41 protein-coding genes and 1 pseudogene (1 of these 42 only partly in view) are annotated in these 57,671 nt (G+C 53.0%); 22 read left to right on the forward strand and 20 right to left on the reverse strand.

What is annotated here, in order from left to right; genetic code table 11:
* Positions 1 to 323 precede the first annotated feature (323 nt).
* Positions 324 to 1,043 (forward strand): hypothetical protein, encoded by a 720-nt coding sequence (locus Q31b_RS01815; RefSeq protein ID WP_146597957.1) that lies wholly within the window; start codon positions 324 to 326, stop codon positions 1,041 to 1,043.
* 188 nt (positions 1,044 to 1,231) lie between these two features.
* Here Q31b_RS01815 and Q31b_RS01820 read toward each other — a convergent pair whose 3' ends face one another.
* The 7 genes from Q31b_RS01820 to Q31b_RS01850 all read right to left on the reverse strand — a co-directional run bounded on the left by Q31b_RS01820 (position 1,232) and on the right by Q31b_RS01850 (position 10,113).
* Positions 1,232 to 2,653: an aminotransferase class III-fold pyridoxal phosphate-dependent enzyme gene (locus tag Q31b_RS01820; RefSeq protein ID WP_146597958.1), complete on the reverse strand. Its 1,422-nt coding sequence runs from the start codon at positions 2,651 to 2,653 to the stop codon at positions 1,232 to 1,234.
* A gap of 343 nt (positions 2,654 to 2,996) precedes the next feature.
* Complete coding sequence (locus Q31b_RS01825) at positions 2,997 to 3,794, reverse strand: FliA/WhiG family RNA polymerase sigma factor (protein ID WP_146597959.1); 798 nt, start codon at positions 3,792 to 3,794, stop codon at positions 2,997 to 2,999.
* Positions 3,795 to 4,003: 209 nt separating this feature from the next.
* Positions 4,004 to 4,279, reverse strand: coding sequence for a hypothetical protein (locus Q31b_RS01830; RefSeq protein WP_231617228.1), 276 nt, complete (start codon positions 4,277 to 4,279; stop codon positions 4,004 to 4,006).
* A 220-nt stretch (positions 4,280 to 4,499) separates the two neighbouring features.
* Positions 4,500 to 5,618, reverse strand: a complete 1,119-nt coding sequence (locus Q31b_RS01835; RefSeq protein WP_146597960.1) for a flagellar biosynthesis protein FlhF — start codon at positions 5,616 to 5,618, stop codon at positions 4,500 to 4,502.
* A gap of 95 nt (positions 5,619 to 5,713) precedes the next feature.
* Entirely contained in the window at positions 5,714 to 7,783 is a 2,070-nt protein-coding gene (gene flhA / locus Q31b_RS01840) for a flagellar biosynthesis protein FlhA (RefSeq protein WP_390622297.1), read from the reverse strand.
* A 265-nt stretch (positions 7,784 to 8,048) separates the two neighbouring features.
* Positions 8,049 to 8,711, reverse strand: coding sequence for an FHA domain-containing protein (locus tag Q31b_RS01845; protein ID WP_146597961.1), 663 nt, complete (start codon positions 8,709 to 8,711; stop codon positions 8,049 to 8,051).
* 187 nt (positions 8,712 to 8,898) lie between these two features.
* Positions 8,899 to 10,113, reverse strand: a complete 1,215-nt coding sequence (locus Q31b_RS01850; RefSeq protein WP_146597962.1) for a class I SAM-dependent rRNA methyltransferase — start codon at positions 10,111 to 10,113, stop codon at positions 8,899 to 8,901.
* Between the two features lie 637 nt (positions 10,114 to 10,750).
* Between Q31b_RS01850 and Q31b_RS01855 the strand changes: the two genes are divergently transcribed.
* Entirely contained in the window at positions 10,751 to 11,035 is a 285-nt protein-coding gene (locus Q31b_RS01855; protein WP_146597963.1) for a 4Fe-4S dicluster domain-containing protein, read from the forward strand.
* 141 nt (positions 11,036 to 11,176) lie between these two features.
* Here the strand turns inward: Q31b_RS01855 and Q31b_RS01860 are convergent, their stop codons facing one another.
* Both Q31b_RS01860 and Q31b_RS01865 read right to left on the reverse strand, forming a co-directional pair.
* A complete protein-coding gene (locus tag Q31b_RS01860; RefSeq protein WP_231617229.1) occupies positions 11,177 to 12,442 on the reverse strand; it encodes a redoxin domain-containing protein in 1,266 nt (421 codons plus the stop codon).
* A gap of 147 nt (positions 12,443 to 12,589) precedes the next feature.
* Positions 12,590 to 13,522 carry a hypothetical protein gene (locus Q31b_RS01865; protein ID WP_146597965.1) on the reverse strand — a complete coding sequence of 311 codons (933 nt, stop codon included), beginning with the start codon at positions 13,520 to 13,522 and terminating at the stop codon, positions 12,590 to 12,592.
* Positions 13,523 to 13,865: 343 nt separating this feature from the next.
* Between Q31b_RS01865 and Q31b_RS01870 the strand changes: the two genes are divergently transcribed.
* The 3 genes from Q31b_RS01870 (at position 13,866) to Q31b_RS01880 (ending at position 19,482) form a co-directional block, all read left to right on the forward strand.
* Positions 13,866 to 14,426 (forward strand): DUF2760 domain-containing protein, encoded by a 561-nt coding sequence (locus tag Q31b_RS01870; protein ID WP_146597966.1) that lies wholly within the window; start codon positions 13,866 to 13,868, stop codon positions 14,424 to 14,426.
* A 7-nt stretch (positions 14,427 to 14,433) separates the two neighbouring features.
* Positions 14,434 to 16,239, forward strand: coding sequence for an Hsp70 family protein (locus tag Q31b_RS01875; protein WP_146597967.1), 1,806 nt, complete (start codon positions 14,434 to 14,436; stop codon positions 16,237 to 16,239).
* A gap of 348 nt (positions 16,240 to 16,587) precedes the next feature.
* Positions 16,588 to 19,482, forward strand: a complete 2,895-nt coding sequence (locus Q31b_RS01880; RefSeq protein ID WP_146597968.1) for a hsp70 family protein — start codon at positions 16,588 to 16,590, stop codon at positions 19,480 to 19,482.
* A gap of 685 nt (positions 19,483 to 20,167) precedes the next feature.
* Here the strand turns inward: Q31b_RS01880 and Q31b_RS01885 are convergent.
* A complete protein-coding gene (locus Q31b_RS01885; RefSeq protein WP_146597969.1) occupies positions 20,168 to 20,461 on the reverse strand; it encodes a hypothetical protein in 294 nt (97 codons plus the stop codon).
* 117 nt (positions 20,462 to 20,578) lie between these two features.
* Between Q31b_RS01885 and ccoN the strand changes: the two genes are divergently transcribed.
* From ccoN to Q31b_RS01920, 7 genes are all read left to right on the forward strand, one after another.
* On the forward strand, positions 20,579 to 22,900 hold the full coding sequence (gene ccoN / locus Q31b_RS01890) for a cytochrome-c oxidase, cbb3-type subunit I (protein WP_390622303.1): 2,322 nt from the start codon (positions 20,579 to 20,581) through the stop codon (positions 22,898 to 22,900).
* Positions 22,901 to 23,021: 121 nt separating this feature from the next.
* Positions 23,022 to 23,204, forward strand: coding sequence for a hypothetical protein (locus tag Q31b_RS01895; RefSeq protein ID WP_146597971.1), 183 nt, complete (start codon positions 23,022 to 23,024; stop codon positions 23,202 to 23,204).
* Entirely contained in the window at positions 23,194 to 23,952 is a 759-nt protein-coding gene (locus tag Q31b_RS01900; RefSeq protein ID WP_146597972.1) for a cbb3-type cytochrome c oxidase N-terminal domain-containing protein, read from the forward strand. Before Q31b_RS01895 ends, Q31b_RS01900 begins: the two co-directional genes overlap by 11 nt.
* A gap of 181 nt (positions 23,953 to 24,133) precedes the next feature.
* Positions 24,134 to 25,591: a cytochrome c oxidase accessory protein CcoG gene (gene ccoG, locus Q31b_RS01905; RefSeq protein WP_146597973.1), complete on the forward strand. Its 1,458-nt coding sequence runs from the start codon at positions 24,134 to 24,136 to the stop codon at positions 25,589 to 25,591.
* Between the two features lie 124 nt (positions 25,592 to 25,715).
* Positions 25,716 to 26,264 carry a FixH family protein gene (locus Q31b_RS01910; RefSeq protein WP_146597974.1) on the forward strand — a complete coding sequence of 183 codons (549 nt, stop codon included), beginning with the start codon at positions 25,716 to 25,718 and terminating at the stop codon, positions 26,262 to 26,264.
* A 2-nt stretch (positions 26,265 to 26,266) separates the two neighbouring features.
* Positions 26,267 to 27,106 carry a sulfite exporter TauE/SafE family protein gene (locus tag Q31b_RS01915; RefSeq protein ID WP_146597975.1) on the forward strand — a complete coding sequence of 280 codons (840 nt, stop codon included), beginning with the start codon at positions 26,267 to 26,269 and terminating at the stop codon, positions 27,104 to 27,106.
* A complete protein-coding gene (locus Q31b_RS01920) occupies positions 27,051 to 29,603 on the forward strand; it encodes a heavy metal translocating P-type ATPase (protein WP_146597976.1) in 2,553 nt (850 codons plus the stop codon). Before Q31b_RS01915 ends, Q31b_RS01920 begins: the two co-directional genes overlap by 56 nt.
* A 5-nt stretch (positions 29,604 to 29,608) precedes the next feature.
* Here Q31b_RS01920 and rnhA read toward each other — a convergent pair whose 3' ends face one another.
* Positions 29,609 to 30,073, reverse strand: a complete 465-nt coding sequence (gene rnhA / locus Q31b_RS01925; protein ID WP_146597977.1) for a ribonuclease HI — start codon at positions 30,071 to 30,073, stop codon at positions 29,609 to 29,611.
* Positions 30,074 to 30,085: 12 nt separating this feature from the next.
* A complete protein-coding gene (locus tag Q31b_RS01930; RefSeq protein ID WP_146597978.1) occupies positions 30,086 to 31,942 on the reverse strand; it encodes a sensor histidine kinase in 1,857 nt (618 codons plus the stop codon).
* A 362-nt stretch (positions 31,943 to 32,304) separates the two neighbouring features.
* On the opposite strand from Q31b_RS01930, the gene Q31b_RS01935 reads away from it, so the two are divergent.
* The 3 genes from Q31b_RS01935 to Q31b_RS01945 all read left to right on the forward strand — a co-directional run bounded on the left by Q31b_RS01935 (position 32,305) and on the right by Q31b_RS01945 (position 36,421).
* The gene (locus Q31b_RS01935) at positions 32,305 to 34,134 is read left to right on the forward strand and encodes an SHD1 domain-containing protein (RefSeq protein WP_146597979.1); all 1,830 of its coding nucleotides are present in this window, start codon (positions 32,305 to 32,307) and stop codon (positions 34,132 to 34,134) included.
* Between the two features lie 351 nt (positions 34,135 to 34,485).
* A complete protein-coding gene (locus tag Q31b_RS01940) occupies positions 34,486 to 36,114 on the forward strand; it encodes a serine/threonine protein kinase (RefSeq protein ID WP_146597980.1) in 1,629 nt (542 codons plus the stop codon).
* Positions 36,107 to 36,421 carry a hypothetical protein gene (locus Q31b_RS01945; protein ID WP_146597981.1) on the forward strand — a complete coding sequence of 105 codons (315 nt, stop codon included), beginning with the start codon at positions 36,107 to 36,109 and terminating at the stop codon, positions 36,419 to 36,421. The genes Q31b_RS01940 and Q31b_RS01945 overlap by 8 nt, the downstream gene beginning before the upstream one ends.
* A gap of 374 nt (positions 36,422 to 36,795) precedes the next feature.
* Here the strand turns inward: Q31b_RS01945 and Q31b_RS01950 are convergent, their stop codons facing one another.
* The gene (locus Q31b_RS01950) at positions 36,796 to 38,025 is read right to left on the reverse strand and encodes a pyrophosphate--fructose-6-phosphate 1-phosphotransferase (RefSeq protein WP_146597982.1); all 1,230 of its coding nucleotides are present in this window, start codon (positions 38,023 to 38,025) and stop codon (positions 36,796 to 36,798) included.
* A 231-nt stretch (positions 38,026 to 38,256) separates the two neighbouring features.
* Positions 38,257 to 38,401: pseudogene (locus Q31b_RS29535) on the reverse strand (ArsR/SmtB family transcription factor); the annotation flags it as partial.
* A 188-nt stretch (positions 38,402 to 38,589) separates the two neighbouring features.
* On the opposite strand from Q31b_RS29535, the gene Q31b_RS01960 reads away from it, so the two are divergent.
* Entirely contained in the window at positions 38,590 to 39,666 is a 1,077-nt protein-coding gene (locus tag Q31b_RS01960; protein WP_146598703.1) for a mannose-1-phosphate guanylyltransferase, read from the forward strand.
* An 81-nt stretch (positions 39,667 to 39,747) separates the two neighbouring features.
* On the opposite strand, the gene Q31b_RS01965 is transcribed toward Q31b_RS01960, so the two are convergent.
* Positions 39,748 to 43,215, reverse strand: coding sequence for a DUF7932 domain-containing protein (locus tag Q31b_RS01965; protein ID WP_146597983.1), 3,468 nt, complete (start codon positions 43,213 to 43,215; stop codon positions 39,748 to 39,750).
* 277 nt (positions 43,216 to 43,492) lie between these two features.
* Here Q31b_RS01965 and Q31b_RS01970 point away from each other — a divergent pair, with 277 nt between their 5' ends.
* Entirely contained in the window at positions 43,493 to 44,299 is an 807-nt protein-coding gene (locus Q31b_RS01970; RefSeq protein ID WP_146597984.1) for a hypothetical protein, read from the forward strand.
* Positions 44,300 to 44,335: 36 nt separating this feature from the next.
* Here Q31b_RS01970 and Q31b_RS01975 read toward each other — a convergent pair whose 3' ends face one another.
* The 3 genes from Q31b_RS01975 to Q31b_RS01985 form a co-directional block, all read right to left on the reverse strand.
* A complete protein-coding gene (locus tag Q31b_RS01975; RefSeq protein WP_146597985.1) occupies positions 44,336 to 45,571 on the reverse strand; it encodes a PQQ-like beta-propeller repeat protein in 1,236 nt (411 codons plus the stop codon).
* Positions 45,572 to 46,066: 495 nt separating this feature from the next.
* On the reverse strand, positions 46,067 to 49,093 hold the full coding sequence (locus tag Q31b_RS01980; protein ID WP_146597986.1) for a VWA domain-containing protein: 3,027 nt from the start codon (positions 49,091 to 49,093) through the stop codon (positions 46,067 to 46,069).
* A 134-nt stretch (positions 49,094 to 49,227) separates the two neighbouring features.
* Positions 49,228 to 49,551 carry a calmodulin-binding protein gene (locus tag Q31b_RS01985; protein ID WP_146597987.1) on the reverse strand — a complete coding sequence of 108 codons (324 nt, stop codon included), beginning with the start codon at positions 49,549 to 49,551 and terminating at the stop codon, positions 49,228 to 49,230.
* A gap of 295 nt (positions 49,552 to 49,846) precedes the next feature.
* On the opposite strand from Q31b_RS01985, the gene Q31b_RS01990 reads away from it, so the two are divergent.
* The 3 genes from Q31b_RS01990 to Q31b_RS02000 all read left to right on the forward strand — a co-directional run bounded on the left by Q31b_RS01990 (position 49,847) and on the right by Q31b_RS02000 (position 52,624).
* Positions 49,847 to 51,199: a hypothetical protein gene (locus Q31b_RS01990; protein ID WP_197170768.1), complete on the forward strand. Its 1,353-nt coding sequence runs from the start codon at positions 49,847 to 49,849 to the stop codon at positions 51,197 to 51,199.
* A 68-nt stretch (positions 51,200 to 51,267) separates the two neighbouring features.
* Positions 51,268 to 51,966 carry a DUF3299 domain-containing protein gene (locus Q31b_RS01995; protein WP_231617231.1) on the forward strand — a complete coding sequence of 233 codons (699 nt, stop codon included), beginning with the start codon at positions 51,268 to 51,270 and terminating at the stop codon, positions 51,964 to 51,966.
* Positions 51,967 to 52,087: 121 nt separating this feature from the next.
* Positions 52,088 to 52,624: a DUF3299 domain-containing protein gene (locus Q31b_RS02000; protein ID WP_231617232.1), complete on the forward strand. Its 537-nt coding sequence runs from the start codon at positions 52,088 to 52,090 to the stop codon at positions 52,622 to 52,624.
* A gap of 20 nt (positions 52,625 to 52,644) precedes the next feature.
* Here Q31b_RS02000 and Q31b_RS02005 read toward each other — a convergent pair whose 3' ends face one another.
* A complete protein-coding gene (locus Q31b_RS02005) occupies positions 52,645 to 53,955 on the reverse strand; it encodes a cytochrome-c peroxidase (protein WP_390622304.1) in 1,311 nt (436 codons plus the stop codon).
* A gap of 260 nt (positions 53,956 to 54,215) precedes the next feature.
* The gene (locus Q31b_RS02010) at positions 54,216 to 55,304 is read right to left on the reverse strand and encodes a sugar kinase (protein ID WP_146597988.1); all 1,089 of its coding nucleotides are present in this window, start codon (positions 55,302 to 55,304) and stop codon (positions 54,216 to 54,218) included.
* Between the two features lie 170 nt (positions 55,305 to 55,474).
* On the opposite strand from Q31b_RS02010, the gene Q31b_RS02015 reads away from it, so the two are divergent.
* Positions 55,475 to 56,140, forward strand: coding sequence for a bifunctional 4-hydroxy-2-oxoglutarate aldolase/2-dehydro-3-deoxy-phosphogluconate aldolase (locus tag Q31b_RS02015; RefSeq protein WP_146597989.1), 666 nt, complete (start codon positions 55,475 to 55,477; stop codon positions 56,138 to 56,140).
* 406 nt (positions 56,141 to 56,546) lie between these two features.
* Positions 56,547 to 57,671, forward strand: the 5' end (the start) of a protein-coding gene (gene pilM, locus Q31b_RS02020) for a type IV pilus assembly protein PilM (protein WP_146597990.1). The gene runs 1,194 nt beyond the window's last position; 1,125 of the gene's 2,319 nt are visible here — the first part of the coding sequence; it begins with the start codon at positions 56,547 to 56,549; its stop codon lies off the right edge, out of view.

Here is a 57,671-nt window from a genome sequence, read left to right on the forward strand (position 1 = left end):
TCGGCTGAGCTGCAAGTCTTGGGACTTCTTTCGGAATTCTGAAATTCCCAAGGATTTTTCGGTTGCCCCGGATTGGGGGGCAACCTAGGGTTCTTCAGTTTTGTGAACACGTTGGTTGTGTTCGCGGGATCGATTGATGCACGTCTTGACTTGCATCAAGACCCACCCCAACCCAATAAACATCCTTTGCTGGAGTTTCCGCTCAAATGTCCTACCGATCAATCAAAGCAACCGCTTTCATTCTAACCATCCTTCTAACTGGACCCGTTTCCTGGGCAGGTGGGCTTTGCAACAAGTGCAAGGGCACTGGATGTTGTGAAGAGATGGTCACTGAAACATGTACCGTCATGAAAACCGTGACCGAAACTTGCTACCGCGAAGAACAACAAGTCAAAGTCATTCAAGTGCCAAAGGTCATTCAAGTCGAAAAACTTGTTCCATACGAATACACCGCTTGGGTTCGCGTCAAGAAAGAAGACCCACAAGAGATTGAAATCAAGACTCCAAAATTCCGCTGGGTCGATCAAGAATACACGATCAACGTACCCGGTAAAGATACGGTCACCAAGATCCGCAAGCGAACGGAATTGGTTCCAACGATCAAGTATTGTACCGTTAGCGAAGATCATGGATGCTGGGAAACCAAAATGGTGGCAACCGAGACTTGTGGTGGATGCTTGTGCTGTGAAAAAAGAGTTTGGTGTCCCAATATCGTCCAAGTGACAAAAGAGACCACGGTGATGGAAAAGGTTTGTGTCGAAGAACCTTATACTTGTGAAGTCGCGATCTGTGTACCGATCAAGAAGACTCGCCGAGTAAAAGAGTACTTTACAAAGACGGAAAAGAAGGTCATCAAGAACCCCTACTGGACGCTCGAACCACGCAAGCGTACCAAGATGGTTACCGCTTGTGTCCCTGAAACCGTCTACGAAGAAAAGACAGAAATTTGTACGGTGAAAGTGCCTTACAAAATCGAAAAGCAAGTTCCATGCACCGTCACACGCCAAGTACCCAAAGAATGCCCTTGTGCATGCCAAGGCTAGCTTTTATTGAGGCATCAATCATAGCGTAGTGGATCTTGTCAAAGATCCTGACCATAGCGTAGTGGATCTTATTAAAGATCCTGACCATAGCGTAATGGATCTTGTTAAAGATCCTGACGCATGGGGATCTTTAACAAGATCCACTACTCTTTTACCTTCCCTTTGTGGATCTGGCGGTTCCCGAATTTTCAACTCATCGAGAGTTTCCACTTTTGGAGTGCTTTGTCAAGTAATTCGATCGCGGCATCAATGTGTTCATGGGTCGTGATCGTCGGTGGCGGCAGGAATCGGATACGAGTAGGATTGGATCCGCAAACGAACCCTAACAAGCCTACCTCGTACATGATATCCAGCAAAGCCTTAGCGTGTTCAAAGCTGCCGTCACCTGGGGTAAAGACAAGCATCATCACTTCACCAAATGGACCTTGCATCTGTTTGGGGTATTTTTCAGATAGCTCCGTCAACTTTTCTGCAAAATAGCGACTTCGCTTCACGTTCGTTCCCTCAGCTCCGAAGCAACCGTTTGCTTCCAGCGCGTCGAGGGTAGCGAGACCCGCCGCAATCGACGCGGACGCTCCGGTGAACGTTTGACTTAGCACCGGACCCTTTGGTACAAAATCTTTGCCGTAGAGCGTTGCACAAACCTGTGTAATTTTTCCAACCGTCACGATATCGGCAAACTCATCGAGTTTGTAATGTTGGAACGCAAATGGTCTTGTAGTACGAGAGAAGGTTTGAATTTCATCGAAGATGATAGGGATGCCTGCTTCGCGAAGTGGGACGCAAAGCGCTTTGAAGAAATCATGACTGCCAGGATAGTAGCCGCCTTCTCCTGCAATCGGTTCCGCCCAAAATGCGGCGTATCGACCGGGGTGACGTTTTAACAATCGATGCAATTCGTCAACGGCGCACTGCCGACTGAGCTCGGGATTTGTGGCACTACGAAATGGCAAATAGTCGACTTGTAACGCGAGTGGTAAACCGATGCGGTAATTTGGACGATCGGTCAGTGCAGCCAAGGCCAACGAACGGCCTGCAAAGGCATTGTCAAAAGCAAGGATTCGATCGGCCGGGGCCTTGTGATGGAGTGCAATCTTCAGTGCGTTCTCGTTCGCCATCGCACCACTTGTCGATAGCAAACAATGATCCAATCGGGCACCACTGCTGCTGGCCATCGAGATTAACCGTTCGCACATTTCGACCGTTGGTGGATGTTGTTGCAAGTTACCTTGCATCACGGTGTCCTCGAGTGCTCCGTCGATGGCAGCGTCAATGATATTGGGATGGCTGTGCCCGCATCCATGGACACCAATCCCGCCGATCATATCGAGCTTGACACTGCCGTCTGCCAATTCGACATAGAGTTCGTGTCCGAGCCCCGATGATAAGTAGGGCCAAATGGGTGCTCCACCGCGAACGGTTTGGAGTCGCTCGAGCAATCGCTCGTACTGCGGACGTAGGGGCTCACTCGGCCCCCGAACATGGTCGAGTTGAGCACCATGATCGGAAACCGCCTCAGCGATCAAGCGTTTGGCCTCTGCAATTCGAGGGTCGCGACGCAGCGAATCCGCATGAGTGGAAGTATGAGTTGCTGATTGAGATTGAACCACCCTGCAAAGCTCCGAGTTGAGAGAACATCGTATTCGAAACGAAAGTGACGTTGGAAAACGACAATCCTAGCGTCAAAACGAGGATCTGTTCAGCCCCTAAAGACTACACGGAGAAGCATTTTTTCAGCAGCAAAGCGGGGCTATTCGGTCGATGAATTTCGCCCCGCTCCCACGAATCGAGGGGGGTGGGGCGAATTTCTTTTCGGGCGTGCGGTTTGTAGTCGCCACTTGATTCCTCCGCTGAGACAAGCTCGACGGAAGGATGTTCCACGTTTCAGAATTTCTGAAGTCGACGCCATTCGGGACAAGCCCGGCGGATGCAGGAGTCTATTCGAAAAAACGTTTACGCCCCGAATTCGACTCGGCGCGGGCCTAACTGCGATTGCAATCGGTTGACGATCGATGTGTGCATCTGACTCACTCTCGATTCGGATAAATCCAACGTCGCTCCGATCTCTTTCATCGTCAATTCTTCGTAGTAGTAAAGAATGATGATTAAGCGCTCGTTGCGATTGAGTCCTTTGGTTACCAAACGCATCAAATCGTTCTTTTGGACGCGAATTGTTGGGTCTTCACCCTTCTTGTCCTCAAGAACATCGATTTCGCGAACGTCTTTGTAGCTGTCCGTTTCGTACCACTTCTTATTAAGTGAAACGACACCGACCGCGTTGGCTTCGGTTAGCATCTTTTCGAGTTCAGCAATCGAGATTTCCATCTTCTCAGAAAGCTCTTGATTGGTCGGAGCGCGCCCAAACTTGGTCTCGAGTTCTTTCTTAGCCAAAGCCAATTTGCTTGCTTTGCTACGAACGAGTCGAGGAACCCAGTCCATCGTGCGAAGCTCGTCTAGCATTGCTCCACGGATTCGTGGAACGCAGTACGTTTCGAACTTGACGCCCCGTTCCATATCGTAAGCATCGATGGCATCCATCAAACCGAAGATACCAGCACTGATGAGGTCGTCGAGTTCGACGCCATCGGGCAAACGTTGCCAAATCCGTTCGCCGTTGTAGCGGACGAGCGGCATATACCGTTCGACTAACCGATTGCGTAAATCTTCGTAATCCGGCGAATCTTTGGTGATCTGCTTGAAATCTTTCCAGACTTGTAGGATTTCTTCATCGGTTGTGACTGTGGCTGCCATGCAATCCTCCGTGACCAAAAATGTAGAGGTCCGCTTCATGCGAAACCTATCAGTGGACGATAGATAACATCAGTTCTCTGATGCAACCATTCGTTTCACTGTTGAAATCGTTAATAAAATCCAATACGGCCTGGAATCGCTAGCATCCGTGCTGGCAAAAACCAAGTCCGTCTTGGAGACCCTTCGATGAACCCCGCGAACATCCATGTTCATGGTTCCTTCGAAGGATTGTTCTCTAACTCACTTGTCATTGTCTTGACACTTTCAACGTACCATTCGACTCGGCGTCGAAAGGCAGCTTCGATCGTATCACGGACAACGTAGTCGATGATCCATCCCGCGACCCATCCAATTGCAGCAAACACGACCAAGGCTCCGATCGCCTCGAGGGCGATGTTGTCAGCGAATTCGCCGAACAAGGTTCCTCGGACAATCACCAAAGCCATTGCAAGAGCACCAAGGCATAATGCGAAGCTTCGAGTCAAGGTTCATTTCGTCCTATGCAAACAATGAAGTGGGACACAATCTCTGATTCGTTTTAGGCAAGTCGCCTCTGTATCTGTATCGGTCATTTCTAGGTTGAAGCTTAGTTTTCTTTTCGATAAAACTTCTTCAAACTTACGGTCGATTATTTCGTTTGGGTAACGTGGCCTAGCGTTCTAGGCAGGGTTGACTGTGGTTTCAAGCTGGAAGTCTCGGCCACGTTTATGCGATATTTAAATGTTGATTGGAAATGAGCTGTGGGAACAATCGCATCAGCAACACCTCCGCTTCGGCTGGTTGTATGTCGTCAGGGACTTGTTGTCCGTTGGTCAAGTAGCTCAGCGGAATTCCTGCGAAGTCCTCCGAGGCGGCAATGGCCGACAAGATACCTGCGGTACAAGTGGTCTCGTCAAGTTTCGTTAAAATGGCTGCAGTCGGATGCGCCGGAGCAAAGCCTTTGAGCACCGATTGGATGGTTGACACACTGCTCGTCGCCGCCATCACCAAATGAGTCTCATCGGGCTGGGCCATTCGTAGCAGATCGACCAACTGATCGATGCGTGCATCACTCGATGGACTTCTGCCTGCGGTGTCGAGAAGCACCAAATCGACGTCGCCAAGCCGTTCGATCGCCGGTTGCATCTGGGATGGCTTTTCGACCACCTCCATCGGCAAGTCCATGATTTCGGCATAGGCCTTTAGTTGTTGGACCGCCGCGATTCGAAACGTATCGATCGTGACCAAACCAACTCGCCGCCGTTCTTGGATACGAAATCCGGCCGCCAGTTTTGCGATGGTTGTTGTTTTGCCAACCCCCGTCGGACCGACAAGTGCGACAACATGTTTGGCACCGGGCTGAGTTCGAATGGGACCACCGATGCGAGTTTCTCTAGCGATCGAACGGTGCAAATGTTCCAACCATGCATGGTCGTTCGATTCGCCGAAGGAAGCGGCGAAGCTATCGGTCGCGTGAAGCCAACGATCTGCGATCTTTGGAGAGACACCAGAATCGATGAGCCGAATTCGGTATTGGTCGAGTGGCCCTTCTGATTCCACATCGTTGTCCATGAAGCGGCTACGAATGGGATACGCTATCGAGTCGTTCGTTTCATCCTTTTCGAAATCATTTGTGTTTTGAATGTTGGTTGATTTAGAAGTGACGGTCGTTTCATCGCTATCGCGAAGTCCAGCGGTTACTTCGACATAGGTTCGGCCTAACCATCCCATCCATCCGTCGCGGACTTGACGAGTGTGTAGCACCGACGCGTCCACGCCCATTTGGTTGCGGATTTCTTCGAGGGCATCTTGTAGGTTGGCGGCTCGGAAGGTTCGGATATGCATAGCTGCGAGTTACCCTCGCTCGAATTGGATGATGAAAGGAACGTGAATGCTGGGTTGAGTCAATTGCACAATCGATTGACAACCACTCGATTTGTCTATTTGTCGCTGATCACTCCGTACGACTCAATCTTGGTATCTTGGGTGATTTCGTTGTAGGACAATACTTTTAGCCTTGGGATCGAAGCACTTGTGATTTGTCTCAATCCCGGTCGGATTCGCGGACTGACCAAAACGATCGGTGGATAGCCTGCGGTCATTAGTTTCTTAACGCCTTCTTGGATCTTTTCGCAAGTGAGGTCTACCGCTTGCGGGCTCATTCGCACAAAAAGTCCTCGATCGCCATGCTCGATTCCCGCCGCGATCCGATCTTCCATTGCCGGATCGAGCGCCAGAACATGTAACCGGTTGTCTTGGTCGCGGTAGCGAGTGCTGATCGTTCTTGCCAAACGATGACGAACGTACTCGCAAAGCCAGACGGAATCTTTGGTTCGTGGCGCGAAATCGCCGAGCGTCTCAAGAATGATACTCAGCTGACGAATCGGAACATCCTCGCGAAGCAACATTTGCAATACCTGCTGGACTTCGCTAACCTTCATCGCTCCAGGGATCAACTCGTCGACGACTGCAGGCGAAACTTCCTTTAGCTCGTCAATCAAATGCTTGGTCGCATCGCGGGACAATAATTCGTCGGCATGACGGCGGACGATCTCTTGCAGATGCGTCGCCATGACGGCGCCAGGTTCGACGGTGGTATAGCCATAGATCGCCGCTTGCTCGCGGCGCATTGGATCGATCCAAACCGCTGGTTCGTTGAACGTCGGATCACGAGTCGGTTCGCCTTCGATCACTCCCGTCGTTTGGCCACTGTCGATAGCCAATAGCTTATCCGGGCGAGCCATCGCTCGAGCGACGGTATTGCCCGCAATTCGGATTTCATATTCACTCGGATCCAAACTCATTTCATCACGCACGCGAACCTTGGGCAAAACGATCCCAATATCCGAAGCGATTGAATTGCGTACGCCCGTAATTCGCTGCATCAAATCGCCGCCACGAGATGGATCGGCAAGGCTCAGCAGTCCCAGTCCGATCGTCATTTCCATCGGATCGACCGTCAAAAAATCTTCGACTCGTTTCGGTGGCGGAGCAGCGGCGGCTACCTTGTCCGCGGATTCACGGGAATCTTTATCGGCGATTCGCTGCGTGTCACGACGATTCATAATGACCGCCAAACCGATGCAGCCGAACCCCAAGGTCGCCATCGGAATGGTTGGCAGGTTGGTCACGATCAACAGTAGTAAGAACGCACCCGAAACCGCCATCGCTTTGGTATTACCAAAGAGTTGTTGTAGAAACAGGACGGGCAAGTTGGTCTTCGCGGTACTTCGCGTTACCAACAATCCAGCGGCCAGCGAGATCAGCAGCGCGGGCACTTGGCTGACCAAACCGTCACCGATCGTCAGCTTGGTGAACAGTGCGCCCGCTTCGCTGAATGTCATCCCAGCCTGAACGACACCGATAAACAAGCCGCCAATCACGTTGACGATCGTAATCACAATGCCCGCGATCGCATCGCCGCGAACGAACTTACTCGCACCATCCATTGCCCCGTAAAAGTCGGCTTGAGAACTGACCTCCTCGCGGCGCTTCTGCGCTTCCTTCTCGTCGATCATGCCCGCATTCAAGTCGGCATCGATCGCCATTTGACGACCTGGCATCCCATCGAGAGCGAACCGGGCGGCGACTTCACTGATCCGTGTCGCACCCTTGGTAATCACGATGAACTGGATCAAGACAATAATAACAAAGATGATAATTCCGACTTCAATTCGATCCCCGGCAACGAATTCGCCGAATGTCTTGATCACACCGCCCGCTGCATCCATCCCCAATGAATCCGCTCCGGTCAAGATTAGACGCGTGGTCGCAATGTTGAGGACCAATCGGCCCAGAGTCGTGGCCAGAAGCAGAGATGGAAAGACGCTGAATTCCTGAGGCGTTGGAACGTAGATCGTCGTTAGCAAAATGATCACGCCAATGGTAATATTGAGCGCCAAAAACAAGTCCATCAGGATTGCTGGTAGCGGCATCAAAATCACAACCAAGCAGCCGATAATTCCAATCGGCAAGACGAGATCACGATAGCGAAGTAAGAACGACAGCACAAAAACACTCGTAGCATAGGTACACCGGGCGATCCATTCGCCACGCCCACGCGAGACTACCGAAAATCAGCACACAGCGTCTAGTGAAATTTCCAATGGAAAATATCGCCAATGCTAGCAACGAGATTCTTGTTCTTTAGGGCGGCTACACGCCAACACGGCCGATTCGGCCAATCCGGCCAACACGCCCACTCAGCCGATTCGCCCATTCGGTCAACACGGTCAATCCGGCCAACACGCCCACTCAGCCGATTCGGCCATTCGGTCAATCCGGCCATTCGGGGTCAGCGATTTTGCGGGCCATGGCCGACAATCGCGATTGGGCATCGAGCAGACGTTGCCAAGAGGAGAATTTCAGGACGACTTCGTCTTGTGTCTCGTCCGTTTTGGCACCTTCGATTAGTTTGTGTAAGCGAGATTGCAGGTAGTCGAGAATCTCACAGAGTTGAGCTTTTTGTCCGGGCGTCAAGTCGTCGGGTATCGACGGCACTTCCATCATCTGGATCACGTCCGCCGGATAGGGCGACTTCGGTTCCTGGCTCAACTCCAAAGCGATTGAATTGTCTGACGAGGACATCTCTCGGCTGAGGGTCGGATTGTCATTGCCCATTGCCGCCAAGCGAGCCGCAATTTGTTCTTCGGAGCCGACCAGGATCAAACTGCGGCCGACCGCGATCAAATCGCCATGCCGCAATATTTTTAGCTGGCATTCGGTCCCGTTCACTTTCGTCCCATTGGTACTGTCCAAATCGGTTAGCACCAAACGCTCGTTATCGCGTTGAACCTTAAAGTGACAACGGCTGACTCGTTCGTCATTCAATTGGATATCGTTGCCCTCTTCACGTCCGATCGTCAACGGCGGTTGCAGGTCCTCGTAGACCTTGCCGCGATCAGCTCCGTGTAGAATCTTAAGGGTCACACCCGGCATGGCAAAGTCCGAAGGGTTAGAAAGTCGGTAAGCACGTTGTTTAACAGTTCCTATCGACGACGCGAAACGATCGACGACTCATTATAGCGGCAAAACGCTCAAAGGTGAATTATGAGGAAGAAATGGCCCCCTAGACCGCCGCCGTCCACCCTAAGCATACGCCACTCTACCCTAGTACGCGAAAAATTTACTCAACTTGTGCAATAACACATTTTAAATAATCGGTTTCGGGGCAAGATATCGCAATTGGATGATCCGGAGCGGGCCCTCGGTTCTCCAACATCACCAAATCTCGCCGCCGTCGACGCCCCACATCCAATAGCATGTTCAAAAAGTCGGTCCTCGAAACGCGGCCCGAACAGCTGCAGGTCACCAAGACCCCCCCGGGTGGTAGCAGATCGACCGCCATCGCATTGATCCGTCGGTAGGCTCGCATTGCTGTATCGACTTGGTGTCGATTGCCCGCAAATCGTGGCGGGTCCAAGATCACCGCATCAAACGACTGAGCCGCTTCGCCGAGTCTCTTTAGCTCGTCGAAGCAATCGGCGATTCGATAATCGGTGCTGCCGAACGAGTCGGTATCGAGCCCGTTGCGAACGATCGCCTGCTTGGCCTGCTCAATTGCAGGAGCGCTCGAATCGATCCCGGTCACCGAAGCCGCTCCATGCTTGAGGGCCAGCAAACCAAAACCGCCGTTATAGCAACATACGTCCAGTACGCGTCGTCCGTTCATGTATTGGGCAGCCGCCAAATGATTCAGTCGCTGGTCCAAATACCCCCCTGTTTTTTGCCCGCCATGTAGATCTACCGCGCATTTTAGGCCGTTTTGGGTGTAGATCACCGACTCTTCGATCGCATTTCCATCGAGCCATTCATTGAGGGTTTCAAGACCTTCGTACTTGGCGGTTTTTTCATCCATGCGGACCATCACGCCGCGAGCGGATAGCGTGCGTTGCAAATGCGAAAGAATGGGTGCTTGCCAACGGGTCAATGCGCCAGCGGTAAATTGGACTCCCAAGCAATCCGCATAGCGGTCCACAATCAAACCGCTGAGCAGATCGGATTCGCTAAATACGATTCTCTCGGCTCCATGGGTATCGAGTTCGCCGGTCAGTCGTCGCCGCGCGATGGCTGCGTCGATCCGCGCCAGGAAGAAGGCGTCATCCATTTGCACATTGGCGTCGAAGGAATAAAGCCGGATCCGCAGACGACTGTTGGGATTGATCAAGCCACGAGCGATCCAATTACCCTCGAAATCGAGCAAATCGACTACTTGCCCGCAGGCAAGGTCATCGCCGGTTTCGGAGAGGGCATGAGCGTGAACCCACGGGTGCCGAGCCAAAAACGGAAATTGCCGCGACGGTTTCAGACGTAGCGGGATGGGGGTAGATGAATATTCCACGAAAATTCCTAGTTGAATGATTGGAGAGTCGACGGACTTAGCATGGTCGATTTCCAGAAAAATCGAAATGCCCGCTCGCAAGTTTCACGTAAACTAGGCACAATGGAGACGTTTAATGTTTAGATGCTAGGTTGTCTGGCCCGATAAACTTATCCGTAGTGAAAGCCCAGTAGCAGCGTCTCTCCGAGACGCTGAATTTACAAATCGTAGCCGCGTCTCTCCGAGACGTTGAATTTACGAATCGTAGCAGCGTCTCTCCGAGACGCAGAATTACGAATCGTAGCCGCGTCTCTCCGAGACGTTGAATTACGAATCGTAGCAGCGTCTCTCCGAGACGCTGAATTACGAGTCGTAGCAGCGTCTCTCCGAGACGCTGAGTTACGAATCGTAGCCGCGTCTCTCCGAGACGTTGAATTACGAGTCGTAGCAGCGTCTCTCCGAGACGTTGAATTACGAATCGTAGCCGCGTCTCTCCGAGACGTTGAATTACGAATCGTAGCAGCGTCTCTCCGAGACGCTGAATTACGAATCGTAGCAGCGTCTCTCCGAGACGCTGAATTTACGAGTCTCGGAGAGACTCGGCTACAGAGATACACTCACTTTTTGAATCGTCTACTAGAATGAAGGTTAGATAGTTATGACACATGTTGTTTGCGAGCCATGCTCGGGATGCAAATACACTGACTGCGTTGTCGTATGCCCCGTAGAATGTTTCTACGAAGGCGATCAAATGCTTTACATTCACCCCGAAGAATGTATTGACTGTGAGGCATGTGTCCCCGAATGTCCCGTCGAGGCAATTTTCCACGAGGACAACGTTCCTGAGGAGTGGAACAGCTACATCGAACTGAATGCCGAAAAATCGGAATCGGATGAATGTGAAGTGATTACCGAGAAGAAAGAGCCGCTCTGCGACGATTAGTCGATTCGTGTTGCCGAGAATTCTTGTGCATAAAATCGACTGCAAGGCGACTTGGAGTTTAAGTTTGGGCACTGTTTTCGTAGTGGACTTCGGGCGAAGTCCACTACGGAAAGTCTTGGCGACTTTCGCTACGGTGACTCCCTACTCACTTGAGGCGATTCGGCCTCCGACCGAGAGCACGTCGAGTTCATCACGGAGGCGTTTGGTTAGCTCTTCTTCGCCTGCGAAACCGAGATGCACCGATTCGATCACCCCGTTCTTGCCAATCACGACCGTTTGGGGAATGGCGTTGGCTTTGTAGCTTTCCGAGATCTTGCCACCTGCGTCCATGATCGGGTCGATATCCCACTGTTGTTGCGCGATGAACTCTTTTACTTTCCCTTCGGTTTCATCCACGTTGAGCGGCAAAAAGACGACGTCTTTATCTTGGTAGTCTTCGCTCACCTTTTGAATGATCGGTAGTGCGGCGACACAGGGTACGCACCAGGTGGCCCAAAAATCGATCACAACGACTTTGTCCTTTAAGTCATCGAGTGTCATGGTTTTGCCGTTGAGCGTTGTCGCTTCGAAGTCGGGCGCCTTTTCTCCCAGCATTGGGTGTTCGTTGACAGCACCAGCGATCGCTTGGGCGTAGTCTTCGAGTGATTCATATTCAACCGATTCTTCGGAAGGCTGAAAACGAAACAGTGAATCGGGAACCTCTCCGCTGATGCGCCAAGACAGAAAGTCAAACCGGATTTGATACTCATAGCCTTGTGGGACTCGGAGTTCTCCGGTGCTCCGGAGCATTGGGGTCAGATCGATGAGTAGTCGGAGTGGTTTCGGCGGGTTGTCTTGTGTGATCCAAAAATCCCATGTGACGGCATCGTCTTGTTCCCCTTTGAGATGAACCGCAGGCGTGACGCCACGGAACTTATCTCGATCGACAATTTCGATCGACTTCATGCCGTTAAGAAACGTGTTGGATGGATCGACGCTGGCCAGCGTCAACGCCAAGACAGGTTCGGGATAGGGGCCCATCGGCAGCGGCAGTGCAACGACGGCCTCTCTTAAACCAACGGGTTGATCGATCTTGTAGAACGCTTCGGGAGCCAAGCGAACGATCATCTCTTTTTCGTTGCCATAAATCCGCGTCCGCTGGTTCGGCTCTTTCAAGTAGATGGTGAACCGATCGGGTGATCGTGAAGCGATTTGATAGGTCGACTCTTGGGAATCGACGATTTGGCCGCCCGAGACCGATTCGGTTAGAACCTTCACCGTCGCTCGCGATGCATCGGCTTGTTCAATCGACGAAAAAAGTGGCTCGAGTACTTCGAGGACGTCATCGGGAGCGACAAACTTGGTTGCTGCCGTTTCATTGTCATCCGGCATCGTCGCGACGTCGTCCGCTGCCGATAGGGTAAGCATCGAACCGACCAGAAGAAAAGGAAGCGTGATAAGGCGGGCAGGCATAAATGACAAACTCTAGTGGGGGGCTCGCTACGAGAATTAGTGAACGTAAAAGGTGTTAGCAACGTGATGGAAACGACGCGGAACCTGAGCGAATTTCCATCCTTAGAGGAGAATTAGCAACCCGATGATGATTCCGAGCACGCCGCCGGCGACATTGGTCGCGATAACGATAGGGGTTTTTACCGTTGTCGTACCGTAGAATTCACGTGGCCTTTGCTGGTGCAGATAGACCCAAGTGAGTGAGCTGATACAAATTGACGCGATTGTGATAATGATTTCAGCGATGTTCAGATCTGTTAACAGATCATCTGCAAGTGAGAAAAGATAATAAATGACAGTAAAAGAGTAGGAAAGAAGTAGGACATACCAGCATACTTTGTTTCGAATGAAGCACGATGCGCAAACGGCTATTGTCCACACCCACACTGCCCAAAACAGAAACACGATCACGGTAAGGACGGTGGAAAAATTTTCCATTTCGGGGTCCAAATGTTCCCGAATATCCGCCTCGCTAAAAAAGATACCAAGCCAAATCAGAGTAAAAAACAGGGCAATAAGGAAAAACAATCCAGAATACAAAACATTGATCACACCCACTGCAATCAACAGTCCTGGCCGAGCACCGGCACTTTGGTCGTGTTCCGAAGCGGTCGGCCCGTATTGCTGCATGAGCTTACCGCCAGCCGATGGAGCGGATGCGACCGCACTGCTAGGCCGATGTACTGGTGTCACGCCTTGCAAATCCTTCTCGTTCAGTTCATCGAACAGCCCCGCATCGAGTCCACCAAAGTTGCTTGCGGCTGCTGGTGGTTGCGGCCGTGCCGCTGGCTGTTGAGGATGTGCCGCAGCAGGCCTTTTCGCCTGGGGTCGAGGGGACGATTGACCTCCCGCTGCTGGACGTCCCGCTGCTGGACTGCCCGCTGCTGGACGTCCGGGTGCCCGCAGCTTCTTGCCGCAGGAGCATTGGACGATTTTGCCTGCAGCGGTTTCCGGAATGTTTAGAACCGCGGCACAACCGGGACACTTGATCTTCATAATAGCGGAAAAGTTAGGCGAAAAGAGAAGGCGAAGGATTTGTGTCCCACAAGCGATCAGTCAAGTCAGACGTCTATCTTACACCGACACCCCCGTCTTCGCGCCCGGCTTTTCAAAATGCTAGATTTTTTTCAAGTTGTACAAGGGGCTACAAGGGGCAAAGCCTGGACTAGGTATACAGAAGGGCCTTTGGCCCGGAGCGATGTCTAGACCCAACGCGTCCAAAACTCTCGGGCGAGTTCCCCTACTGCGGAATTCTCACACCTTGTGGCCTTCCCGCTTGACGGGGCGGCCAAGTTTGCCAAGCTGTATCCTTTTTACCTGATAAAACCTGGGGAAAACCATGGGATTGGGCATCGCATTACGAGCCTTTTCAGCAGCTCTCTTCAACAAACAGGCGGCGGATAAAATCCGCAAAGCGCTCGATCAAGAGATCACACAGGCCGAAGAACCAAAACTACCGGCTCCCGCCCCCAAGCCAGTTGAATCGCCTAAACCAGCAACATCCGTGCGCAGTGATGCGGTCACGTTGCTGTCGGCACTCCAGCGTGAAGCCAGGCTGATCGATTTGGTCCAGGAGGATTTGGCAAACTTTTCCGACGCCCAAGTCGGTGCCGCCGCACGACCGTGCCTGACCCAATGTGCCTCGACATTGGCAAGGTTGTTTGAATTGAAGCCCGTTGACGATTCGGGCGAAGGATCGCTTGTGCAGGTGGATGCCGAGAATTCGATCGCACGCTATCAATGGTTGGGCGAAGGCGGGCAGAGCGAGCAAACGAGCACTGCGGGGAAATTGGTCCACCAAGGCTGGCAAGCCACGAAAGTTGAACTGCCTCGGTGGACGGGCCGCGACGCCGATGCGACCATCATCGCTCCTGCTCAAGTGCAAAGATCTAACGGATAAATTAACGATGAAACCTACCTACTCGATCGGCATTGACTTAGGAACCACCCATTCGGTTCTCGCCTACAGTCGGCTGCAGGATACTGCCGATATTCAGCTATTGAGGATTCCGCAAATCGTCCAGCCGGGGCAAATCGAAGCACTCCCATCGCTGCCGTCCTTTTTGTACTTGCCTCGCGAGGGTGAGATCGATTCATTGCGAACGCCGTTTGAACAGGACCCAGGTCGTGGGATAGTCGGAGCCTATGCACGCAGCCAAGCGGCCGAGAACCCTCAGCGGGTAGTCGTGGCAGCCAAGAGTTGGTTGTGTCACAGTAAAGTGGGTCGCACCGATGCCGTTTTGCCTTGGCAATCGCCAGCAGAAGTACCGAAGGTTTCCGCTTACGATTGTACGCGGCGTTTTTTGTCGCACTTAGTCGCTGCATGGAATACCGAGCACGCCGATGAACCGCTCGTCGATCAGCAGGTCGTTTTAACCGTGCCTGCATCATTTGCTCCGGCGGCCCGTGAATTGACGCGGCAAGCGGCCATCGATGCGGGCTTGCCGGAATCGTTTGTGCTGCTCGAAGAACCACAAGCAGCCGTTTACCGTTGGTTGTCGGCTAAGGGTGACGATTGGCGAAAAGCACTCAAGCCAAACGACGTCATGCTGGTTGTCGATGTCGGCGGTGGGACAACCGATTTGACGCTTGTGACCGTTTCGGAGATTGACGGGGAATTGAACCTGCGGCGGTTGGCGGTCGGCAATCATTTGCTGCTCGGCGGTGACAACATGGATCTGGCTCTGGCTCACTTCGTTAGTGGGCGCTTCTCGGAGCAGGGACACGACTTGGATCCTTGGCAAAGTATTTCGCTTTGGCACGCATGTCGTCATGCCAAAGAACAACTGCTAGCGATTGGCGGCCCTGACAAACAAACCGTGTCGATACTCGGCCGCGGCAGTTCCTTGATTGGTGGCACGGTGTCAACGGAGCTAACCCGACCTGAAACCGCCGAGCTGATCGTCGACGGATTCTTTCCGAAGTGTCGTCTCGACGACCGTCCCGAGAAGAACGTCGCGTCTGGTTTTCAAGACATCGGTTTGCCCTACGAGTCCGATCCGGCGGTCACAAAGCATGTCGCCGCCTTTCTGGCAGGGCAGGCAGCGACAGACTCAACCTCAGGCGAATCGGCTCCACTGATGCCGACGCATGTGTTGTTCAACGGGGGTGTGTTTCGCAGTGAAGTCCTGCAAACCCGAATGCAAGAAACGATCGAAGAATGGTGTGAATCGCCTCCGCAAGTGCTTGGGGGGCTCGACAATTTGGACACATCGGTCGCCATCGGAGCCGCCTATTATGGCTGGATCAAGCAAAACGGCGGCATCCGAATTCGCGGCGGCACGGCGAAATCGTACTACGTCGGCATCGAGACGGCTGGTTTGGCAATCCCAGGTGTCCCACGACCGCTGCGAGCCGTCTGCGTGGCACCGAAGGGGATGGAGGAAGGGACGGAAGCCGAAGTGCCAGGAGAAGAGGTTGGGGTGTTGGTTGGCAAGCCCGCTCAATTCCGTTTCTTTGCTTCATCGGTTCGTGCGGAGGACCATGCCGGAACGAGGCTTGAACGGTGGTCGAAAGAGGAGTTGGTGGAAATGGATCCCGTCAGTGTTTGTTTGTCCGCAGGCTCGGTTGACGCAGAGGCCGAAGCAGGGCCTTCCTTCGTACCGGTCCAGTTCCGAAGCCGAATTACGGAACTAGGGATGTTTGAACTATGGTGCCACAGCACCCGTAGTGAAGATCAATGGAAGATGGAGTTCAACGCTAGGGAAGAGTAGTGACTCGTTACAAGGCTGCTGCCGAGTCACGGGATGTATCGCAGGCTCACGAGCAGCGAGCACGGGAGGCGAGAGCCTCCTACCGTCGTGTGAGGTTGTGTAGTTTCTTCATTCATTTCAGTCAACAACTTAACAACCTCTCCCAAGCGAAGCTTGGGGGAGGTCGAACGCGGCGTCAAGCCGTCGTTCGGGAGGGGGCCTACACGATGTGCTTCGTGCAAGTGCCGTACGGGCCCCCTCCCTCGCGAACGCCTTAAGGGCGTCGCTTGACCTCCCCCGACTGCGCCGGGAAAGGCAAAAAAGGCGTAGACGCTTGGGAACACCAGGTCGATAACATAAAAAAAACAAGTGTCAAACAACTCACCAAATATCACCGACGACCTTTTGCCAGCTGCGTCTCGCTACGTGGTCGGTATCGATTTGGGCACGACGAATTGTGCGGTTTGCTTTGTCGATACAGCCGATGAATCATGGGGAGTCGAGACGTTCAAGATTCCTCAATGGGTCGATTTCGGACAACGCGAACAACGCGACACGTTGCCCTCGTTCCATTACGAGTTGACTGCGGAAGAAGCGGCCAGCGACCATCGTCTGCCTTGGCAAACCTCTCCATCGAACCACTGCGTCGGAGTTCTCGCTCGCGATGCGGGCGGACGTCATCCCGGACGGCGGGCTGCTTCGGCAAAGAGTTGGCTATGCCATGAGGGTGTGGATCGGACTTCGGATCTATTGCCTTGGCATGGTGATGCTGACGTGACTCGGCTATCGCCTGTGGAAGCGTCATCACGTTACCTCAACCACCTTCGATCCGCGTGGGACCAAGCCAATCCAGACAATCCTCTTTGCGATCAAGATGTCGTCATCACCTTGCCAGCATCGTTTGACGAAGTGGCGAGAGAATTAACCGTTAAGGCGGCAAAACAAGCTGGCCTGCCCCGAGTCTATTTGATCGAAGAACCGCAGGCCGCCTTCTACAGTTGGATCGACCGCCAAGGTGACGATTGGCAAACACGAGTCAGTCCCGGTCAATTGATCCTGGTATGCGACATTGGTGGCGGAACGACCGATTTGACATTGATCCGAGTTCGCAAGGCAGGCGAAATGGGCGATCAGGTGCAATTTCATCGCGTTGCGGTCGGAAGACACCTGATTCTTGGTGGGGACAACTTGGACCTTGCGGTTGCCCGCATGGCCGAAGCCAAACTCATTGCTTCCGGCGGGGCCGGCACGGATTCCCAACTGGCCGCCGATCAATGGGACCGTTTGGTTCAAGTGTCGCGGTCGGTCAAAGAGGTCATGTTGTCGTCCAATCGGCCTGACACCTACACGATCCATTTGCCATCCCAGGGTTCAAAACTCGTCGGTGGCTCGATGCAAGTGCAAGTTACTGCACCGGAGATTGATCAAACCCTGCTCGATGGATTTTTTCCCGATGTTTTGCTCGGCGAGAAGCCAACTTCGGGCGAAAGCGGGTTCCAGGAATTTGGGTTGCCCTATGCATCCGACCCTGCCGTCACTCGTCATTTGGCGGCATTCTTGAGTGAACATCGCCGCAGCGGGCTTGATGCTGACGAAATGGACGCTGCCGATCGGCCCGACTTGGTATTGTTCAACGGAGGTGTGATGACCGCGCCCGCGATTCGCAGCCGGATTGTGAACCTGTTGTCGAAATGGTTTGGGGAATCGAGCGATTGGAAGCCAGAGGTTTTGTCATCACCGCGGTTGGATTTAGCGGTTGCGCACGGGGCGGCCTACTACGGGATGGTTCGGCGCGGTGAAGGCGTCCGAATCGCTGCGAACTTGGGCCGTTCGTATTACATGCAGGTCGCCGCCTCAAACGCACCGAATTCCGAGGGTCCGGATCCCGACACGCAGCCCTGCCAAGCTCTGTGTTTGATACCGGGCAAAGCGGAGCCGGGCCAACGGTTCCGAGCCGACGGCAACCCGCTCAGGTTAAAGATTGGCACGCCGGTCCAGTTCCCACTCTGGGTGAGTAGCACGCGGCTAGCGGACTCGGTTGGCGAACTGGTCCAGATTGACCGTACGGAAATGTCACCGCTGCCACCGATTTGTACGGCACTCGTTCAGGGAAAAAAGCGACTCGATGAGGAAGTGAAAGTCGTTATCGAAGCGGAGTTAAGTGAAATTGGTACGATCGGATTGTTTTGCGTCGATGCGGAATCGAATAAGCGTTGGCGATTGGAATTCGACATTCGTAGTACGCTTGAAACCGACCGGGAAGCCCACACGGGCTCAGGTGAAGCATCCGGTATTATCGATGCAGAGACGATGGAACAATGCGGACATGCCATTGCGTCAGTGTTCTTGAATGCGGATTCAACGACGCGGCAGCCGCCTAACAAGTTGGTCAAGACGTTGCAATCGATTAGCGAATTGTCACGCAATCGTTGGCCGCCTTCGTTGCTTCGAGACATGTGGCAATCGCTGATCGAAAACGAGCAAGGACGGCGGCAATCGGCTCAGCATGAAGCGAGATGGTTGAATTTAGTGGGCTTCTGTTTGCGGCCTGGTTACGGCGTTGCCGTCGACGATTGGCGAGTCGCGCAAACCTGGCGAGTCATTCATGGCAAGTTAGCGTTTCCGGCACTATCGTCACGTACCGAGTCGATGATTCTTTGGCGGCGAATCGCGGGTGGGTTGACCAGTGGCCAACAAGAGCAATTGGCGGCTCCACTGATCAGCCTCTTGAAAAATAAGACGCGGCGAATCGAAGCTCACGAGGCATCCGAAATGTGGCGGATGCTGGGTGCGATGGAAAGATTGCACGTCAAGGCGAAAGTCGAATTGGGGTTGTTGGCGTTGGCTGCGATGAAGCAGAAAAAGAATGAAAATCTACGGCCAGCACTGTTGTGGGCACTCGGGAGACTGGGCAGCCGCCAAGGAGCCTACGGGCCCCTCAACGCCACCGTGCCTGTCGAAGAAGCATCGCGTTGGGCAGGCGAACTTCTCGATGGAGCCAGTTCTAGGGGTGAGGACTTGTTTGGGTTCGCCGAGAACCAAAACCTATTGTTGTTATCGATCGTCCAGATGGCTCGTAAGACAGGCGACCGCCATCGCGATTTTTCAAACCAGCGGCGCGAAGCGATGGCTGTCCAGCTTGAACTGCTCGGAGCAAACGAGCATCTCGTCAAATTGTTGACCGTGGGCGGAACGTTGCAAAGTGACGAGGAAGCCGTCATCTTCGGCGACTCGCTGCCACTCGGCATTCGTTTGATGCGCTAGGGCCAAGAACCTCCGTTCTACGATCACGCCTGCCGTCGCTTCGCGACTATTCAGAAAAGCAAGAAGACAAGACGAGTCGAGCCGTGTACATAACCAGGCAACCGTCGAACGATTCCCCAAAAATCGTCCCGCCAAAACAAAGCAAGCCACCGATAGGCGTTCTATCGATGGCTGTTCTGCGAAGACTGAATTCTCAACCGTAGGCGAGTCTCTCCGAGACTCGAAACATTGAGTGTCTAGTAGGCGAGTCTCTCCGAGACTCAAAACATTCAGCGTCTAGTAGGCGAGTCTCTCCGAGACTCGAAAGATTGAGTGTCTAGTAGGCGAGTTTCTCCGAGACTCAAAACATTCAGCGTCTAGTAGGCGAGTTTCTCCGAGACTCAAAACATTCAGCGTCTAGTAGGCGAGTCTCTCCGAGACTCGAAACATTCAGCGTCTCGGAGATACGCTGCTACGTTACGACAGGGATTTGCCAGCCAAACGAGGTCAAGATGTGCGCGTTGCTTTTAGCCAAGCGTTGACCACCGGTCGCGAAGAAGTGAAACTCACCATCGCCTTGTGAATGTAGCGACTGAACTAGCGGGAAGGTTTCGATAGGCGCTAACCAATTGTTGAGAGCCGAAAAAACGGAATAGAGTAACCAGAGAAGCGATCGAAATGGAGCTGCCGACGGAATCAGCTCCCGCTACGGGTGTGGCTTATCGTCACAGCGTCCTGCGAAGTGAGCAAATACGCACAGAAAGTGGGTTACCGTCTTCGCCAGCATGGTGGTCTTGAAAAAAATGAAATGGAATAGAACTGAAATGGCAGGAGCATCGTGATGGATACCGCTTGAAAATGTCGGTTTTCCTCGAAACTGCTTTGCACCGGCTAGGATTTTTTCGTAAATTAGCATGATAAATTCGGCTGACTTTTCCGCCTGCGACAAACTGTCGCATTGGCGAATGAGACATAATCGCTCACCTTTAGCGCAGACCATTCTCTACTCTCGCATCCATATCGGTTGTGCGTTGGAACTTATAGACTCCCAACACGTTCATTTACAAACGCGATTAGCGTTTGTGACTTTGAGGAATTAAGGAATAAAACGTTGTCGATTGAGACCCCCTCCGGCTTGTCCGCTGATCAAGACCCTAGTGAATTGGAACGGACTGGCACTCAAGAAGTGCTAGAGACGTATTCGTATGACGATGACATTGTCCGCAAATTTGCCACCGCCACCTTGGTGTGGGCGGCGATTGCCACAATCGTTGGGTTGATTGTTGCCCTGTTGTTGGTGCTGCCCAACATGTTTGGCGGATTGGAGTGGCTTAGTTTTGGCCGTCTTCGTCCGCTACACACCAATGCGGCTATCTTCGCTTTTGCGGGCAATGCGATTTTCGCTGCGGTCTACTACAGCACTCAGCGTTTATGCAAGTGCCGGATGTGGAGCGACACGCTAAGCCGTTTGCATTTTTGGGGCTGGCAAGCGATTATTGTTGCCGCAGCGATCACGTTGCCTTTGGGGATCACACAGAGTAAAGAGTACGCTGAGTTGGAGTGGCCGATTGACTTGGCGATTGCGGTTGTCTGGCTCGGCTTTTTCGGTGGCAACTTTTTAATGACGCTGATCCACCGCCGCGAACGGCACATGTATGTGGCATTGTGGTTCTACATTGCGACGATTGTGACCGTGACGGTGCTTCACGTTTTCAACAATTTGGTGATCCCGATTGGGTTGGCCAAGAGTTATCCCGTCTACGCGGGTGTTCAGGATGCGTTCATGCAGTGGTGGTATGGGCACAATGCGGTAGCGTTTTTCCTGACAACACCGTTCCTTGGTTTGATGTACTACTTCCTACCGAAGGCAGCGAACCGGCCCGTCTTTAGTTACCGACTTTCCATCATTCACTTTTGGTCGTTGGTCTTCATCTACATTTGGGCAGGACCTCACCACTTGCATTACACCGCATTACCCGAATGGGCATCGACGCTGGGAATGCTCTTTAGTGTGATGCTTTGGATGCCGTCATGGGGTGGGATGATTAACGGGCTGTTAACCCTTCGCGGTGCCTGGCAAAAGGTTGCGACGGATCCCGTTTTAAAGTTCTTTGTCGTTGGGATCACGTTCTACGGTATGTCGACATTTGAAGGTCCCTTGCTGAGTGTGAAGAGCGTCAACGCGTTAAGTCACTACACCGATTGGACAATCGCTCACGTTCACTCGGGTGCATTGGGCTGGAACGGTATGATGTCATTTGGGATGCTCTATTGGTTATTGCCTCGCTTGTTCCAAACCAAGTTGTGGAGCACCACGTTGGCATCGGCTCACTTTTGGGTTGCGACGATTGGGATTCTGCTTTACATCGTTCCGATCTATGCAGCGGGTTTGATGCAAGGTTTGATGTGGCGTGCGATGGACGAAACGGGCAACCTCGTCTATCCCGACTTTATCGAAACGATTCAATCGATCATGCCGCTATGGTGGTTGCGAGTGCTTGGTGGTTTGTTGTTCGTCAGTGGCATTTTAATGATGGCGGTGAACTGGTTCATGACTTGGTCGACTCGCCCGGCGGTATATGAGGTGCCTGTCTATCAATCGCCTCGATTAGCGGCGAAGTATGAAGAAGTCGAGCCAACGCAGAAGAGCAATCTGGAAGACGTGCCGGTACTCGATACGGCACGAAGTTTGGAAATCTGGTCGCGAATGGGCTGGCATCGACGTTGGGAACGTTTGCCTGTGCGGTTTACGATCCTTGCGACCTTGGCAGTGGTCATTGCCAGTTTGTTCGAGATCATTCCGACGTTTTTGATTCGCAGCAACGTGCCAACCATAGCAACGGTCAAACCTTACACGCCTCTCGAATTAGCCGGACGGGACATCTTCGTTTCGGAAGGTTGTTACAATTGCCATTCGCAAATGATTCGTCCCTTTGTGGCCGAAACCAAACGTTACGGAGAATACAGCAAGCCTGGCGAATCGATCTACGATCGTCCCTTCCAATGGGGCAGTCGTCGGATCGGTCCCGACTTGGCTCGAGAAGGTGGCAAGCAGAGTAGTTTGTGGCACTGGTTGCACTTTGAGAATCCCGAGCAGGTATCTCCCGGAAGTGTGATGCCGAGCTACATTCATCTGTTGGAAACGTCGCTGAACTTCGAACGCACGAAAGACCGTGTTTGGGCGGCTCGAACGCTCGGTGCACCATACGATTTCGAATTAGAGGAAGCACCCCAGATGGCTCGTAAACAAGCCGAATCCATTGCAGCCGACATTGTTTCTCAGGGCGGACCGGTGTCGCGCGGTGGCGTGATGACACTCGATTCGCAAGCGGTTGCCTTGATCGCTTTCTTACAACGCGTCGGCATCGATATCTTCGCTGCGCCCGAGACGGCTGCGGATCCAGCCGCAGAACCCGAGGCGGAAGTCGCCAGCCGTTAAGAACGTAGCCCAGGCTTCCAGCCTGGGGCACACTACACCCAGGCTAGAAGCCTGGGGCACAGATACCCAGGCTAGAAGCCTAGGCTACGATGATGAACCTTTTATTAGAAGTACTTTATTCATGTTAACTGACGTAATTCGAGGGATTGACTACAGCGATTGTGCCGAGATGGCGCTGGTGTTGTTTTGTTTCGCCTTCGGTTTGATGTTCCTTGCCACGATGCGATTATCGCGAAACGCGACCGATCGAATGGCCGCCATTCCGCTATCCGATAATGTGGAGACCCCTCGCGATGAATTCTGACAAAACCAGCTCAACGGACGGAACGCAGCAAGACGAAATCGTCGGGCATATCCCTGACGATCCGCTTACCGGTCATGCTTACGACGGGATCCAAGAGTTTGATAATCCACTACCCGGATGGTGGAAATGGATGTTTATTGGATCGATCTTTTTTGCCTTCCCCTATTGGGCTTTCTATCATGGTGGAGCGGAAGGCCGAACGGTCGAAGCACGCTACGATCAAGCTCTCGCTGCAAACATTCGTCTACAATTCGAAGAGATTGGGGAACTGAAACTCGATCGCCCCACCGTGCTCAAGTACTTGTACGAACCCTCGTGGTTACGAGTGGGGCAAACGGTTTTCAAAACGCATTGCGTTTCCTGTCATGGTGCGGATGGCGGCGGTTTGGTGGGTCCGAATTTGACCGATGATGAGTATAAAAACATAAAGGACATTGGCGATTTTCTAAACGTTCTTCAGAATGGTGCAGCGGGTGGAGCGATGCCAGCGTGGAAGAATCGTTTATCCGCAAACGAAATTCTGTTGGTATCGAGCTATGCCGCAAGTTTGCGGGGCACCGAACCGGCATCGGGCAAGAATCCTGAAGGACGGACGATCGCTCCGTGGCCTGATGCGCCTTCCGAAGATGCCGAAGCTTCGAAGGAAGCCGAATCACCCGAGGCTGAGTCGCCCGAGGCCGAATCACCCGAGGCCGAATCACCCGAGGCCGAATCACCCGAAGCCGAATCACCTAAAGACAATGCCTAGTGCATTGTCAGCATTGAACGTAGCGTAGTGGGTCTGCGTAGTGGATCTGCGTAGTGGATCTTGATAAAGATCCTTGTTCCATGGGGATCTTTAACAAGATCCACTATCGCCAGCCCCGTTCTTATCCAAGACAAACCGTTAGGCAACTTTTAAGCGCGCTCGAGCGTGCGAGAACACCAATATGAGTACTTCCTCGCCACGTGGCGACCTACCCGTTGTCGACAAATCGGACAATGGAAAAACGAACGCAGAGCAATCCGCGATGCTGGAGGCGCCGGAGCATGTATTGAGCACGCTTGAGCAAGATGGAACCCGGCGTTGGTTGCGCCCGAAGTTGTCGACGGGTTATTGGTGGAAACGTCGCCGCTCGGTCGCATACGCATTGATCGCATTTTTCGTAGCCCTTCCACATGTGCGAATTGGCGGGATGCCGCCTGTCTTGTTGGATGTCCCGTCGCGTCGCTTCGTTTTCCTGGGCCATACGTTCCTGCCCACCGATACCCTGCTGTTGGCACTCGTCATGCTCGGCGGTTTTTTGACGATCGTTCTAGCGACCGCGCTGAGCGGTCGGGTGTGGTGTGGTTGGGCGTGTCCGCAAACGGTTTACATGGAGTATCTGTTTCGCCCCATCGACCGCTTGTTCGAAGGGACGGTTGGCAAAGGCGGTAAGCCGAAGAACAAGATCGAAGGTTGGCGTTGGTTTGCCCGATTTGCAGTCTATTTAGTTCTCTGCATGGTGCTTGCCCATACGTTTTTGGCCTACTTTGTCGGTACGGATCAACTGGCGATTTGGTTGACGGGTTCACCATTTGATCATCCGGTTGCCTTCTTGGTCATGGGAGCTGTAACCGCCTTGATGATGTTCGATTTTTTGTATTTTCGAGAACAAACCTGCTTGATCGCTTGTCCTTATGGACGCTTTCAATCGGTGATGCTCGATCGGCAAAGTTTGATTGTTGCCTACGACCCGAATCGGGGCGAGCCACGAAAGAAGGGAAAGCGAGTTGAAGGGGATGGGCTTGGAGATTGTGTCGCTTGCAACCAATGTGTTGTCGTCTGTCCGACCGGAATCGATATTCGCGATGGTTTGCAGTTAGAGTGCATCAACTGTACCCAGTGCATCGATGCATGCGACGATGTGATGACCAAGGTCCATAAGCCGACCGGATTGATTCGTTATAGTTCGCAAGACGCGTTGGCGGGAAAGCCACCGAAGGTTTTTCGATTGCGAACGGTTGCTTACCCACTTTTGCTATTAGCGGTAGGCATCGGCTTTTTCGCCGTTTTGTCGACCAAATATGCGTTCGATGCCCGCTTGATCCGAGGTAAGGGAATGCCGTTTACGCGGCAAGATCAAGGGACGATTAGTAACCAATTCCGTCTTCGTCTCGTTAATCGGACCAACGAGACGCGAACCTACACGGTGGAAATGATGGACCCAGTATCGGCAACGATACACGAGATCGAGGCGGAAAAAACGAAACTCGAAAGCAACGGTACGACGCTGGTTCCGCTAATGATCGAAATTCCGACGAAAGCGTTTGGCCCAGCCGGCAACGCCGATGGTAGAATACGAGTTACCGATGATGCCGGAAATGAGCGACTTTTAAGAATGCAGCTATTAGGCCCCCGGCGATAGTCGCTCGTTCGCATCAAGACGGATCATGTAGTGGATCTTGTTAAGGATCCCTCATCGCAAGGGATCTTTCGCAAGATCCACGAGGGGGTGCGGCGAAGCCGCTTTCAGTTAAAGGTTCAAACGAATGAAAAATGAAAAAGTTAGTCGTGAGTCAAATCGGATTGCGAACCATAAAGCAGCCCTACGCTGGGGTGGCTTCGTGGTCGCGCTTCTCACCGTGCAAGTGCTCGTTGGTGTCTATGCCATCTACCTTGCCTCCGGCGATCCATCGGTCGCGGCACTTCCGAATTACTATGAAAACGCATTGAACTGGGACGAAAAGGTCAAGGCGGAGGCGTTTTCAAGAGAACTCGGTTGGACGTTGGTTCTGGGGGCAATCGAAGATGGCGGCACGGTAGGGCTCCAGGGGAAATTGACGGACAAAGATGGCTCGCCCGTCTCGATCGCTTCGGGAACGATCGAGTTGTATCATCACGCGCGGGCTTCCGAGATCGATCAGATCAGGCTGAAACCGAGTTCCGAGGGGACCTTCGGCATCGTCGGTTGCTTGCCGACCGACGGTTTGTGGCAAGTCAATGGAAAATTCACAAATGGTGATGGAACCGAGTTTGTAGACTCGCGAGTATTGATGGTCCATTCGTCGAATCAAAGATCCACACCGCAAGGGGGTTAGAAGTGTTTACGTTGGGAATGGCTGTGTTTGTCGCTAGCCTTCTGGGTAGTTTACACTGCATTGGAATGTGTGGCCCGCTGGCGCTTTGGGTCACCGGTGGCGGTTCGAGCCGATCGACGATTGTCTCCTACCACCTGGGCCGATTAACGACTTATATGATTGCCGCAGTCGCCGCAGGGATTCTGGGTGCGGCCGTTTCGTTCGGTGGAGAGATGGTTGGTTTTCAATCAGCCGCGGCAATCATCGCAGGGTCCTTGTTGATTGCGGTGGGGCTCTATCGATTGGCTCAGCTCCATCCAAAGTTCAGCACACTGTTTGCCTTCTCCACAACGGGACCATCCAAGGTGGCGAGCGTTTTGCAAAGGTTCAAGCCACTGATTGAACGGCGTGGCCGGAATGGCAAAGCTTATCTCGGCGGCTTGATTACGACTTGGCTTCCCTGTGGTTGGTTGTATCTGTTTGTTTTGGTGGCCGCTGGGACGGGAGGGCTATTGCCTGCGATCGTTGTCATGTTTTCTTTCTGGGTCGGCACCCTGCCAGCATTGACCGCAATCCTTGTGGGTGCCCGGTCGTTGACCCCACGGCTGCGCGGGATGCTTCCGATCGCGGCCAGCATTCTGCTGATTGTGACGGGACTCTACACGGTCACCGGACGCGCGGCCGTCGATGTTTCCTCGCTCGTCGCGCCGACGATGGCAGGCGATTTGTCCGCAAGCTCGATGGTCGATTTGAAGAACGAACCGCTGCCGTGTTGTTCCGGTGAAGCGGTGGAGGAAGCCGGCGTTGATGCTGAGGAGCCGCCATGCTGCGATGCGGAAAGTGACGATGAACCGGACGATTGACGAGTCGAAGACGGAAGTAGCGGCGGAGGGAACGGTCGAATGTGCCCATTGTGGATTGCCTTCGCCACGGCCTCGCGATGAGTCGGAACCCGCATTCTGCTGTAACGGGTGCCGCGGTGCATGGCAATTGATTCACGGTTGGGGCTTAGAAGATTTCTACGCGCTTCGTGATTGTGATCCGAACGAAACGTTTGCCGAAAAGAACCATCGTACATTCGAGGATTTGGATGACCCGAAGTTGTTGCTTCCATCGGTTGTCAAAACGGTTAGCGGACCCGATGGTATTTCGCTTGCCAAAGTGCGGTTGTCGATCAGCGGGCTACATTGTGCGGCCTGTTCCTGGCTGATCGAACAAACGCCGAACCATGTCATTGGCTGGTACTCCGCTGAAGTCCAAATGCATTCGCGATCGGTCGAATTGCTCTACGATCCGTCGTTGATTCGGCTTAGTGAACTCGGACAACTGCTCGATCGGATTGGGTATCGGGTCCAACCGTACGATCCGTCGAGCGAGCGGGACGCCAGTGACCAGGAGAGCCGTCAATTGTTGGTCGAGGTAGCGATTGCCGGATTTTGCGCTGCCAATGCAATGTGGATTGCGGTCGCTCTCTATGCTGGAACGTTTACCGGGATCGCCGATTCGCATCGTGGCCTTCTGCGCCTTGTCGGTGTCGGTTTGGGGGCACTCGCAGTGCTCATCCCTGGGCGTCTTTTTATGCGTGGGGCATGGGCATCGTTGCGGATGAGAATTCCGCACATGGACCTGCCCGTTGCGGTAGGACTTTTGGCTGGATTGGTCGCCAGTATCTACGGCTTGTTCGTCCCGGCATCGGAGATCTATTTCGACTCGATTGCGACGCTCGTGTTTTTTCTACTTGTCGGTCGTTGGATTCAACTTCGGCAACAACATAACGCCGGTCGCTCAATCGCCGCACTCTTGAACCTCACACCTGCTGCAGCAACCCGTGTCGATAAGCAGGATGGAGTTGGGCAGGATGGACTGGTGCGTGTACCTGTGCGAGAGATCGTTCTTGGTGACGTGGTGAAAGTTGGACCGGGTGAGAGTATTCCGGTCGATGGGGTGGTAACGCAAGGGGAATCGTACGTCGATCGATCCCTGTTAACCGGCGAGAGTCGGCCGATTGCGATCGGTGTTGGCGACACGGTTGAAGCGGGAACGGATAACCTCGAATCGGACATTTTGATTTGCACGACCGCGACTGGAGGACAAACGCGGCTTGGCGAATTATCACAAACCGTTGCATCGGCAGCTGCAAGTAAAACGCCGATCGTTCAGTTGGCGAATCGGATTGGTGGCTGGTTCGTCTGCATCATTTTGACATTGGCCATGATTACCGCCATCGTTTGGTGGCAAATCGATTCCTCGGTCGCCTTGAGTCACAGCGTTGCCTTGTTGATCGTTGCTTGTCCATGTGCTTTGGCATTGGCAACCCCATTGGCGATCGCAGTCGCCGTCGGCCGACTTGCCGAACGCCGGATCCTGGTTCGTAGCGGTGATTCCATTGAACAACTGGCAAAGCCGGGAACGATTTTTTTTGATAAGACCGGCACGTTGACGCAAGGCCGAATGCAGGTGACCGATTGGTTCGGCGATGAGGAAACGCTTTGCATCGCTGCGATGGTGGAAGCGAAGGTTGGCCACCCGATCGCGCGAGCGATTGTCAGCTATGCGAAAGCAAACACAAAGATTGAGATGCGAGACAATACGGTCGTTACGAATGTTATCAATCGAGTTGGCATCGGTGTCGAAGCCGAGATGGATCAGTCGCGTTACCGAATCGGAAGTGTCAAATGGTTATCGATCGATGAGGTACGAAAGAGTGTTGCCCAGCAATCGAGGATCGACTCGATTTTGAATTCCGGTTCGACTCCCATTGTTGTGCTACGTGACTCCGAATTGGTTGCCGTTTTAGGCGTCAGTGATCCGCTTCGCAGCGAAGCGGTCGAAGTGATCGGAAGGTTACGATCGTCGCAGTGGAAGGTATCGATTTTGTCGGGCGATCATCAAGCGATTGTTCGCTCGGTTGCTGCGAAATTAGGAGTCCCCGAGGAATACGCACTGGGTGCACAAACGCCTGAGCAAAAATTGTTGGCCATTCAAAACGCGAAGGGAAATGGTCCTGTCGTGATGGTCGGCGATGGTGTCAACGACGCCGCAGCATTGGCAGCAGCCGACGTCGGCGTGGCACTTAGAGGGGGGGCAAACGCATCGCTAGCTGCGGCACCGGTATTGATTGGTAACAGTCATCTCGGTGGCATCGTTACCTTGATCACTTCCGCAAAACGGACCGTTCGCTGCATTCGTGATAACTTTATTGTTTCGATTAGCTACAATGCGGTTGCCGCGGTCTTGGCAATGACGGGTGTGATCAGTCCATTGATTGCAGCGGTATTGATGCCGATTAGTTCGTTAACGGTCTTGACCATGACATTGGCAACTCCAACGGTTTCGCCGAGTCAAAGTGTTGAGACATAGTTGGCTTATTTCACCGGACGATGTAGATATTTTTGGTAGGCTTCCACGGCTAGCTTGTCGCAGCGTTCATTTTCGACGTGACCATCATGTCCTTTGACGTGATTGAAAACGATCTTGTGCTTTTGCAACAGTTTGTCGAGGGCACGCCATAGTTCTTCGTTCTTGATCGGGACGAGTTTTGAACCGTCTTTGCGTTTCCAACCTCGTTTTTTCCAACCTGCCATCCAACTACTGATGCCTTGGCCGACGTAGGTGCTGTCAGCATGTAGGGTGACTTCGCACGGTTCCTGGAGCGCTTCCAAGCCTCGGATCACGGCGGTCAACTCCATCTTGTTGTTGGTCGTATCGGGTTCCCCGTCGCTGCGCTCAAGTTCTTTGTCCGTTTTGGGGCAACGAAGAATAAAGGCCCATCCGCCTGGTCCGGGATTACCGCTGCAGGCACCATCGGTAAAAAGGTCAACTTGTTTCATGCTATCTATCGGTTATCGGTTATCGGTTTTGGGTTGTTCGGTGATCGAGCGTTTGGCGCCGGAGGTTGGCAACGGGGCAGGCGACAAGAGTGTTGAAGCGAGCAGGTTATCGTTAGCGATTTGCTCGTTCAGCCGCCAGGGCAATGTTACCCAAAAGGTGCTACCATGTCCGAGCTCGCTTTCAAAGTCAACTTCGCCACCGAGTAGTTTCGCCAACTCTTTGACGATCGATAAACCTAATCCAGTGCCTGAAAATTCGCGAGTCAGTCCTTCATTGTTTAGTACGTTTTGACTCTGACGAAATTTTTGGAAAATGATTGGTTGATCTTCTTCGGCGATTCCGACGCCGGTGTCTTTGACGAGTAAACGAAACTTTCCGTTTTGCTTGTCCTCGACTCGCACCGTGATCATGCCGCCTTCGGGGGTGAACTTGATTGCGTTACTGAGTAGGTTGTTGATAATTTGGCCGAGCTTGTTTTGATCTTGGTAAGCTTTGGGCAATTCGTCGGAGGTGTCGATGGTCAGCGAAATATTCTTTTCTTCGGACAATGAATGAATCATATCGCATTGGGCTGAAACCAAGCGTCCGACATCGAATTCGCTACAGCGCAGCTCCATCTTTCCTGCTTCGACTTTGGCCAGATCGAGAATGTCGTTAATCATTTCAAGCAGTAGCCGGCCACTCTTTTGAATGTTGGCGGCGTAGCGGCGTTGTTTGTCATTGAGAGAATCAATTCCCGCCAGGACTTCCGAAAAGCCGATGATACTGTTGAGCGGCGTTCGTAACTCGTGACTCATGTTGGCCAAGAAGTCACTTTTGAGACGGTTTGCTTCGTAGAGTTGCAGGTTCAATTGAGCGAACTGGTCAACGCGAGCATCGAGTTCCCGGTTCACTTCTTGAATCTTGTCTTGCGTTTCGGTCAAGTGACGAAGCATTCGATTAAACGCATCGGCTAGTTCACGAAACTCGTCTTCGGTATCGATCGTGGCACGTTGGTTGGTATCCCCATGCGTGATCGCGTCACTGACGTCTCGAAGATGATAGAGCGGCTGCAAGACCAGGAAGCGAACAATCGCATGCAGGACGAAGAGCGTCGCAGCAATGATCGCCATCGCCAAGGCAATCACGATCGCGCGAATCCATGTGGTTTGATCGTGAGTCTCTTTATAGGGCATGCTGATCCGAAAAACGCGATACGGATATTGAGACGCCAACTTCACCGGATCATCATTGGGCGATGTCGAGATCGAGCCGCCGGAAGGGCTATGGCAGGACAAAACGCAGGTCGGCTTGAAGAAAACCGGATAGTAATAGATGTAGCGGTCATCGATCGGACCGTCTTCGGCAAACACGGTCGTACCCAGTAGTCCGATTCGGCTCATCGCCTCGTTGTCCCCTAGATCGAGCGGACGTTCGATATCGGGTCGGTCTTCGCCAATTTGTCGTGACAACCAAGCACGGTACTGCGGTTCGAGCTGCTCGAGCCTCAATAATTCGTGCTCCGTCTCGGGCTGGGCGATCGCGGGCAAGTTCTCGTACGGAATCGAATCTTGCAACGCCAATACTTGAAAGTCGATTTGATCGTTGAGTAGCTCTGTTCTTAGTCCGCCAAGGATGAGTTCGACGCGAGAGACCTTCTCGTTGGGGACTTCGGAGGCCCATTCCGCGTCGCTATGCAACATGTAAAGTTCAGCAGCCGCATAGTCGCGAGCCCGCTGCTGGGTCGTATTGGTGACCAACCGCTTGGCGAGTAATTGAACGACGAAGAATGCGGCGCACATCAGGACCAGAATCGCTGAACCAAAAAAGAGCAGACATTTCCGCTCGAGGCTCATCGATGCGAAAACGCCCTTGATGAAGCGAAACATAGAGACGCGGCTATTTGAGGGATGTTGGATGTTTGGGGGGCGGAAGTCGCCAAGACTTGCGGATTTTCAGGATCGTTGCGGGTCTAGTTTGACAAATTTTCGCTCTCAGCGGCACCCAAGTATTTTAGAGTGAAAAAGGCAAACATTTCGATCCTTATAACTGGCAAAACCGTTTTTTGCGACTAAAGTCCTTAAATTAACCATCCAGCGCTGCTTGCCGGAGCAACAAGTCGTAACTAGCATGGACGGTTGATGAAATAGGTGCCCTGGCTTCCAAAACACGCAGAAAGCTGGGAATTCGCATGCTCACCTGTGTAAACCGCACGTAACCCATACCGTCTTCGTATGGAGGAGACAGCTTTATGAACCGCACGGCCCGAACCATTTTCCGCTTTAGTACCGTTGGTACGCTCACGTTAATCTTGGGCATCAGCCCGGCATCGGCAGGCTGGCTTCTACATCATATGCGATGTGGCTCACGTGCCAACGAGTGCTGCGAGCCGATTGTATGTTGCCCTCCTGCACCGGTATGCTGTCCAGCACCGGTCGTTTGCTGTCCCCCGCCCGTCGTTGGCAATTCCTGTGATTACGGCGTGGTTGACATGGGTGTGGTCGATTATGGAGCTGTCGATAGGAGCATGGCAGTACCGAGTGGCGAAGTGATTTACGATTCTCAGCCGCTGCCATCCGCTCCTTCACAAGAGAGTGAGATTCCGTCCAACCAGCAAAATGAATTTGAAAGTTCTAGCGACAGCGATTCGGCTCCACCATCGCCTTTCGAAGAGCAAGCGGCTCAATCCGAGACGCCTGCGGACAATACGGAAATGGAAGCTTCGGCCACAGAGCCGGACGTAGATCCGGAAACGGACTCGCCTTCGTCTCCATCGACCGAAGAACCGGCGGCGGATGATTTGTTTGGCGGTGCTGAGATGGAAGTTGAGCCCGAAATGGAAAGCCCTTCGCTGGACGAACCGGTCGCGGAGCCAGACAATTCTGATGACCTATTCGGCAATCCACCTGCGGATGAGATGCCCGAATCCGTCATGCCCGAAACCGAGATGCCCGAAGCTGAGATGCCTGAAACCGAGATGCCTGAAACCGAGATGCCCGAAGCGGAGATGCCCGAAGCGGAGATGCCTGAATCCGTCATGCCCGAGCCCGTCATGCCCGAACCTGCGTTTCCTGAATCGGAAGGTGACAGCGGCATGGATGACTTGTTCGGCAACCCAGCCGACAACGAGGCACCGGCAAACAGCGGTGGCTCGGATGATTTGTTCGGCGATCCCCCCGCTGGAAATGAAGCCCCAGCCGACGGCGGTGGCATGGACGATTTGTTCGGCGATCCCCCCGCTGGAAATGAAGCCCCAGCCGACGGCGGTGGCATGGACGATTTGTTCGGCGATCCCCCCGCTGGAAATGAAGCCCCAACCGATGGCGGTGGCATGGACGATTTGTTCGGCGATCCGCCTGCTGGAAATGAAGTCCCAACCGATGGCGGTGGCATGGACGATTTGTTCGGCGATCCGCCTGCTGGAAATGAAGCCCCAGCCGACGGCGGTGGCATGGACGATTTGTTCGGCGATCCGCCTGCAGTCGAAGAAGTTCCAACCGATGGCGGTGGCATGGACGATTTGTTCGGTGATCCGCCTGCAGTCGAAGAAGTTCCAACCGATGGCGGTGGCATGGACGATTTGTTCGGTGATCCGCCTGCAGTCGAAGAAGTCCCAACCGATGGCGGTGGCCTGGACGATTTGTTCGGTGATCCACCCGCCGTCGAAGAAGCACCAGCCGATGGCGGTGTGGACGACCTATTTGGAATGCCGACGTCAAGCGATGATTCCGGTGACTTCGACGATCTATTTGGTCGGAGCGACCGTGAAGCCGATTCAGACCAAATGACTCAACGAGACTCGCGTCGTATGGGTGAGAGATTGGTTGTCACTGAAAAGCAATTTCCGCCTCACTTCTCGCTGCAAGAAACCTCGGTGCGAGTTTGGATCGACAACACCTCCACCTTCCGAACCGAAGGTCGTTTGATTGAAATTTATGATGGTTTCGTACGCTTGCGAAAGACCAACGGAAAGACTTGCTCGGTTCCAATGTCACGAATGTGCGATGCGGACCGTGCATATGTTGAATCGATCAAAAACCAGATCGAAACGTCACGCGTAGCGATGTTGACTAGCAAGTAAGCTCGGATCCGAGTTTCGAACGCAAACCGAACGGATGACAAAATCGCTTGTCCGTTCGGTTTTTTGTTGCCATCGCCTAAAGATGCTGAGGGAAGCCTGAAGTCGAATCCTCCAGCGAGTGGGAATTCGCGATTCAGCTGTGAGATCATTTGCGAGACAACCCGCAGGCGGCGGTCCGATTTGAAACGGCGAAATTACGGAGATGGCGGAACGGTCAAGGCGGTTTTGAGACAATACGAGGCTGACAAGGCGGTCTTTCTGTCTCATTTGCTCGACCAGAATCCATCCGCTTGATTTTGGTATACTCGATATCTCGGCAACTCTTTTCCACTACCTCTCGATCTGAATGCTATGCCCCGCAGTCGTTTAGGCCCTTTGGCAATCGAAGCAAAACTTGGCGATTTTCCGTCGCAAAGTTGTGTTTGGCGAGCGATTCACGTCAAACTCAAACGGTCGGTCGCCGTCAAAGTCTTTTCGTCTCCCTTTGGTGCGACCCCCGAGGTTAGGACCGACTTCGCATCGGAATGGGAAACGTTGAAAACCCTTTCTCATCCTGCGCTCGTTCGATGCTACGGAGGTGGTTTCGAAAACAACGACGCCTACTTGGCCTACGAGCTTGTTGATGGTGAAACGTTGGCTTCCCATTTGGAGCGGAAATCGAGGATGTCGTGGGAATCGGTTCTCGAACTGGCCGAACCGCTCGTTGATGCTCTACGATATCTCCACGAGCATTCAATCCAATATGCGGCAATCCAGCCGGATAAAATCATGATCGCTGGACTCAGCCCGATTCTGATTGATACTCGAGTCAATCGGTTTGGCACCAGTATGAAAACATCACGTCCACCGACCGTTCAAGAGATCGCACTGCGCCCACCCGAACTACTTCGAGATCCTGCATTGGTTAGTAACCGATCGGACCTTTATTCGCTCGGGGCCACATTGTACTTTGCCTTGACCGGGCGGATGCCAATCCAAGGAGAGACGGTCGAAGAGGTGATGGAGAATGTTGCCAATCAAAAGCCGGTTTCGCCGGCATCCTTGGTAATGGATTGTCCGGTTTGGCTCGACAAGCTGATTATGCAACTATTGGAAAAAGACCCTGCCAAGCGTCCCTTTGGAGCACCAGCGGTGACGTTGGCGTTGGCAGAAGTGCGTCGCAGAAGCATGTCTAAAACCGGGGTGGCCGAACATGCGTCGAGCGGTTTTAGTCCGCTCAGCGTGACCGATCAAAAGGATCGAGATGAAGCGAGAACGTTGCTCGGACGACACTTGGTTCGCGAACAAGCGATCCCCGATGCCACCGTTTGGCATGACAAACCGTGGGTCCTGGTTGGAGCGCTCGTCATGATTCTCGGGTTGTTGGCTTATTTGGTTTGGCCTCTTAGCGAAAATCAAATGCGCTCTCGCGCCGAGGAATTGTTGACACGAGATACCCAATCATCGCTCAATCAAGCCAAAGTCAATTTCCTGCGTCCGATGCTCAATCGGTTCCCCGATGGAGAACACGCCGATTGGGCGGCAGAACAGATTGATCGCGTCGATATGCTGCAGGCGGAACACGCTTTATCAGTCAAGCTAAAACGAAATTTGCCGATCCGAAACGAAGGCGAACGCTTGCTAGCGGAGGCACAAAAATTTGAGCGATTCGGTGATACCGCAACCGCACTCGATCAATATCGAAGCATGTTGACGCTACTCGGCGATGACGAGAAGTATCGACCCTATGTCAATTTGGCCCGCCGACAAATCGCCAAGATTGAAACCCAATCGGTTGCCAAAGATGAGGCGGCGATCATGATCCAAGCAAAACTTGACCAAGCCGATCAATCGATGCTGCGTGGCAATGTCGTTGCGGCAAGAGAAATTTGGTATAGCATTATCGATCTTTATAGAAATAACGCCAACGTCGCACCGCTTGTGGAGAAAGCTCAAACGCGAATTCGCGAAAACCAAACCCCATCGGATACCAATGAATGAATCGCAAGCTAGTTCCATTGGTAAGGTAGGAACCGAATCAGTGATCGAAGCCAAATTGGCGAATCAAGATTCGGTGACGACCGCAGCGGCATCCGAAAGCTATCTGCAAAGCCGGATGGCGGTACTCGGTATGCTGTTTCTGGTCACTGGAGCTCTCGGAATACCGCTATTGTGGATGAACAAACGTTTTTCAACACGCGAGCGAGTCGTATGGGCGGTTGTCGTATCGATTTACACCGCCGCACTGCTCTACTTCACCTACATCCTATGCATGTGGAGTTATCACCGAATCGTTGGGATCGCTTAGGCTTGACCGTCGTAGCGGAAGCTGTCGAGATCTCCGCTCTTTTTTTTGGGGGGACGAGACTCACTAGACGAGACTCACTGGACGAGGCTTTTTGGACGAGGCTTTTTGGACGAAGCTGAATCGTCCACTTCGACGCGGAAGGAAGGAGTGACTCCTGGCGATAGCAGAATCGTTTCTCCGAAACCATTCGCCGGATCGACCGCGAATGGGAGGTTTAGTTGTTGGCAGTCGTTGCGAACCTCCCTCGGCTCTCCAAGCGGAAAGCGTTTACGGTTAGGAAGCGAAGACGGGATCGATTCGATCCATGGATACTATCCGAGATGGCGATCGGAGCGAGAGCGCCGCCTCAAGGCTTGCTGAAAAGCAACAGCGTGCTATGCGTGCACGGTTTCGAGTTTTTCGCCTTTCGGTTGATGGATCGCGGACAAAAGCTCGCCAAACCAAGTGCAATCGATATTAAATGCTTTGCCGCCTTTGATGCGTTCGAACTCGATCGCGCGAAGTTCGTCACCCCGATCTTGGTCTTCACCGATCACACCGCCTTCGCCAATCAACGCACAATCGACCGCCTTCTCGGCACAGCGGGCGATGAGATCGATATCTTCGGCATTGGCACGAGCCGCACGGCTGTAGTAGCCACTTTTTTGAATCAAGGTTTTTTCGGCACCAATCAACTTGGCAAATTGTTTACCGAACCATTTCCCAGGGTTCACACTATCGAGCTTGTAATGACCGAAGGCGTCCTTGGGGACTTCCTTACCACGTGATTCCATTTCTTCGACGATCGTGTCGACGCCTGCGCCTTCCGAGATAAAAATGTTCACGCAGTCGAACTCATCCATCACTTTTCGAAGTCGTTCTGCTTCACTATCCAAATTGAAGTGCATTTCGGGCACGTAAACCCCATGGACCTCTTTTCGTTCGCGACTCAAGCCTGTTTCAGGCAAAAAGTCGAGCGCTTCGAGCCGTTCGCGATATTTTTCAGCTGTCGCTGCGGTCAACCATCCGCAATTGCGTCCCATCACCTCATGCACGATCAACATGCGTGGATTGGCGTTGTGTTCGGCAACCACATTTTCGAAGAACCGAGCACCCTGTTCCGCAGCCGTCCAAGCGCCGAGGCTTTGACGAATGGGAATCACATCATTGTCGATCGTCTTCGGCAAACCGACGACGGTCAACTCATAATCATTCTTCGCCAGGAATGCAGCTAAATCCGCTGCCGTCGTATTTGTATCATCGCCGCCGATTGTATGCAGGACATCGACACGGTCACGGCGTAATTGCTCAGCAGCGACTTCAAGTGGATCATCGCCGGGCTGAACCAATTGCCGTTTCACACAATCATCGATGTTGGTCAACTTGACACGGCTATTTCCGATCGGACTGCCACCATGTTGGTGCAACACCTTTGCCTTATCACGGATCGCTTGAGTCACCAAAAAACTGTCGCCGAGTAGCAATCCTTTGTACCCTGAGCGGTAGCACAAAATCTCGACCTCGGGTGCCTTTTCGGTATAACTCTCGATCAAGGCGCCGATAGCGGACGACAAGCAAGGCGCGAGGCCCCCTGCGGTAAGGATTCCAACTCGTTTGACAGACATATCTCTCGACTCCGATACGACGGGGAAAAAATGTGAGTTTCTATTTTCAGGAAGATCGGCGTTTTGGTAAAGGCAAAGAATCGTCCGAACGGGCTATCGAAGAGAAGATCGCCCGCACGCCGGTTCTGCGGCGTGCCAACTCGCCCTAGAAGAAGCGTTTGTGACGATTTGATGTTGAGGTCGAGGCTTTCGCCGATTTCAACGACAGCGAAAATCGGCCAAAGCTTGGACGCCAACCGTATAGCATCCGTAAAGTAGCATTTGGGCCATCCGCAATCGGACCGGATGAGCGATGGTTTTTCGGGCACTCGGCGGCTTCAGAAAACGAGGCTGAGCCGCTGCGAGATTTCTCCGACACTTCAGCGTTCAGCGGCATTCGTTTGATGATTCCCCTTTTTCGCCACGCTTGAACTCCCGTCGAGTCGTCCAAGGATCGAGCCCTACCGACGACTCGCTCCTCTGAAACTTACCCTAAACCGCTTGTCGATCCAGCTTTTCATCGTCTACGCTTGGGTGGATCCAACGACTCATTCCACATTCACTTTTCAATGGCGGACGATTTTTATGCTACACGCAATCATAATGGCAGGTGGTAGCGGCACTCGGTTTTGGCCCGCCAGCCGCCAGCTTCGCCCCAAACAACTGCTCAACCTGCACGGCGACCGATCGATGATCCAATCGACGCTTGACCGACTCGGAAATTTGGTGGCACCCGAGCAGCAGATGATTATTACCGGCAAAGTGCTTGTCGATGCGATTGCCGAGCAGTTACCAGAATTGCCGAAGCAGAATATTGTCGGAGAGCCATGTCGCCGCGACACCGCCCCGTGCATCGGTTTGGCCGCTGCATTGGTGCAGCATCAAGATCCCGATGCTGTGATGGCGGTGATGCCATCGGATCATGTCATTACCTCGCCTGAACGTTTTCAAGCAGCACTCAAAACGGGTGAGAAACTGATTCAAGAGGACCCAAGCCGAATTGTCACATTCGGAATTCGCCCCGACTATCCCGCCGAATCATTCGGATATATCGAACGAGCAATCGCGATCGAAAACAGCGAAGCTGCCGTTTTTCAAGTCAAACAGTTCCGCGAAAAGCCGAATCGAGAAACCGCTCAGGCGTATTTGGACGCAGGCACGTTCTACTGGAACGGCGGTATCTTTCTATGGAAAGCTTCCACGATCCTCAAGGCTTTGCAGGAAAACGCCCCTGAGATTTATGCTCACATCGATGCGATTGCCAAACGCATCGGCCAAGACGATTATCCCCAAGTGTTGGAGCGAGAGTTCGCTGCGATCGAAGGCAAGTCGATCGACTACGCTGTGATGGAAACCTATCCGAACGTGGTTGTCATTGAAGCGGATTTTCCCTGGGACGATGTCGGCAGTTGGCAAGCACTATCCCGGCTGCACGAGCCAGACGAAGACGGCAATACGGTCGTTGGTTCCCATGTCGCCATCGACTCAAGTGGCTGTATCATCCACTCAACAGGCGAGCACACGATCGTCACCATCGGACTCGACGACATGATTGTCGTTCAAACGCCCGACGCAACCTTGGTCGCTCCAAAACACGCCGAAGAACGAGTCCGAGAAGCTGTCAAAGCCCTCGCCGAGCGCGGGCTCGATGGGTTGCTTTAGATCCGGTTTAGGTGCGTAAAAAAATGGGAGGCAAAAAGTTCAATCAAGCATATTTTGCCTATTCAGATCGGTGAGTGTTTTTCATGTGCTGGTAGGCGTGGAAACGGACTCAGGTGTTGCTTGCTCGGTTGCGAGCGGGACCAGTAATTCGGATCGTTGTTTGGCAACTTCATATTCCAATTGCGCCCGTGCCACATCCGCTTGCTGCTCGCGCTTGACCAAATGGTCGTAGACTTCGCCTGACATCACCCGGTCGGTTTCCTGCAACAACTCGGGGTCGTAGGTAAGTCCAGGAAACGTTTGTGCCGACGTATACTTATTGAGCGAGACATTCTGTTTTCGCAGTTCGGATTCGGTCTGCTCGATCAACTTGTCCGCCAAATCACGAGCCGCTCCTTGCGGCACTTTGTTCTTCGCGGTTCCAAATGGATCGTAGTCATCGGGTGCCGTCCATTTGTCCCACCAAGTCATTTTCTGGCCGAAGATGCTAGCGCTGATCCGATCCACCCGATTGACCATGTACTTTGATACCGCACGACTGCGTTTGAACAACGCGGTTGGAATGAACAACGAATCCCAGATCGTTTTGCTCCGCCAAGCCATGTAGTGAATGTTGCCTAGCAAATCAATCAAGAGTCCGATCGATGCTTCGTTCTCTTTCATTTGCTGGAACGTGACCCCGTAGTTGAGCGACCGTTCGGCGAGATAATTCAGTTTGGGCATCAGCGGGCGCACGCCACCGAGTCCCCAGGTTCGGCAGGTTCGTGCCACGTGTTGTTCGTTATAAAGATCGACTAAAATCGAGTCGATCAATTCGTGCCCGATTTGCTTGATCTCGTCATTGGTCAATGGCCGATCGATGTAATGTTCGTTGAATCGAGGAAAGGTTCGCTCGCTGACCAATCGAATAAAGCGATCGACCTTGTCTTCGAATTTCAACGCTAAGAAAATACCGTGCTTGTTTTGTTCGCTGTTGATGAAGTCCTCATCGGCCACCGCGATCGCGTCGGCTTCAAACAGGACGGCTGAGCCTTTACTCGAATCGAGAGTACGGCGGACTTCTAGTTTTCCGACTTTCCGTTTTCGAAAAAATCCCCATGACGTATCGGTATCGCCAGTGTCATAGCGGTGAACGATGACCCAGCGATGTAGCGGATCAACCTTTGTCAATTTCCGTTGTAAATCACGTGCTTCATTGACAAGCCACCGAGCATCGGGTTGGAACAAAAAAGTTCGTTTGTCGATTGGGAATTCGTGAACGCTGCCAAGAGCGGCAGCGGCAACGTCGGCCGCACCACTGGTCACCCCGCCGACCACCTCTCCACTACGGGCGACGTATTTCGATAGTTTCTTGATCCGTTTGATAAATGCCTTTTGCGTCTTCAACCCACTCGGCGATTTTTCGTCGCTGATCGGAATCAGTGAGGTTTCGAGTAATTTTTCACCACCCGTACGTGAATCGCCGACGACGTAGAACGAGATGTTGAAGTCGGCTGCCGCGCGTAAGAACTGAGACTTGGCCAATTGGTTGAACGCGGTTGTCTTTCCTGCTGCGGTAAAGTAATAGTTGTTGGGGATGATGACGGTCATCCCCGCCCAATCCTCTAAGATCGATTTGTCTTCGTTGACTTTGCGGACCAGATCCAAAAAACCGTAATAGGCAACATCCCAAACATCCAAGCCGCTACCGAAATAGTCAGCCAATTGCGTCCATTTTTGGATGTCATCGACATCGGTTTTTTGGTTCGCGATCAACAGGAAACGCGATCCTTCGTCGCGGCGATAGATTTCCGACACACGGATCGTTTCACGTCGGTAATCGATTCGTCGGTACTGGTCATGTCGATCACTCGATTGAGGGCGTTGGGCGTGCAAGTCGACGCCGAGTACGAACGCTTGATAGGCGATCACGTCGCCTGAGTCTCGAATGCCAATGCGCGTTTCGATCCAACGCGTTTCACCTGGGGCCAAATTGCGAACGGCATGCCGGAATTCTTGCTCGAGTAAATCGCAAGGACGATCGGCATCGTCGAAAAAGAGCAATTGCCCGAGATCGACGTCGCCGCCGAGCAACCGAGCACCGGTTTGCACACTGCGGAAGGTCAATGCATCGTCAAACGTTTCGCTACTGACGTTGGTGATTCCGTAACGAACGCGAGTCGATTCGCCTGGCGCTAGACTGTTGAGCGCGATCACGTCGGTCAACTCGATCGGGAATCGCACCTCGACGATTTCAGCGTTTTCAAAATTGCGAAAGGGTCGATGGATACCACTTTCCATAAACGCCACGGGGCTTATCGGATGGTCGAGTGTGAATCCGCGTTTGCGAGGTCCTGAGACAATCACGTCCGCCAATCGAAGGCGAAGCCCCGCATCGGAAAAGGTGTACGATTCATTCGGCGCAAGCGAGCGTGGTAAGACCAAGTCGATCTCGTCGCAAAGTAACCAATCGTCGGATGGCAAAAAGGTACGGATGGAGTAGTTTGGCGGTGTTGGCATGCCACCACAATTGCGCACCGTGACATTATCAACGCTGACCAAAGAGTCGGGTTCGAGAATCTCGTATTCGCTAGCGATATCGAATGAGACAAGTTCCAAATCGTAGGGGGCATCGTATTGCTGTTTCGATCCGTTTGCATGATGGACGACGATTGATAGTTTCCCATCATTGCCGCTGCGTCCATCGAGGGCTCGGCGTCGTGACGGAGCGCCATTTCGTCCGCTTGGCCCTGAAAAGCCGCCGGGGTTGCTGCGCATGACGGTTCGCGTTCGCCGCTTGCCCTGCGAATCGGTGTAGGACTGTGTTTCGGTCCAGTGGTAGCTATTGCCGCCGGGACCACCGGGACCGCCCGGGCCGCCCTTTGCTGGTTCACCGGCAAAGCCCAGGTCGCCCCCCGAGAGGTCACCTTTCATCAGCATGAGAAGGCCCAGGTTCTCCGCCTCGACGACTACCGTGATTTGTCCGCCATCGCCGCCAACCTCGCCATCGGTAGGGTTACCGGCATCACCACCGTCACCGCCCGGACCACCGTTACCGCCGCGGCTGTAGCGGGTGGCGTTGCGTCCTTTGTGTCCGCGAGCTCCCGGTTGCCCGTCGCCACCGCGTCCGCCACTGCCCGCCCGCCCGCCGGTCGCATCGATAAAGATGTAGCCTGAATCACCGATCGGGTGTGACGCTTCGATCGGTTGCCGGGAATGGCCAGGGGTCACCGCCGAACCAGAGATCGCGACGACACCACGATCGCGAGAATTTCCGCTGTAGCCAATCTCGATCGTTGCCGATGCCGCACTCTTTCCCGGTTTCGCTGGCGTTGCATCTTCGCCGTCGCGGCCATCCGCACCTGGACGGCGCACCGGATCGAAAAAACTGCGTCCGTCGATGCCATCCGCTCCGTCATCGCCCGCCAAATCGAAATGCAATAGACACTCGCGTTCGGCATCCGAATGAAAGGCACCCGAGTCGGATTGGTTTGCATTCGCAGCGGGCGGGCCCGGATGGTCGGGTGATTTCAGCAAATCTCGGAGCTGGTTGTGACGAGAAGTGTTCATAAACGGCGGAGAGGGGAGCAAAACGGTTTCGAAATTCAGCAGGCTATAGTGTATGCGATGGAGCAAGATGAGTGGGATAGGCTAACGCTTTGTCAGGGATAAGAATTAGGGTAGGGTGGCGGTAGTGGATCTCGTTAAAGATCCCCATGCGGAAGGATCTCTAACAAGATCCACGCCTCAAAGGCATCACGGATAAGGCATCACCGAGTATTCGTTATACTGGATACCGGCGAATATCCAATTGTCACTTCTTTCAAACGCTAAGATGAGCAAGTCAATGTCTGATCTAAACCGTGATATATTTTACAAGCACTCGGGGCGAATGGGCTTAGCGGTACCCGCGATTTTGATAATCGGGTTGCCCGCCGTCGCGGTATTGTCAGCCATCTATTCTTACATCGTTGTCTATTGCCCCGTGATTGGGTACGTCAATATTCTTTTTCTTGGTGGTTACATTGTCGCCGGTGGATTTGTCCTTGCGGCGCTAGCAAAAATCTCCAAATGCCGTAGTCCGATGATCCTTTTCCTGCTTGGTCTTGTCGCTGGCCTTGTCGGCCTCTATTTCGCTTGGGTCTTTTTCATTCATGCTTATGCCCGCTACGCAGGACAGCCACTGCCGATAATACCGCTCGTCCTTAGTCCTGCTGGTATCTGGGAGATGACGAAGGCGATCAATGGCGACGGTTGGTGGGGGCCGAGCGGTATCGCACAATGGGCACTCGTGAGTATCGAAGCAGTGGCAATCGTTGGCGGTTTGACTTTGTTGACGATGAACAGCATCGATCAAGAAGCGTTCTGCGAGGATTGCGGAACATGGTGCGATTCGTTTGAAACGATGTACTTGGCGATGCCAGCTGAGATTGCCGGGAAGAAGTCGTCAGAATTGAACCATTTAGAATTGCTAGCCTTAGACGAAGTCGATACATCGACTTATCCACGAATCGATGCGGAGGTTTTGCAGTGCAGTGGGTGCAAGAAGACGCAAGCGATACGCTTTAAAAAGGTCCACCAGTATATGGACGAAGGGCAACTAAAGGAATCGAGCGAAGCGATCCCAGGGATTCTGATGCAGCGGTCTTCATAACCCGCCGACGTCGTTTCCTCATTGGATTGCAAGCGATTATTTCTCGATGCAGTACAGCATCGACTTGCTTCTCAAAAACAATTGATTTCCCGCCACGGCCGGCGAAGCCATGAAGCCATCGCCGAGCGTTGTTTCGGCAAGCGGCGAGTAGCTGCGTATTGGCAGTAGCGTCAAGATTTCACCGTCCATATTGAAAAAGTAGAGTCTTCCACTGGCATAGATGGGTGAGGCGGCGAACGTACCCTGCAAACGATGTTTCCAAACGATTTCACCCGAGTCGAGCTCACGGCATGTCAAAATCCCTTCATCGGTAACCATAAAGATTAGATCGCCAACCACGATGGGTGAGGAGCGTTTTGCGACGCTCTTTTTACTCGACCAAACGATGTTCGAATCGGTGATGTTTCCTTTTCCACCCGCGAGAACAGCGACGATTGCTCCTAGTCCGTTGCTAAGCAATAGCGTGCCATCGACCAGGATAGGGCGTGCCGAGGCGTTCATGCCACCGTGGTATACCGTCCATATTTCGTTACCGGTTTGCGGATCATAAGCGATGGTTGCCACTGCACTGGGGTAAATCAGTTGGTCTTGTCCGTTTACATTGATCACTTCCGCGGTCCCGTAGGCTTTCATCTGGTCACCAATATCGGTGCCGTAATCGATGCTGCGTTTTTTTCGCCAAAGGGTCTCGCCCGTTTGGGCATCGAGAGCGACGACGAATTGGACATCAATGCCGTCGAAAGCGATGAAAATCTTGCCGTCGTATAGAATCGGCGATGACGCTGGACCGCGATAATGGTCGCACTCAAAGTCACGCCGCTCCCAGACAAGATCGGCGCTCGCGGTGTCCAGACATGCTGTTAAGTAGGCACCGAAATGAACGTAGACACGTCCCTCTTCAATCACGGGCGTCGGCGACGCGTAGCTGTTCATCGGATGGCAAGACGATGGCTCTTTGTTCTCGATAAGTACCTTGTCATGGACGATCCTACCACTCATGCGATCAATGCACACTACCGACATTCGCTTGCCATCTGCGGTTGCGGTCGTCAACCAGATTTGGTCTTTCCAAACGACGGGCGACGACCACCCCTTGCCATGAATCGGTGTTTGCCACGTGATAACGGATTGATCGATCGCGATTGGTAAATCCGCATCGGCCGCAATGCCGTCACCGGATGGTCCGCGAAACTCGGGCCACGCCGACTCATCGGCAAACGATCGGGTGGCGAGAAGCAAAGGAAAAGCTAATGCCAGTAAACGAATAAGCATGGTGTTTCGCCGTTGAAAAATGGAGTGGGTTTCAGATTGATAGTTTATACACAATTGTTTGGTCACATTCGCATTTCTTTGGGCCCGACCCAACCTGGGCAGAGCTTCTGGTTTGGGCAAGTCGTTCTAACCACTTACTTCAACCTTCCGGCGAAGCGGTCGTACGGCTTTTAACTCCAGCCAAGTCAACAACTTAACTACCCCCAAAACGGAGTTTGGGGGAGGGCGAACGCGGCGTCAAGCCTCCGTTCGGGAGGGGGGGGCCAACACGATGTGATTTGTGCAACAAGCGTAAACGCGTGCAAACAAGCACTCAAAAACCGGACGACTTTGAAGCCAGGCAGACCTCGGAAAGTCGAGTTTTCAACGAGATTTCAGAGGAGGCCCTTCCCACTTTGAAACGCCCGTTCCCGAACCTCGGCGCTTCGCTGGTCCGAGCACCCCAAACTTCGTTTGCGGAGCGTGAAGGAGTAGGGAGTTCCCCGCTTCGACGGGCTAATCTTTTCTCTTGGCTTTGCGTTTTGCTTCTAGCAGCCTTTCGGTGTAGCTCGGGCCTTCGTCGGGTTGCTGCTCAATCGTCGGTTTCGTTTTCGATGGTGCGACTCGAATGTCACCGATCGTATCGGTTGCGGATGATTCGGCTTGTTCCGCTGCGGAGGGTTCGAATCGTATGCTTGTTCGTCTCTGCTCAATCGTATTGCCTAGTGAATCTTTGCTCTTACGAAGTGCATCGAGCCGTGCCGTTGTTTGCGTTTCAACCTCGTTGGCGCTGCCGCGAAGTCGGTCAATGGTCCGCCCGACCCAGTTGAAATTGATTGCGACGCGACGAACAAAAACGTCACCAAGAAATAGTCCACAACTGACCAGCACGAACCAAGGCCATGCATCCTTGAAACTTCTGGCTAGAGACAAGCCACCGCGAAATGCGTTGGAATCGATCAGCTCTTCGCTAGGTTGTCCTTCGAGTGGCGGAAAGATCTCGCCTGGATCGCCACCACGAGGTTTGGTCGAAGCGAGTGCTTGTAACAAGGCTTGGTTCGTTTCACGGACGCGGAATTCATCGCTATAGGGAACCGTCACGCCGGTGGTCAGTGGTGCGGCACCGGGGCCAGGGATAACGTTGACAAAGTAGCTGCCAGCTTCATCCGCTGGAAAGGTACCAACATAACGTCCGGGAGCGGTTTGGCGCATTCTTAGCGGCAGCGGCTTTAAGCTGGGGTCGAGTGCGGATGCATTCATGTCCAAGAAGTTTAGAAATGAGTCGTCTTGATCGAGTGCACTGACGACCACCTGCACCTCTCCATCTCGCACCTGAGTCGCGACCGAAAATTTACCACGATCGCCGGTCGGACGCATCAGCCAACGCACCAACTGGGCATAAAACTTTTCGTACCCAGGCCACTCGGTCCAAGCCGATGCCCATCGTGCACCGGAGTCTGTGGTCAAAACGGCGGTGCGTCCGAGGCCGTAAGTCCAAACGGCCAAGATGGTCGCATTTTCAGGCGAATCGGGTTTGGGAGATTGAATCAAGACTTGTGCCAATGGGCTATCTTTGGTTTGGGTTAGGACGAACCCATTGACGTTTGGCAAGGAGCGGTCGACGCCGTCGAGCATCGCGTGTGGAAAGATGATTTCAGGCGACGCTCCACCGGGAGGTTCGTAGACCAAAGGACGCGATACACGGCGTGCTTCGCGCTGGAAGATCTTCGGCAATGCCCTGCCGTCGCGAACGGCGTAGTACTTGCCGCCCGTCGCTTGAGCGATCTCTTGCAGCCGCCGACTGTCGGACAAGCCATGCGATTCAACCGCCACGGTGCTGATCGTAATATTGTTGGTTTTAAATGATTGGATGGTCGTCGGTGATGGAGCGCTAGGATCACCGTCACTGATGATGATACAGTGTTTGATCGACGCGGGCGTTCGCGTCAAACCAGCGACGGCCATCTTCATCGCTGGGTCGAACTGAGGCATATCGCCGGGGGTCATTCGTCCGACCGCAGCGAGCATCGCTTTGCGATTCACACCGACTTCGAGCAATCCATTGCGACCACCCCAAAGCCAAGCATCGCCGTTAAAACTCCAGTGCAACACACCGGCATAGTCGGCCGGTCCAAGTTGTTCGATTGCCGAACGAGCGATCACCTTTTGCCAATAATTCCCCTCTGCCATCTCGCTGGCGTGCATGATACATGCTAACGCTCCGACCGCTTGAATCTTCGTGTTGCGAATTTTGAAATCGACCGGCATCGCTTTTTCGAGTTCCGTTCCTGCCCAATAGCCAGCACCAAATGCTTCGGGACCTCCGATCATAAATAGCCCCGCCCCGAGTTGCTGTGTGTTTCGCACCAGCATCTCGATTTGCTCGTCCGAGAAGGAACTGACCAGTTCGCTCGATTCGCCTGCGATGCGAGGTACGTTCGCCAAAATCACGGCGTCGTAAGCTTGTAGTTCTGCTAATGAGCTGAACAGATCATCGCTCGGCATCGTGACGACCTCGATGTTGTTATCACGAAGTGCTTCCGTCATCAAATCAAAGTCACCGAGGCGTGTTTTGTTCTCGATGATAAGGACGCGGCCTTTGCCTCGCACATAGGTGTAAGCGGTGGCGCTATTGTTTTGGCGGATTCCATCATCGTCGGCGGTGTCGGGAACAAATTCGGCTTCGTAAGTGTACGCCGCAGGTTGTTCAATTTGATGCCGCAATGGAAAAACGTTCTTACCACGGTCGAGCGTGACCGATTGTTCCAGCAACAGCGATTCTTCGCCGCCAACGTTTTGCTTGACTCTTAGTTTTCCATTGACCGGTTTACTAACACTTGCATCAGAGTAATTACTGATGACGACACGTGCTTCGAACGGTTGCCCCTTACGAATGTTTTCGGGCAGGTCAATCTTTTCGACAAGAACTTCGCTTTTGGCATCGAGTTGAACGGGGACAACATCGATCCCAATTCCCGATTCGGCAGCTCGAGCAGCTAGTTTTTGTGCTTGCCCGATGTTCTCGTTTCCATCGGTCACAATCACGATTCGCCGCGACGAATCTTCGGGCATCGAAGCTTGGGCTAAATTGAGCGCCGATTCCAAGTTGGTCGCATCGGTGCGATCACGTAAACTTTCAAGTCGCCTAAGCGGAGGGATGTCGTCATCAAAGGGAGGGACTTCGATCGAAGCGTCGCGGCCAAAGACGACGATCCCCGCGCGGTCTTCACGCTGGCTGTCGCGGTGCCTGCGGACGTTGCGGGTAACGTAGTCGAGCATCGCTTGCCGTTTGACTCGCGGGATACTCTCGGATTGATCGAGCAAGTACATGACCGTGACCCGGTCGCTGACCCACACCAATTGAACGCCCGCGAGAGCCAGGACGACGCACGACCAAACCGACGATCGAAATAAGAATGCCAAGAAACGGCGAAAACGACCGAGCGCGGCCAATGAGCGATAGCCAATCCACCAAACCAGTGGTAGTCCCAACAACAGCCAAAGATAGGCAGGATGGTCAAAGGAGAGGTGGAACGGAAGCATGTATGCGAACCTGCGAAATGACTAACCTTCGTATTGCGGTACGTGAATCGTACCACAAAACGAGGCTATCCATACAGTCAAGTCCGATAAGCCAAACGGGGTTCCGCTAGCCCAAACCGGGGACTCGGGTGATCTTAAAAGACGTCCAAAATAAAGTGGTGACCTTGGTGGAAGCGGCGGCTACTGGGGTAATAGTTGTGCCAATTCTTGTTGTACACCGGAATCTGCATCTCTTGCGGATAACGCTGGTACATACTGCCATTGCTTTGAAAGTACTCTTGGCTATAGAAATTTTGCGGATAGTATACGTACGGATAGTGATAGAAGCGGTTCCAGTCACGAGGACCGGGTTGGCCTCCCCATTGTTGGCCGTAGGCTCGTTGGTCGGCCGAGGCAGAGTCGGCGGTGGCGAGGCAACCACAACAGACCACAGCAGCAAGTATTAGGTGGCGGATCATTTGTTTTCTCCCACTCGGGGTCTTCGTTTTGGGTCTTCAGTCGAAAGGGGGCCACAAATTCGGACCCGCCGTGATTGTAAAAAGGTTTGCAGTATGAGTATCGGCACAATCGGTACCACCGGTTTAACGCTTCGTGATGCGAATTGTCCCTTAAATCGTTCCATACCTCGAATTTTTTGATACTCTGGGCGATCTAGGCCAAAGATCGGCTTCTCAGTTTGCCCCTGGGCCACTTATGATGTTGATATGGGTTTTACCCGTTTTGCTCAAATATCCTTCCTCCAGAGTCCATTCCATGTCGCTTCGCCTCGTTGCCACACTCGCTCTGACCATCTCTTTTGCCACCTTTACCGATAATTTTGCTCAGGCGTGCCCGTTTTGCAGTGCCGTGGGTCAAACCATTCGTCAAGAGATGTCGATCATGGATGCCGTCGTGATTGCCACGTCGCTCCCCCACCAAGTCGGTTTTGATCCTGACACGGGTGAAGTCCGGATGCGGATCGAAGAGATCCTCAAGGGCGATGACTTGGTCAAAGTGGGTCAAGAAGTCGATGTCATCCTCTATGGCGAAGTCAAAGAGGGCGAGAGGTTCATGCTCTCGGGAGTCGATCCACCCGACCTGCAGTGGTCTTGTTTGCCGTTGAGCGAACGAGCGGAAATCTACGTGCGAAAAATTCCGACGCTTCCCGAGGATGAGGGCCAGCGGTTGAGGTTTTACTACGATTACTTGCAAGACGACGAAACGATGCTCTCGAGAGACGCTTATGACGAATTCGCGATTTCTTCGTATTCTGCTTTCAAGGAGATGGGACGGATCATCGAGCACGACAAGCTAATGGAATGGATGTCGATTCCCGATCTGAGTGCCGACCGCAAACGGTTGTACTTGACGATGTTGGGGGTGGTTGGCTCCGAGCAAGATTTACCCTTTTTAGAAGCCATGATGCGAAGCAGCCAAAAGAGCAGTCGCAGCGGTCTCGATGCGCTGATCGGGTGTTATCTAACGCTGTCCGGTGAAAAGGGCTTGTCGCTGGTCAACGACTTATTCCTCGACAACAAGAAAGCGTCCTACGCTGACACGTATGCAGCCATCATGGCGATCCGATTCCACGGGACCGAGGGGGATGTGATCGCCCGCAGCGCGTTGGTCGAATCGTTGCACCTCGTCCTCGACCGCGAAGACCTGGCTGATTTGGTCATTCCCGACTTGTCGCGTTGGTCGGATTGGAGCCAAGTTGAAAAGATGAAGGAGTTATTTCTAGAAGCGGACGCGGACAACAACTGGGTGCGAGTACCCGTGGTGAACTATCTAAGGGCGTGCCCGCTACCTGAAGCGGATGAGGCACTCAAGGAGTTGGAGAAGGTTGACCCCGAGAGTATCCAGCGGGCGAGCACCTTTTTCTCGATTCCGGTCCCGGCGCAGGACACCAGCGGTGATGACGCGTCGATTCTGCGTCCATCCGATCGTTACGTAGCGGCGTCTCTCCGAGACGACGAAGCAAGCGGCGTGTTTGCAGCCGTGCGGCGAGAAAAATCGTTTGTAAACCCGCACAAATCGAACCCTTGGCATTTGTTTTACGTAGTCTCTTTAGCCCTGTCGTCCGTCATGATTGGGCAATACTTGATATTGTCGGGCGGTGCTCTCTAGCTCGCCATCGCCTCGGGTTTGCCCGTAGCGGTTTGTTTCAATCCCCAAAGGTCAATACCGATATGACTATGACTGCCGAACCAAAAATGTCGACCACAGAGCTCTACATGTCGACTTCGGACTCATCGGTCGATTTCCCCTATCGAGCACTTAGCCGGGCGGCGATTTACTCGATCTTCTTCTTCGTTTTGTCACTGCTGGGTTTGATCCCTTTGTTCGCTCCGATGATTGTCTTGGCACTGATCGGATTCGGGTTTGCGCTCGCAGGCCTACGAGCGATCCGGCGGTATCCGAATGAGTTCAGTGGTATCGGTATTGCTCGGTTTGGCATCATTGCCAATGCATCGTTGTTCGTATGTGCCTTAGCAATGCATACGTACATTTACATGACGGAGGTTCCCGAAGGATACACGCGGGTCCCGTTTTATGAGCTGAAACAACCCGACAACGCCCCCGACGTCCCGACTGAGTTTGCAATGGAAATTGATGGTGAAAATGTCTTTATCAAAGGCTATATCCATCCTTCCTCCGGTGGTGGATTGCTAAGACAATTCATTTTGGTGCCCGACCTTGGCACATGTTGTTTCGGCGGCCAGCCGCGAAGCACGGCGATGATCGAGGTAACCGTGACAGGCGGAAAGAGCGTCGAGGGAGGAATGACGAAGCGGAAATTGGCTGGCAAATTTATTCTTAACCGCGTTCCACAAAAGAAGACTGACTTTGACAACATTGTGTTCTATCGCTTAAAAGCTGACCAAGTCCAGTAAGTTCAGTGTTCAGTGTTCAGTAAGTCCAGTAAGTTCAGTAGCCGTGTCTCTCTGAGAGGCGAATCGCAGCGGTGTCTCGGAGAGACACCGCGACTTGTTCCACAAACCCTTGGGTATTGTTTTGACATTTTTACTCGCTCGCCATCGCCAAGCCGTTGCCCTTTTGATGTTCGTTTTTCTCTCGAGCATGGCAACGGCTCAGGAGGAGGAGACTCGCAAGCCGGTTGAGATTCGCAAGAGCAGCGAAGCATCGATTGCGAAGGGGGATATCACCTTTGATGATCTACAGTTTGAGATCACGAAGGATGCCTCCTTCGAAAAAGGGATGTTAAGCAAAGACGTCAAACGGCTTGATGGGTTGAAGGTCAAACTTCGCGGCTACATTTTGCCGAGCACCTTGTTCAAAGAAACCGATATCGAGCAATTCGTTTTGGTTCGTGACAACCAAGAATGTTGTTTTGGTCCCGGTGCGGCATTGTTCGACTGCGTGATCATTGAAATGCTTCCCGGCCGGACGACCGATTTTGTGACTCGCCCCGTCACGGTGACGGGGAAGTTCAAAATCGAAACGGAAAAGTACAAATATCCTGGCGGCAAAGGGCCTGGCGGGGCCAGCCATTTTGCGATCTTCAAAATTGCTGGCGAATCGGTAAAGTAGTCAATCAACGACTTGGGCCGCTATTCGGGCAACCTGCCTTGCTCGACCATTGGGAAATCGCCCGTCAAGCCTTCCACCATGAACGCAACCAAGTCCTTCTTCTCTTGCTCGGTCAGGTTTAGCTTCATCATTTTGTCGCTGAGCCAAGGGTTGGCGTGTCCGCCGAGGTCATACCATTCGATCACTTCTTCGAGTGTTGCTTGGCTACCATCGTGCATGTAGGGCGGCGAAGCGGCGACATTTCGCATCGTTGGCGTTTTGAATGCGCCACGATCCTTGTCTTCTTTCGTGATTTCATAACGTCCAAGGTCAGGCTTCTCTGCGTCCATTCCAACGCCAATATTGTGATATTGTTCGTCCGTGAAATTCGCACCGGCGTGACAAGCGGTACAGTTCGCTTTTCCAAACGTCAACTCCATTCCTCGCTCGGCCGATTCACTCATCGGGTGTTTCGCATACGCGGCTTTCAACGCATCGTATTGCTCCTTCAATTCCGGTTCTTCATCCAAGTAATCCAGGTCCTCGGCAAACGTTTTTTCAAACTGTTTTAGTGGAGCATAGTAGTCATAAGGTGCTGGCCCGGTCACGATTGCTCGTTCGAAGGTTGCAAGAGCTTTACCCACATTCTCGATCGTTAATCCATCGGGGAAAATCGCATTGAATTGAAGTTTGTAACCTGGGATCGCGGTCAGACATTCGACACAGGTTGAATGTGTATTTCCCATTTCGATCGGGTTTTCGATCGGACCAACGGCTTGCTCTTCGAGCGATGCGGCGCGTCCGTCGTGGAATTGAGCTTTGCTCAAAATGCGATTGTAAGCGACGGGTGAATTGCGATTTCCCTCTTGATCACGCACACCAATCCCGAACTGCGTATTGGCACCGTAGCCTTGGTCTGGGTCGTGGCAAGACGCACATGAAATGGTGGAGTCCGAAGAGAGACGAGGATCGAAATAAAGTTGTCGCCCCAATTCGATCTTCGCTCGGGTCATTGGATTGTCGGCTGGTATGTGGAGATTCGCTTTCGCGGCATCAAGCCCCTGTGGAAGCGATACCTCGAGGGTCTCGTGGACGCTGGGGTTTGCCAACCATTCCATCAATTCCTCTGTCGTCAAATCACCTCCGCTAGAATCACTGGTTTGGGGAATGCCGGTAAGCAGGTCTCCTTCCCCAAGCACCACTTGGTTGGACATCGCTTTCGATGCGGTTGGTAGATCGGCCATCGCGACCGAATGAGCACTGACAAGCAGTATCGCTACCGAGAGCGTTAGAGAGCATACGCTTGGACAGGTGGTTGGCAACAACGGTTTGGTCAAATGACGATTGCACATAAAAGTCATCTCGTGGTGGTAAGGAGGTAGGAAGGGGGGCAGCATTCGGATCAAGCGGCCCATTGTAACCGAGTTGTCCCGCGGTTTCATCTATTGGCTCAGCGAATTCAGGCAGCCTCGCCGCGGGTGTCGCTCTGTTCCCCGAGCGGAAAGCGTTCACCGGCTGGCTCGTTCCAAGTTACGAACCCAGGTCTTTCGATTTTCAGCAGCCGAGATTTTTTCCGCCCCAAACGAGACGGGTTGACTACGTCGACAAGCCACTAACGGACGACTCGCCCGCTCGTGCTGCCGCCCATTAACGATTCCACTTCCGCACGTGTCGAATAGTTGACGTCGCCGAGAATGCTGTGTTTCAGACAGGATGCGGCGACGGCGAAACGGAGTGCCGTTTGTGGTTCGCTTAGCTCATCGGTCGTCAACGCAAAAATCAGTCCTGCGGCAAAGGAATCCCCGCCACCCACACGATCAACGATGTTCTTAATCGAATAAGCATGGTAGTTGCCGTTTTCGTCGAGCGGGGCAAAGTACGGTTGGTCGCTAGACGCGTCATAGAGCATTGCACCCCAATTGTTGTGCGAAGCCGAGATACTTTCGCGTAGCGTGATGCCAACCTTTTTGACATTGGGGAACTGAGCTACCAATTGTCGAGCGACGTCGGGGTAGCGACGGGTATCGAGAATCCCACTTTCCACATTCGTCTCGTGGGCGTGAATGCCTAGTACATCGGCGCAGTCCTCTTCGTTGGCAATCACGACATCGAGATAAGGCAGTAGTTTTCGCATCGTTTGCTCGGCCAATTCACGAGGTTTTTTCGACGCCTCCCATTGCCAAAGCTTTTTGCGAAAATTCAGGTCACAGGACACGGTGACTCCCGCAGCCTGTGCGCGCTCAGCGGCCACCCGTGTTGCCTCGGCGGCGGTTGCTGACAACGCAGGCGTGATCCCGCTGAGGTGCAACCAGGATGCGTCGACGAAGATCTGGTCCCAATCATATTCGTCCGCTGGCGTGATCGAGATCGAGGAATCCGCACGGTCGTACACGACGTTACTCGGTCTTTGGTTGGCACCGGTTTCCAAAAAGTACAGACCCAACCGACCGCGGTCGGTACGCACAACCGAATGGGTATCGATGCCAACCGAGCGGAGGGTGTCGATGGTTGCATCGGCGAGAACATGCTTGGGCAGCGCGGTCACGAATCGTGCTTGGCCGCCAAAGTTACAAATCGATGACGCAACACTGGCTTCTGCACCGGCATAGATGACGTCAAATTGACGGGTTTGTCGTAAGCGTAAATGGCCGGGGGTTGCCAAGCGGCACATGATTTCGCCAAAGGTTACAATCGTGTTCATAGTCTTGCGTGAGTGGGATGTAGCGATGTCGAGAATTGGAACCGATTATCTTACAATGGTCAGAGGCAACCACAAGTGTTGCTGTTTCACCGCGAGGGCATCGCCCCGCGAACGCGTCACAAAAACGCGTCCCTACGGGCGCGCAGCAAACGAAACAAAGGATGAACAACATGAAATCACTATTTTCAGCCGACTTGCTCCAGCGAATCGAGAGGTGTGCTGTGATCGCCGTCCTCGTGATCGACCGCGTGGAGCATGGTCCTCCATTGGCCAAAGCACTTCTAGCGGGTGGGATCGATGTGATGGAATTGACGCTTCGGACCCCCGAGGCCATTGGGGCCCTGCAGGCGATTCGCGCCGAGGTTCCTGAGATGGTCGCAGGGATTGGCACGATTTTGACGGCGGAGCAAGTCGACGAGGTGGTTGCCGCCGACGCCGCCTTTGGAGTCGCCCCCGGCTTCAATCGTCGCGTCGTTGAAAAAGCACAAGAGCGAGGTTTGCCTTTTGCACCAGGCGTCACAACCGCGTCGGAAATCGAGGCAGCTGCCGAAATGGGATGCCGAGAACTGAAGTTTTTTCCAGCCCAGCCAAGTGGCGGAATGGCCTATCTGTCAGCCACCGCAGCACCCTACGCGCATCTCGGTTTGCGATTCATTCCGCTCGGTGGTTTGAACATGGGTAATATGGCGGACTATCTGAAAAGCGACTTGGTTGCGGCGATTGGCGGATCATGGATCGCACCAAGGAATCTCATCAAACAAGAGGACTGGTCTGCAATTACCGACAACGCTGCCGAGGCAAAACGGCTAATTGAGCGGATCAAGGCTGCTAGCTGAGTGTTTTGCTCCTGTTTTCCGCAGGGAATTTGAAAGAATTGTGTAAAATTGAGGGAAAAAGTATGCGAAACGCCAAACATTGGGCATACTAGGGGACGCTGAACGATTATTCGATCGTTCAGCGTGGTCGATTGTTGGCTTTAGGTCACTTATTGGGGCCAGCGTTGTACCATTTTGAAATCGCTTGTTTACAATAATAAAGGTGGATTCGAGAACGCTATGCTGGTCCTAATGGCTGGTTCAGGATCGAATGCACAAGCGAATGCACAAGCGAATGTCCAAGCGGTTACGCGATTCACAGCAGAGCAACGACGAAAGCATACAGGCTGAATAGAAACAGGCTGAATAGAAACAGGCCAAAGGAAAAAACAGGTTCAAGAACCTAAATTGAAGGGTAGAAAGTTATATGGCTGCTAATGAGGGAGTGTGGGGAATCGAGATCGGTCAATCAGCGCTCAAAGCGTTGCATTGTTCGTTGGTAGACGGTGAGGTTGTTGCCGATGCCTTCGATTTAATCGAATACCCAAAAATCTTGAGCCAACCGGATGCCAATCCTGATGAATTGATTGCCGATGCGCTTGAACAATTACTGCAGCGGAACGATGGTTTCAATGACAACGTCACGATCAGTGTACCGGGGCAAAGTGGTCTAGCGAAATTTTTCAAGCCACCTCCGGTCGAAGTCAAAAAGATAGCGGACATCGTCCGCTACGAAGCACGCCAACAGATTCCGTTCGATTTGGCGGACGTGGTTTGGGATCATCAAATGATGCCTGGCAGTATGATTGAAGAGGGCTACGCTTTGGAAAGCGAAGTCGGGCTGTTCGCGATGAAGCAAGAACAGGTCTATCGGCAAATGAAACCGTTTGCGGAAGCTGATCTGGAAGTGGACCAAATTCAGTTGGCTCCGATCGCGCTCTACAATATGGTCGCATACGACCGGATGCATGAGCGTCTCGATAACGAGATTTTTGACCCCGACAATCCGCCTAGCTCCATCGTGCTCTTGTCGATTGGCACCGATTCGAGCGACTTAATCATCACCAATGGTTTTCGCATTTGGCAACGCAGTATGCCGATCGGTGGTAATCACTTTACGCGTCAATTGTCAAAAGACTTGAAATTGACGTTTGCCAAAGCGGAGCATTTGAAACGCAATGCTCGTGAAGCGACCGACCCGAAGTTAGTCTTTCAAACGATGCGTCCGGTGTTTAATGATCTTGTCACGGAAGTCCAACGATCGATCGGGTTTTTTCGTAGCATCGACAAGCAGGCCGAAATTGGCGAAATGCTGATCTCGGGCAATACGGTCAAAATGCCGGGTTTGGCTGCATACTTGGCAAAGAATTTGGGCTTCGAGGTCAACACACTCGACCGCTTCAATCGTCTCAGTGGCGATGATGTGTTGTCGATCCCCACATTCCGGGACAACGCACCCACGTTTGGCGTTTGTTACGGATTGTGTCTACAAGGATTGGACTTGGCACCGATTCACGCCAGTTTGGTGCCGCAAGAGATTTTGACCGAGCGT

The organism is Novipirellula aureliae (assembly GCF_007860185.1).
Lineage (GTDB): Bacteria > Planctomycetota > Planctomycetia > Pirellulales > Pirellulaceae > Novipirellula_A > Novipirellula_A aureliae.

Coding starts and splice junctions, on each gene's coding strand:
- Q31b_RS01815 (WP_146597957.1), top strand. CDS start 324: ATGGTCACTGAAACATGTACCGTCATGAAAACCGTGACCGAAACTTGC.
- Q31b_RS01825 (WP_146597959.1), bottom strand. CDS start 3,794: ATGGCAGCCACAGTCACAACCGATGAAGAAATCCTACAAGTCTGGAAA.
- Q31b_RS01835 (WP_146597960.1), bottom strand. CDS start 5,618: ATGCATATCCGAACCTTCCGAGCCGCCAACCTACAAGATGCCCTCGAA.
- Q31b_RS01845 (WP_146597961.1), bottom strand. CDS start 8,711: ATGCCGGGTGTGACCCTTAAGATTCTACACGGAGCTGATCGCGGCAAG.
- Q31b_RS01855 (WP_146597963.1), top strand. CDS start 10,751: ATGACACATGTTGTTTGCGAGCCATGCTCGGGATGCAAATACACTGAC.
- Q31b_RS01860 (WP_231617229.1), bottom strand. CDS start 12,442: ATGCTTACCCTATCGGCAGCGGACGACGTCGCGACGATGCCGGATGAC.
- Q31b_RS01865 (WP_146597965.1), bottom strand. CDS start 13,522: ATGAAGATCAAGTGTCCCGGTTGTGCCGCGGTTCTAAACATTCCGGAA.
- Q31b_RS01870 (WP_146597966.1), top strand. CDS start 13,866: ATGGGATTGGGCATCGCATTACGAGCCTTTTCAGCAGCTCTCTTCAAC.
- Q31b_RS01875 (WP_146597967.1), top strand. CDS start 14,434: ATGAAACCTACCTACTCGATCGGCATTGACTTAGGAACCACCCATTCG.
- Q31b_RS01885 (WP_146597969.1), bottom strand. CDS start 20,461: ATGGTCTGCGCTAAAGGTGAGCGATTATGTCTCATTCGCCAATGCGAC.
- Q31b_RS01895 (WP_146597971.1), top strand. CDS start 23,022: ATGTTAACTGACGTAATTCGAGGGATTGACTACAGCGATTGTGCCGAG.
- Q31b_RS01900 (WP_146597972.1), top strand. CDS start 23,194: ATGAATTCTGACAAAACCAGCTCAACGGACGGAACGCAGCAAGACGAA.
- ccoG (WP_146597973.1), top strand. CDS start 24,134: ATGAGTACTTCCTCGCCACGTGGCGACCTACCCGTTGTCGACAAATCG.
- Q31b_RS01910 (WP_146597974.1), top strand. CDS start 25,716: ATGAAAAATGAAAAAGTTAGTCGTGAGTCAAATCGGATTGCGAACCAT.
- Q31b_RS01920 (WP_146597976.1), top strand. CDS start 27,051: ATGCTGAGGAGCCGCCATGCTGCGATGCGGAAAGTGACGATGAACCGG.
- rnhA (WP_146597977.1), bottom strand. CDS start 30,073: ATGAAACAAGTTGACCTTTTTACCGATGGTGCCTGCAGCGGTAATCCC.
- Q31b_RS01930 (WP_146597978.1), bottom strand. CDS start 31,942: ATGTTTCGCTTCATCAAGGGCGTTTTCGCATCGATGAGCCTCGAGCGG.
- Q31b_RS01935 (WP_146597979.1), top strand. CDS start 32,305: ATGAACCGCACGGCCCGAACCATTTTCCGCTTTAGTACCGTTGGTACG.
- Q31b_RS01940 (WP_146597980.1), top strand. CDS start 34,486: ATGCCCCGCAGTCGTTTAGGCCCTTTGGCAATCGAAGCAAAACTTGGC.
- Q31b_RS01945 (WP_146597981.1), top strand. CDS start 36,107: ATGAATGAATCGCAAGCTAGTTCCATTGGTAAGGTAGGAACCGAATCA.
- Q31b_RS01950 (WP_146597982.1), bottom strand. CDS start 38,025: ATGTCTGTCAAACGAGTTGGAATCCTTACCGCAGGGGGCCTCGCGCCT.
- Q31b_RS01960 (WP_146598703.1), top strand. CDS start 38,590: ATGCTACACGCAATCATAATGGCAGGTGGTAGCGGCACTCGGTTTTGG.
- Q31b_RS01965 (WP_146597983.1), bottom strand. CDS start 43,215: ATGAACACTTCTCGTCACAACCAGCTCCGAGATTTGCTGAAATCACCC.
- Q31b_RS01970 (WP_146597984.1), top strand. CDS start 43,493: ATGTCTGATCTAAACCGTGATATATTTTACAAGCACTCGGGGCGAATG.
- Q31b_RS01975 (WP_146597985.1), bottom strand. CDS start 45,571: ATGCTTATTCGTTTACTGGCATTAGCTTTTCCTTTGCTTCTCGCCACC.
- Q31b_RS01980 (WP_146597986.1), bottom strand. CDS start 49,093: ATGCTTCCGTTCCACCTCTCCTTTGACCATCCTGCCTATCTTTGGCTG.
- Q31b_RS01985 (WP_146597987.1), bottom strand. CDS start 49,551: ATGATCCGCCACCTAATACTTGCTGCTGTGGTCTGTTGTGGTTGCCTC.
- Q31b_RS01990 (WP_197170768.1), top strand. CDS start 49,847: ATGTCGCTTCGCCTCGTTGCCACACTCGCTCTGACCATCTCTTTTGCC.
- Q31b_RS01995 (WP_231617231.1), top strand. CDS start 51,268: ATGACTGCCGAACCAAAAATGTCGACCACAGAGCTCTACATGTCGACT.
- Q31b_RS02005 (WP_390622304.1), bottom strand. CDS start 53,955: ATGTGCAATCGTCATTTGACCAAACCGTTGTTGCCAACCACCTGTCCA.
- Q31b_RS02010 (WP_146597988.1), bottom strand. CDS start 55,304: ATGAACACGATTGTAACCTTTGGCGAAATCATGTGCCGCTTGGCAACC.
- Q31b_RS02015 (WP_146597989.1), top strand. CDS start 55,475: ATGAAATCACTATTTTCAGCCGACTTGCTCCAGCGAATCGAGAGGTGT.